50 protein-coding genes and 1 tRNA gene (1 of these 51 running past the window's edge) are annotated in these 57,671 nt (G+C 50.8%); 26 read left to right on the top strand and 25 right to left on the bottom strand.

Features of this window, described 5'->3' with window-relative positions; genetic code table 11:
• Positions 1–179, top strand: the final stretch of a protein-coding gene (gene fetA, locus NNO08_RS00255) for an iron efflux ABC transporter ATP-binding subunit FetA (protein WP_271455942.1). It extends 493 nt beyond the left edge of the window; only the last 179 of its 672 coding nucleotides appear in the window; its start codon lies beyond the left edge, outside the window; its stop codon occupies positions 177–179.
• A complete protein-coding gene (gene fetB / locus NNO08_RS00250) occupies positions 172–951 on the top strand; it encodes an iron efflux ABC transporter permease subunit FetB (protein WP_271441940.1) in 780 nt (259 codons plus the stop codon). Before fetA ends, fetB begins: the two co-directional genes overlap by 8 nt.
• A 94-nt stretch (positions 952–1,045) precedes the next feature.
• On the opposite strand, the gene NNO08_RS00245 is transcribed toward fetB, so the two are convergent.
• The 3 genes from NNO08_RS00245 to tesA form a co-directional block, all read right to left on the bottom strand.
• The gene (locus NNO08_RS00245) at positions 1,046–1,900 is read right to left on the bottom strand and encodes a co-chaperone YbbN (RefSeq protein WP_271441941.1); all 855 of its coding nucleotides are present in this window, start codon (positions 1,898–1,900) and stop codon (positions 1,046–1,048) included.
• A 59-nt stretch (positions 1,901–1,959) separates the two neighbouring features.
• Positions 1,960–2,730 carry an SDR family oxidoreductase gene (locus tag NNO08_RS00240; RefSeq protein ID WP_271441942.1) on the bottom strand — a complete coding sequence of 257 codons (771 nt, stop codon included), beginning with the start codon at positions 2,728–2,730 and terminating at the stop codon, positions 1,960–1,962.
• Between the two features lie 163 nt (positions 2,731–2,893).
• Complete coding sequence (tesA, locus tag NNO08_RS00235; RefSeq protein ID WP_271455941.1) at positions 2,894–3,511, bottom strand: multifunctional acyl-CoA thioesterase I/protease I/lysophospholipase L1; 618 nt, start codon at positions 3,509–3,511, stop codon at positions 2,894–2,896.
• Between tesA and ybbA the strand changes: the two genes are divergently transcribed.
• The 6 genes from ybbA (at position 3,479) to NNO08_RS00205 (ending at position 10,735) form a co-directional block, all read left to right on the top strand.
• Positions 3,479–4,165: a putative ABC transporter ATP-binding protein YbbA gene (gene ybbA / locus NNO08_RS00230; RefSeq protein ID WP_271441944.1), complete on the top strand. Its 687-nt coding sequence runs from the start codon at positions 3,479–3,481 to the stop codon at positions 4,163–4,165. The genes tesA and ybbA overlap by 33 nt on opposite strands.
• Positions 4,162–6,576, top strand: a complete 2,415-nt coding sequence (gene ybbP, locus NNO08_RS00225; RefSeq protein ID WP_271455940.1) for a putative ABC transporter permease subunit YbbP — start codon at positions 4,162–4,164, stop codon at positions 6,574–6,576. The genes ybbA and ybbP overlap by 4 nt, the downstream gene beginning before the upstream one ends.
• Before the next feature lie 188 nt (positions 6,577–6,764).
• Positions 6,765–7,898: a porin gene (locus NNO08_RS00220; RefSeq protein WP_271441946.1), complete on the top strand. Its 1,134-nt coding sequence runs from the start codon at positions 6,765–6,767 to the stop codon at positions 7,896–7,898.
• A gap of 275 nt (positions 7,899–8,173) precedes the next feature.
• Entirely contained in the window at positions 8,174–9,004 is an 831-nt protein-coding gene (locus tag NNO08_RS00215) for a MetQ/NlpA family ABC transporter substrate-binding protein (RefSeq protein WP_271455939.1), read from the top strand.
• Positions 9,005–9,066: 62 nt separating this feature from the next.
• Entirely contained in the window at positions 9,067–10,083 is a 1,017-nt protein-coding gene (gene sfbB / locus NNO08_RS00210) for a virulence-associated ABC transporter ATP-binding protein SfbB (protein WP_271455938.1), read from the top strand.
• Positions 10,076–10,735 (top strand): methionine ABC transporter permease, encoded by a 660-nt coding sequence (locus NNO08_RS00205; protein WP_005125237.1) that lies wholly within the window; start codon positions 10,076–10,078, stop codon positions 10,733–10,735. Before sfbB ends, NNO08_RS00205 begins: the two co-directional genes overlap by 8 nt.
• On the opposite strand, the gene mnmH is transcribed toward NNO08_RS00205, so the two are convergent.
• The 5 genes from mnmH to ppiB all read right to left on the bottom strand — a co-directional run bounded on the left by mnmH (position 10,736) and on the right by ppiB (position 14,951).
• Positions 10,736–11,821, bottom strand: a complete 1,086-nt coding sequence (mnmH, locus tag NNO08_RS00200) for a tRNA 2-selenouridine(34) synthase MnmH (protein WP_271455937.1) — start codon at positions 11,819–11,821, stop codon at positions 10,736–10,738.
• Between the two features lie 96 nt (positions 11,822–11,917).
• Positions 11,918–12,985 (bottom strand): 5-(carboxyamino)imidazole ribonucleotide synthase, encoded by a 1,068-nt coding sequence (purK, locus tag NNO08_RS00195; protein ID WP_271455936.1) that lies wholly within the window; start codon positions 12,983–12,985, stop codon positions 11,918–11,920.
• Positions 12,982–13,491 carry a 5-(carboxyamino)imidazole ribonucleotide mutase gene (gene purE / locus NNO08_RS00190; RefSeq protein ID WP_005125240.1) on the bottom strand — a complete coding sequence of 170 codons (510 nt, stop codon included), beginning with the start codon at positions 13,489–13,491 and terminating at the stop codon, positions 12,982–12,984. The genes purK and purE overlap by 4 nt, the downstream gene beginning before the upstream one ends.
• Before the next feature lie 240 nt (positions 13,492–13,731).
• On the bottom strand, positions 13,732–14,454 hold the full coding sequence (gene lpxH / locus NNO08_RS00185) for a UDP-2,3-diacylglucosamine diphosphatase (RefSeq protein ID WP_271455935.1): 723 nt from the start codon (positions 14,452–14,454) through the stop codon (positions 13,732–13,734).
• Positions 14,455–14,456: 2 nt separating this feature from the next.
• Positions 14,457–14,951, bottom strand: coding sequence for a peptidylprolyl isomerase B (ppiB, locus tag NNO08_RS00180; RefSeq protein WP_003021875.1), 495 nt, complete (start codon positions 14,949–14,951; stop codon positions 14,457–14,459).
• 173 nt (positions 14,952–15,124) lie between these two features.
• Here ppiB and cysS point away from each other — a divergent pair, with 173 nt between their 5' ends.
• Positions 15,125–16,510 carry a cysteine--tRNA ligase gene (gene cysS / locus NNO08_RS00175; protein ID WP_271449450.1) on the top strand — a complete coding sequence of 462 codons (1,386 nt, stop codon included), beginning with the start codon at positions 15,125–15,127 and terminating at the stop codon, positions 16,508–16,510.
• Positions 16,511–16,604: 94 nt separating this feature from the next.
• Here the strand turns inward: cysS and NNO08_RS00170 are convergent, their stop codons facing one another.
• The 3 genes from NNO08_RS00170 to folD form a co-directional block, all read right to left on the bottom strand.
• Positions 16,605–17,129, bottom strand: coding sequence for a metal-dependent hydrolase (locus NNO08_RS00170; RefSeq protein ID WP_271441952.1), 525 nt, complete (start codon positions 17,127–17,129; stop codon positions 16,605–16,607).
• A 122-nt stretch (positions 17,130–17,251) separates the two neighbouring features.
• Positions 17,252–17,464, bottom strand: a complete 213-nt coding sequence (gene ybcJ / locus NNO08_RS00165; protein WP_003831111.1) for a ribosome-associated protein YbcJ — start codon at positions 17,462–17,464, stop codon at positions 17,252–17,254.
• A gap of 1 nt (position 17,465) precedes the next feature.
• Positions 17,466–18,332, bottom strand: a complete 867-nt coding sequence (folD, locus tag NNO08_RS00160) for a bifunctional methylenetetrahydrofolate dehydrogenase/methenyltetrahydrofolate cyclohydrolase FolD (RefSeq protein ID WP_003021887.1) — start codon at positions 18,330–18,332, stop codon at positions 17,466–17,468.
• 575 nt (positions 18,333–18,907) lie between these two features.
• Here folD and fimA point away from each other — a divergent pair.
• The 6 genes from fimA to sfmF all read left to right on the top strand — a co-directional run bounded on the left by fimA (position 18,908) and on the right by sfmF (position 24,976).
• Entirely contained in the window at positions 18,908–19,462 is a 555-nt protein-coding gene (gene fimA / locus NNO08_RS00155) for a type 1 fimbrial major subunit FimA (protein WP_271449448.1), read from the top strand.
• A gap of 76 nt (positions 19,463–19,538) precedes the next feature.
• Entirely contained in the window at positions 19,539–20,072 is a 534-nt protein-coding gene (gene fimI / locus NNO08_RS00150; protein WP_271449488.1) for a type 1 fimbrial protein subunit FimI, read from the top strand.
• 41 nt (positions 20,073–20,113) lie between these two features.
• Positions 20,114–20,806: a type 1 fimbria chaperone FimC gene (gene fimC / locus NNO08_RS00145; RefSeq protein ID WP_005122054.1), complete on the top strand. Its 693-nt coding sequence runs from the start codon at positions 20,114–20,116 to the stop codon at positions 20,804–20,806.
• A 7-nt stretch (positions 20,807–20,813) separates the two neighbouring features.
• The gene (locus tag NNO08_RS00140) at positions 20,814–23,435 is read left to right on the top strand and encodes a fimbrial biogenesis usher protein (protein ID WP_271455934.1); all 2,622 of its coding nucleotides are present in this window, start codon (positions 20,814–20,816) and stop codon (positions 23,433–23,435) included.
• 4 nt (positions 23,436–23,439) lie between these two features.
• Entirely contained in the window at positions 23,440–24,447 is a 1,008-nt protein-coding gene (gene fimH, locus NNO08_RS00135) for a type 1 fimbria D-mannose specific adhesin FimH (RefSeq protein ID WP_271456007.1), read from the top strand.
• 10 nt (positions 24,448–24,457) lie between these two features.
• Positions 24,458–24,976, top strand: a complete 519-nt coding sequence (gene sfmF / locus NNO08_RS00130; RefSeq protein WP_271455933.1) for a fimbria assembly protein — start codon at positions 24,458–24,460, stop codon at positions 24,974–24,976.
• Between the two features lie 50 nt (positions 24,977–25,026).
• Here sfmF and fimZ read toward each other — a convergent pair whose 3' ends face one another.
• From fimZ to fimW, 4 genes are all read right to left on the bottom strand, one after another.
• Positions 25,027–25,659 carry a fimbria biosynthesis transcriptional regulator FimZ gene (gene fimZ, locus NNO08_RS00125; protein ID WP_005122050.1) on the bottom strand — a complete coding sequence of 211 codons (633 nt, stop codon included), beginning with the start codon at positions 25,657–25,659 and terminating at the stop codon, positions 25,027–25,029.
• 589 nt (positions 25,660–26,248) lie between these two features.
• Complete coding sequence (fimY, locus tag NNO08_RS00120) at positions 26,249–26,971, bottom strand: fimbria biosynthesis regulator FimY (protein WP_271456006.1); 723 nt, start codon at positions 26,969–26,971, stop codon at positions 26,249–26,251.
• 23 nt (positions 26,972–26,994) lie between these two features.
• Entirely contained in the window at positions 26,995–27,723 is a 729-nt protein-coding gene (locus NNO08_RS00115) for an EAL domain-containing protein (protein ID WP_271455932.1), read from the bottom strand.
• Between the two features lie 167 nt (positions 27,724–27,890).
• Positions 27,891–28,484: a fimbria biosynthesis transcriptional regulator FimW gene (gene fimW, locus NNO08_RS00110; RefSeq protein WP_271455931.1), complete on the bottom strand. Its 594-nt coding sequence runs from the start codon at positions 28,482–28,484 to the stop codon at positions 27,891–27,893.
• A gap of 254 nt (positions 28,485–28,738) precedes the next feature.
• Here fimW and NNO08_RS00105 point away from each other — a divergent pair.
• Positions 28,739–28,815 (top strand) — tRNA-Arg (locus NNO08_RS00105).
• A 148-nt stretch (positions 28,816–28,963) separates the two neighbouring features.
• On the opposite strand, the gene uspF is transcribed toward NNO08_RS00105, so the two are convergent.
• The 7 genes from uspF to cusR form a co-directional block, all read right to left on the bottom strand.
• Positions 28,964–29,392, bottom strand: coding sequence for a universal stress protein UspF (uspF, locus tag NNO08_RS00100; protein ID WP_271455930.1), 429 nt, complete (start codon positions 29,390–29,392; stop codon positions 28,964–28,966).
• A gap of 145 nt (positions 29,393–29,537) precedes the next feature.
• On the bottom strand, positions 29,538–30,341 hold the full coding sequence (locus tag NNO08_RS00095) for an MBL fold metallo-hydrolase (RefSeq protein ID WP_271455929.1): 804 nt from the start codon (positions 30,339–30,341) through the stop codon (positions 29,538–29,540).
• Between the two features lie 80 nt (positions 30,342–30,421).
• The gene (locus tag NNO08_RS00090) at positions 30,422–30,673 is read right to left on the bottom strand and encodes a hypothetical protein (protein ID WP_271442821.1); all 252 of its coding nucleotides are present in this window, start codon (positions 30,671–30,673) and stop codon (positions 30,422–30,424) included.
• A 14-nt stretch (positions 30,674–30,687) separates the two neighbouring features.
• Positions 30,688–31,194, bottom strand: coding sequence for a hypothetical protein (locus NNO08_RS00085; protein WP_271449441.1), 507 nt, complete (start codon positions 31,192–31,194; stop codon positions 30,688–30,690).
• 328 nt (positions 31,195–31,522) lie between these two features.
• Positions 31,523–31,849 (bottom strand): copper-binding protein, encoded by a 327-nt coding sequence (locus NNO08_RS00080; RefSeq protein ID WP_333908946.1) that lies wholly within the window; start codon positions 31,847–31,849, stop codon positions 31,523–31,525.
• A gap of 143 nt (positions 31,850–31,992) precedes the next feature.
• Positions 31,993–33,444 (bottom strand): Cu(+)/Ag(+) sensor histidine kinase, encoded by a 1,452-nt coding sequence (locus NNO08_RS00075; protein WP_271455927.1) that lies wholly within the window; start codon positions 33,442–33,444, stop codon positions 31,993–31,995.
• Positions 33,434–34,117: a copper response regulator transcription factor CusR gene (gene cusR / locus NNO08_RS00070; protein WP_040232623.1), complete on the bottom strand. Its 684-nt coding sequence runs from the start codon at positions 34,115–34,117 to the stop codon at positions 33,434–33,436. Before cusR ends, NNO08_RS00075 begins: the two co-directional genes overlap by 11 nt.
• Positions 34,118–34,299: 182 nt before the next feature.
• Between cusR and NNO08_RS00065 the strand changes: the two genes are divergently transcribed.
• From NNO08_RS00065 to NNO08_RS00050, 4 genes are all read left to right on the top strand, one after another.
• Complete coding sequence (locus tag NNO08_RS00065; protein WP_137384568.1) at positions 34,300–35,682, top strand: efflux transporter outer membrane subunit; 1,383 nt, start codon at positions 34,300–34,302, stop codon at positions 35,680–35,682.
• A gap of 32 nt (positions 35,683–35,714) precedes the next feature.
• A complete protein-coding gene (gene cusF / locus NNO08_RS00060; RefSeq protein ID WP_137345380.1) occupies positions 35,715–36,062 on the top strand; it encodes a cation efflux system protein CusF in 348 nt (115 codons plus the stop codon).
• 77 nt (positions 36,063–36,139) lie between these two features.
• Positions 36,140–37,432 (top strand): efflux RND transporter periplasmic adaptor subunit, encoded by a 1,293-nt coding sequence (locus NNO08_RS00055; RefSeq protein WP_271455926.1) that lies wholly within the window; start codon positions 36,140–36,142, stop codon positions 37,430–37,432.
• A gap of 11 nt (positions 37,433–37,443) precedes the next feature.
• Positions 37,444–40,587 carry a CusA/CzcA family heavy metal efflux RND transporter gene (locus tag NNO08_RS00050; protein WP_271455925.1) on the top strand — a complete coding sequence of 1,048 codons (3,144 nt, stop codon included), beginning with the start codon at positions 37,444–37,446 and terminating at the stop codon, positions 40,585–40,587.
• A 40-nt stretch (positions 40,588–40,627) separates the two neighbouring features.
• Here the strand turns inward: NNO08_RS00050 and rclR are convergent, their stop codons facing one another.
• Positions 40,628–41,482 (bottom strand): reactive chlorine-specific transcriptional regulator RclR, encoded by an 855-nt coding sequence (rclR, locus tag NNO08_RS00045; RefSeq protein ID WP_271449436.1) that lies wholly within the window; start codon positions 41,480–41,482, stop codon positions 40,628–40,630.
• Positions 41,483–41,718: 236 nt separating this feature from the next.
• Here rclR and rclA point away from each other — a divergent pair, with 236 nt between their 5' ends.
• The 6 genes from rclA (at position 41,719) to NNO08_RS00015 (ending at position 46,777) form a co-directional block, all read left to right on the top strand.
• Positions 41,719–43,044 (top strand): reactive chlorine resistance oxidoreductase RclA, encoded by a 1,326-nt coding sequence (gene rclA, locus NNO08_RS00040; protein ID WP_271442684.1) that lies wholly within the window; start codon positions 41,719–41,721, stop codon positions 43,042–43,044.
• A 171-nt stretch (positions 43,045–43,215) separates the two neighbouring features.
• On the top strand, positions 43,216–43,452 hold the full coding sequence (rclB, locus tag NNO08_RS00035) for a reactive chlorine resistance periplasmic protein RclB (RefSeq protein WP_271456005.1): 237 nt from the start codon (positions 43,216–43,218) through the stop codon (positions 43,450–43,452).
• Between the two features lie 10 nt (positions 43,453–43,462).
• Complete coding sequence (gene rclC / locus NNO08_RS00030; RefSeq protein ID WP_271455924.1) at positions 43,463–44,023, top strand: reactive chlorine resistance membrane protein RclC; 561 nt, start codon at positions 43,463–43,465, stop codon at positions 44,021–44,023.
• A 586-nt stretch (positions 44,024–44,609) separates the two neighbouring features.
• Positions 44,610–45,305, top strand: a complete 696-nt coding sequence (locus tag NNO08_RS00025) for a flagellar brake protein (protein WP_061067471.1) — start codon at positions 44,610–44,612, stop codon at positions 45,303–45,305.
• A 15-nt stretch (positions 45,306–45,320) separates the two neighbouring features.
• Positions 45,321–45,908 carry a helix-turn-helix transcriptional regulator gene (locus NNO08_RS00020; RefSeq protein ID WP_323604862.1) on the top strand — a complete coding sequence of 196 codons (588 nt, stop codon included), beginning with the start codon at positions 45,321–45,323 and terminating at the stop codon, positions 45,906–45,908.
• 101 nt (positions 45,909–46,009) lie between these two features.
• A complete protein-coding gene (locus NNO08_RS00015) occupies positions 46,010–46,777 on the top strand; it encodes a putative bifunctional diguanylate cyclase/phosphodiesterase (RefSeq protein WP_271442689.1) in 768 nt (255 codons plus the stop codon).
• A 144-nt stretch (positions 46,778–46,921) separates the two neighbouring features.
• On the opposite strand, the gene NNO08_RS00010 is transcribed toward NNO08_RS00015, so the two are convergent.
• Together NNO08_RS00010 and NNO08_RS00005 are read right to left on the bottom strand one after the other, a co-directional pair.
• On the bottom strand, positions 46,922–56,260 hold the full coding sequence (locus tag NNO08_RS00010; protein WP_271455922.1) for an autotransporter outer membrane beta-barrel domain-containing protein: 9,339 nt from the start codon (positions 56,258–56,260) through the stop codon (positions 46,922–46,924).
• A 195-nt stretch (positions 56,261–56,455) separates the two neighbouring features.
• Positions 56,456–57,034 carry a LuxR C-terminal-related transcriptional regulator gene (locus NNO08_RS00005; protein WP_271455921.1) on the bottom strand — a complete coding sequence of 193 codons (579 nt, stop codon included), beginning with the start codon at positions 57,032–57,034 and terminating at the stop codon, positions 56,456–56,458.
• Positions 57,035–57,671: the final 637 nt, after the last annotated feature.

Below are 57,671 nucleotides of genomic sequence, written 5' to 3'. Positions count from 1 at the left end.
CCAGCGCGCTGGATGAAGCCAACAAACGGAATGTGAATGAGCTAATTCACCGCTATGTGCGCGATAAGAATATTGCTGTGCTGTGGGTGACGCACGACAAAGATGAAATTAATCATGCGGATAATGTCATTATCCTTCAGCCGCATGCCGGAGAAATGCAGGAAGTAAGCAATGAATGAGCATAATATTACCAATGAATCACTGGCGTTAGCGATGATGCTGGTGGTGGTGGCGATGCTGATCAGCCATAAAGAAAAACTGGCACTGGAAAAAGATATTCTCTGGAGCGTTTGCCGGGCGGTTGTCCAGCTTATTATCGTAGGCTACGTGCTGAAATATATTTTCGGCGTAAACCACAGCATTCTGACCTTAGTGATGGTGCTGTTTATCTGCTTTAACGCCGCATATAACGCGCAAAAACGCAGTAAATATATTGATAAGGCTTTTATCTCCTCATTTATCGCTATTACCTCGGGGGCGGGGGTCACGCTGGCCGTTTTGGTGCTGTCAGGCTCCATCGAGTTTGCACCGATGCAAGTGATCCCGATTTCCGGCATGATCGCCGGGAATGCGATGGTGGCCGTCGGGTTATGTTACAACAACCTGGGGCAGCGCTTTAGCAGTGAGCAGCAGCAAATTCAGGAGAAATTAAGCCTCGGCGCTTCTCCGAAAGTCGCGTCCGCGCCGCTTATTCGGGACAGTATTCGCGCATCGCTGATCCCAACGATCGATTCCGCAAAAACCGTCGGGTTAGTAAGTTTACCGGGGATGATGTCAGGATTGATCTTTGCCGGTATCGATCCGGTAAAAGCGATTAAGTATCAGATTATGGTGACGTTTATGCTGCTTTCTACCGCCAGCCTGTCGACCATTATCGCCTGCTATTTAACCTATCGGAAGTTCTATAATTCGCGCCACCAGTTGGTGGTGACGCCATTAAAGAAACCGTGATGTGATGCCGGATGGCGGCTACCGCTTATCCGGCCTTCGAGAGTGGTATTTGTCGGCCCGATAAGCACAGCGCCATCGGGCAAAATGAAACGGATTAGTACAACAGTGCGTACAGCTGACGACGATATTTTGACGCCAGCGCATCACCGGTACCTAGCGCAGCGAGGATCTCCTGGAAGGTCTTACGTGCCTGACCATCAGCCGCCGCGAGATCTTTCTTCAAATGGCTGAACAGGAGTTCCAGTGCTTCTTCGTTACGTCCAACCTGGTGCAATTGAATAGCCAGTTGCGTTGCCAGTGCTGCATCCTGTGGGTTATTCGTAACCTGTTGCTGTAACTGCTGAATTTCTGGTGTATCAGCCGCCTGCTTCAGCAGTTCAATTTGCGCGACCAGCCCCTGATAACGGGTATCCTGATCCTGCAATGGGATGGTTTTGAGTACAGCTTCAGCATCTTCAGTACGATTCAGCGCAATTTGCGTTTCCGCCAGCAGCAGACCAATTTCGCTGCTCTGGTTGGAGATTTGCCACGCTTCTTTCAACAGTGGCAGGGCGTCGGCGTGGTTACCCGCTTCAATAAACTCAATTGCCTGGCGTGCTTTCAGCTCTTCTTCACTCGGCAATACTTTTTCAAGCAGTGCGCGGATAACCTCTTCCGGCTGCGGTCCCTGGAAGCCATCGACCGGCTGACCGTTCTGGAACAGGTAAACCGTTGGAATTGCGCGTAGACCAAACTGAGACGCGATCATCTGTTCGGCGTCACAGTCCAGCTTGGCAAGAATAAACTGGCCGTTGTACTGTGCAGCAAGGCTCTCCAGTACCGGCGTTAATTGCAGACAATGTTGGCTACGTTCAGACCAGAAATAGAACAGGACCGGGGTGGTCATCGACAATTCAAGGGTCTGCTGCAGATTTGATTCGTTAATATTGACAATATTTTGTGCGGACATGGAGTCACTCTCTATTCGTCTATTTGTTTCTACATGGGGGCTGACGAGCAGGCTTCAACTCAGCCGTGTAAAATTTTGTCCATTGCGCGGCCCGGGAGCAGGCGTTTGAGAAACGTCACAGCCCAGGTCACCAGCGTAACGGGATAACGCAATTTGGGTTTGTCGCTCTCAAAAGCATGGCGCACTTTGGCGACAACGGCCTCCGGACCCAATGTAAACCGAGCAGCAATACCGGGGTTCTCGACGGGCTTATCACTCTGGGTCTGGTTGACGTTTTCAGTAAAGCGGGTGCGAATGGGGCCGGGTTCAATCAGGCTGACCTTAATTCCGCTATGGCGAAGTTCCATCCGTAGCGCATCGGACCAGGCTTCCAGCGCATATTTGCTGGCGGCATACGCGCCTCGCCCTGGTGTGGAAATTAATCCCATGACTGAAGAGGTCATCACAATACGCCCTTCGCCATGAGGTAACATGGCGGGTAGCAGGCGCATAGTGAGCTGATGAGCGCCAAAAAAGTTGGCGGAAAACTGCTGTTCCATTTGCTCGCGGCTGATGGTGGACAGTGGGCCGTAAACGCCAAATCCTGCGTTGTTAAAGATCCCATACAAACGGTTTTCGGTCAGGGCGATCACCTCATCGGCGGCGCGATCCACGCTTTCTGGTGAGTCGAGATCCAGCAATATGCCGGTAAATCCCATGCCGTTCATGCGCGCGACATCCTCAGGTTTGCGGCAGCCAGCCAGAATTCGAAAACCCTGGCGTTTAAGCTCAAGCGCACTTTCCAGGCCAATACCACTGGAACATCCTGTTATTAAGACCGATTTTTGCATAACTTTACCTGTCAGGATCTCCGTTGATTTACGAGTCGTGATTTACTATATCCGTCATACTTCAAGTTGTCTGTGCGTTGGCTACGCTCGCTCACCCCAGTCACATAGTTATCTATGCTCCTGGGAACTCTCTCACTTGCCGCCTTCATACAACTCGAATTATTTAGGATAGAAAAGGGGTGAGATGTTTCGCCATCCAGTCGGCAATAAACGGCTGGGCGTCACGATTAGGATGGATACCATCATCCTGCATCCATTGGGGTTTCAGATAGACCTCCTCCATAAAAAAGGGCAGCAGAGGAATATCAAACTCTTTGGCAAGCTTGGGATAAATCGCGCTAAAGGTTTCATTATAACGGCGACCGTAGTTTGCTGGCAGACGAATTTGCATCAGCAGCGGTTCGGCATTCGCCGCTTTTACGTCCTGCAAAATGGTACGCAGGGTTTGTTCAGTTTGGGCAGGTGCAAACCCGCGCAGGCCATCATTGCCACCCAGTTCGACCAGCACCCAGCGCGGCTGATGTTGTTTCAGTAATGCGGGCAGACGGGCCAGACCCTGCTGCGAGGTATCGCCGCTAATACTGGCATTTACCACCGGTGTTTTGCTGTGCCATTTATCATTAAGCAGTGCAGGCCATGCCGCACTGGCTGACATACGGTATCCGGCGCTCAGGCTGTCACCCAGAATAAGTAACGTGTCCGCTGCGGCGGCGCGGAAAGTTAACAGAACCAGGAACAGGAAAGGCAAATGCCAGCGGAAAACATTGTTGAAGTTCATCATCTTAAGAAATCCGTCGGTCAGGGTGATCACGAGCTATCCATCCTTACCGGAGTTGAACTGGTTGTCAAACGCGCCGAGACCATTGCGCTGATTGGCGAATCAGGATCGGGGAAATCTACGCTACTGGCGATCCTTGCCGGGCTGGACGATGGCTCCAGCGGTGAAGTGAGTCTGGTGGGACAGGCGCTGCATACCATGGACGAAGAGGCTCGGGCGCAGTTACGGGCGCGACATGTTGGCTTTGTCTTCCAGTCATTCATGTTAATTCCAACGCTGAACGCACTGGAGAACGTTGAGCTTCCTGCACTGTTGCGGGGAGAACACAGTGGGAAAAGCCGCGATGGTGCGAAAACGCTGCTTGAACAATTGGGGTTGGGAAAACGTCTCGATCATCTTCCGGCGCAGCTTTCCGGTGGTGAGCAGCAGCGTGTGGCGCTGGCAAGGGCGTTTAATGGGCGCCCTGATGTCCTGTTTGCCGATGAACCTACGGGCAATCTGGATCGGCAGACTGGGGACAAAATTGCCGATCTGCTGTTTTCTTTGAACCGCGAGCACGGCACGACCCTGATTCTGGTGACGCACGACCCACAACTGGCGGCGCGCTGCGATCGGCGTTTACGTCTGGTGAACGGGCTGTTGCAGGAGGAGGCATGATAGCACGCTGGTTCTGGCGCGAATGGCGCTCGCCTTCATTACTGATAGTCTGGCTGGCACTGAGTCTTGCGGTGGCCTGTGTCCTTGCGCTGGGTAATATCAGCGACCGGATGGAAAAAGGTCTGAGCCAGCAAAGTCGCGAATTTATGGCGGGTGATCGGTCGCTGCAAAGTTCACGAGCACTCCCGAAAGCATGGATTGACGCGGCGCGACAGCGTGGCCTGAAGGTGGGGGAACAGCTCACCTTTGCCACCATGACTTTTGCCCGCGATACGCCGCAACTGGCGAACGTCAAAGCAGTGGATGATGTGTATCCGATGTACGGCTCGTTGCAGACCCATCCGTCGGGGCTGAAACCACAGCCAGGCTCGGTGCTGCTGGCACCGCGTTTGATGGCGCTGCTCAACTTAAAAATCGGAGACCCCATCGACGTTGGCGATGCCACGTTGCGCATTGCGGGTGAAGTGGTGCAGGAGCCTGACTCTGGTTTTAATCCGTTCCAGATAGCGCCGCGTCTGATGATGAACATGGCGGATGTTGAAAAAACGGGGGCGGTCCAGCCGGGAAGCCGGGTGACCTGGCGCTATAAATTTGGCGGGACACCGCAGCAATTAGAAGGCTATGAAAAGTGGCTGCTGCCACAACTGAAGCCAGAACAGCGCTGGTATGGGCTGGAACAGGATGAGGGGGCACTGGGGAAATCGCTTGAGCGTTCGCAACAATTCCTGCTGCTGTCGGCGCTGTTAACGCTGCTGCTGGCGGTGGCCGCGGTTGCCGTAGCGATGAGCCATTATTGCCGTAGTCGTTACGACCTGGTGGCGATTCTGAAAACACTCGGCGCGGGCAGGGCGCAGCTGCGCAAGCTGATTATCGGTCAGTGGCTGATGGTGCTGGTACTGTCTGGTGTAACCGGGGGGCTGTTTGGGCTGTTATTTGAACGTGTCCTGGTGGTGTTGCTCAAGCCGGTTCTGCCCGGCGAGTTGCCGCCTGCCAGCCCCTGGCCGTGGCTGTGGGCATTAGGCACGATGACGGTCATTTCCCTGTTAGTGGGGCTACGTCCTTATCGATTGTTGCTGGCGACACAGCCATTGCGGGTACTGCGTCGTGATGTCGTCGCCAACGTCTGGCCACTGAAGTTCTATTTGCCTGTGGTATTGATCGTTGTGGTCGCGCTGCTTGCCGGGCTGATGGGGGGGAGCATGCTGCTGTGGGCGGTGCTGGCCGGCGCGGTTGTACTGGCGCTCTTGTGCGGCGTGCTGGGCTGGATGCTGCTCAACGTACTGCGTGGTCTGACGTTAACATCACTACCGCTACGTTTAGCGGTCAGTCGACTGTTGCGCCAGCCGTGGTCGACGCTGAGCCAGCTATCGGCCTTTTCGCTGTCCTTTATGCTGCTGGCGCTGCTGTTGGTACTGCGTGGCGATCTGCTCGATCGCTGGCAGCAGCAAATGCCGCCAGAAAGTCCCAACTACTTCCTTATTAACATCGCCAGCGAGCAGGTAGTGCCGCTGAAAGCGTTCCTGTCTGAACATCAGGTGATCCCGGAGTCGTTCTATCCCATCGTGCGGGCGCGTCTGACGGCGATCAATGACAAGGCAACCGAAGGTAATCAGGACGAGGCGCTTAATCGTGAACTGAATCTGACCTGGCAGGATACCCGGCCGGATCATAACCCGATTACCGCCGGAAGCTGGCCGCCAAAAGCGGGTGAAGTGTCGATGGAAGAGGGGCTGGCGAAGCGCTTAAACGTGAAGCTTGGCGATCGTGTGACCTTTATGGGCGATACCCAGGATTTCAGTGCCACGGTAAGCAGTCTGCGTAAAGTGGATTGGGAAAGCCTGCGGCCGAATTTCTTCTTTATTTTCCCTTCCGGTGCGCTCGACGGGCAGCCGCAAAGTTGGCTGACCAGCTTTCGCTGGGAGAACGGCAATGGCATGTTGACGCAGCTTAACCGCGAATTCCCAACCATCAGCCTGCTGGATATTGGCGCCATCCTCAAACAGGTCAGTCAGGTCCTTGAGCAGGTGAGTCGTGCGCTGGAAGTGATGGTGGTTCTGGTCACTGCTTGCGGCATGTTATTGCTGCTGGCGCAGGTTCAGGTGGGGATGCGTCAACGTCATCAGGAACTGGTGGTCTGGCGTACGCTGGGCGCGGGTAAGAAATTGCTGCGTACTACGCTGTGGTGCGAGTTCGCCATGTTGGGGATGGTCTCCGGCCTGGTGGCGGCCATCGGTGCGGAAACGGCGCTGGCGGTTCTGCAAACCAAAGTTTTTGATTTCCCTTGGGAACCTGACTGGCGACTGTGGGTAGTCTTACCCTTCTGTGGGGCGTTGCTACTCTCCCTATGCGGTGGATGGCTCGGCTCGCGTCTGTTAAAAGGCAAAGCACTTTTCCGTCAGTTCAGTCATTAATTCATTTCCTTGATGAATGCGCACCGATTTTGCCATCGGTGCGTATTTTTTTGTCTATAGAGCACAAATTGATAACCCCTTGATATTTAACAGCACAAATCAATAAAAACCAGACAACACGAGAGTATTAATAAAAGTTAATATTTGTATGCTGAATAATTGGCAGGCTATCTATCAAGGTAAAAATAATGACTATAAAAAAAACAGCGCTGGCAGTATCGATCGGCGCAGCAGTGGCATTAACGACTTTCGCCTCTCAGGCGGAAATCACGGTCCTGAAACAAGATCCGCAGGCGGGCAATCCGCTGAGTCGTCTTAACTTCACCGTTGGCGGGAGTATTCGTCCACAGTTCCAGAATATGGCTGGCGATGATGGTAAGAATGGTTACAAACGTAATGGTTTCGATGGCGGTACTCGTTTCCGTTTCGCTGCTGATTACTATCTGTTTGATGACATCAGTTGGGTGAGTTACTACGAGCTGGGCGTTAACTTCCCGGCCATGTTCAACTGGGATAATCACTATGCTGACGGCGCCAACGATACCACGCGCCGTATGTTGTACACCGGTCTGAAGAGCGCGACCTGGGGTACGCTGACCTTCGGTCAACAGAACAGCATCTACTATGATGTGGTTGGCGCGAAAACGGATATCTGGGACTACGACATGATCGGTCAGGCACCAGGTAACGGGATCAACGGCGACTATGACGGTTCATATCGTACACGTAAATCACTGAAGTATAAAAACACCGTGGGAGATGTTGATCTCTACGCTTCTTATCTGTTCAGCGATGACTACAACCCGAATAACGGCCTGCGTTACAAACGTAAAGGCGGCGGTTCACTGGGTGTGGATTATCACATTACGGATGACCTGACCTGGGGTACGGCGTGGAACTACACCCGCGCGGAGATGCGTGGCAACACCAGCAAAACCTACGATCAAAACATCGTCGGTACTGCACTGAGCTGGAAACCGGACAACTGGACCTTCTCAATGGGCGGCGGCTGGTACCAGAACTTCATGACCACCAAAAAAGTGTCTGTAAACGACTACTTTGCGGGTGATGCCTGGGGTCTGGAATACTTCGCGGGTTACACCTTCCCGGTGGGTCAGTATGCGCTGAAATCTGTTCAGCCTTACGTCATGGGCGATCGCATTGAATACGTGAACGGTCGTAACTACCTGCGTACCGATAACGGTCTGGGTATCAGCTTCCAACTGGACTACGGTTTCCGTGTTGATTATGAACACGTCTTTACCTCCAGCACCGACAACCTGGGTGATATGAACCTGGTTCGTCTGCGTTACGACTTCTAATCGAACCCCTGCCGCCCGATACGCTTGCGCTTATCGGGCCTGGGAGTGCAGGGGGATCGCGTTATTTGTAAGCCGGATAAGGCACGTGTGTCGACATCCGGCTTTTTCATGCCTTCTCTCATTTAAAAACATACTCTGCAACATCATGAAATAATTTCAAGGACAGCAGGTTGTGATCTGTGTCATGTTAACAATCAGCCTGTTAACAGGCCAACAAGAACAACGCCGCAAGAACGGCGTGAGACATTACACCACAACGTTAAAATGGAGAGATTATGGGATTGCGTCAGAGTTTACGCGTCGCGACCGGGGCACTGTTGCTGGCCTGCGGATTACAATTTGCTCATGCGAATAGCGACCCGCATACCATCGTGTTTGGCGTCGCACCGGGTCCGTATGGTGATATGGTAAAGCAGGCTATTGCACCGACGCTGAAAGAAAAGGGCTACAAGGTGGTGGTGCGCGAATTTAGTGACTATGTTCAGCCAAACATGGCACTCTCCAACGGCAGCATTGACGCAAACCTGTTTCAGCACTCGCTTTATTTTGACAAATTCACTGCCGATAAAGGGTTGAAATTGAGTAAGCTCATCGTTGTTCCAACGGCGGGGATGGGTTTTTACTCGCATAAAATCAAAAGTCTGGATGAACTGAAGAAAGGTGATGTCATCACGCTTTCTAACGATCCGACGAACCTGGCTCGCGGTTTGCGCTTCCTGCAATCTATCGACCTTATCACCATCAAAGACAATATTGATCCCACTAAAGCCTCTGAACGTGATATCGCCAGTAACCCGAAAGGGCTGGTGTTTAAACCGCTGGAAGCTGCGCAGTTGCCGCGTACACTGGATGGTGTGACCGGCGCACTGGTTAACGGTAACTTTGCGGTTGCGGCAAAACTGGATCTCGCCAGTGCGATCAAGCAAGAGCACCTGGATGAAAACCTGAAAAATATCATTGCGGTACGCAGTGAAGATGCAGGTAAACCGTTCGCCAAAGACATTGTTGAAGCGGTGAAATCTCCGGCTTATCGTGCGGTGATAGACGATCCGCAAAACATCTACAGTGCCTTCCAGAAACCGGAATGGATGACGGCAGCCCAATAATCGCTGCGCTTAAAGTTTAACAGGGCAGCAACGACTGCCCTTTTCGCATTTCTGAGGTCGGTATGATTGAGATAGATAAGGTTTGCGTGGATTTCAGCGCAGGCCGAGGACCGTCAACCCGGGCGGTAGATGAGGTCAGCCTGCGCATCGGCGCAGGTGAGATATTTGGCATTGTGGGAACCAGTGGGGCGGGGAAAAGTACGCTGTTGCGTACCCTGAACGCCTTAACGCGCCCAAGCCAGGGAAGCGTGAAGGTGAACGGTGTTGAAATTTCAGCGCTGGAAGGAACGCACTTACGTAAGGCCCGTCAGCGTATTGGGATGATTTTTCAGCATTTTAATTTGATGCACACCCGCACGGTGGCGCAAAACGTTGCCTTCAGCCTGAAGGCTGCCGGATGGGAGCGCAGCAAGATTGGTCCACGCGTCACCGAGATTCTGACGCTGGTCGGACTGTCTGATAAGGCGAACCGTTTTCCGGTTCAGCTCAGCGGGGGCCAGAAGCAGCGCGTTGGCATTGCCCGTGCGATTGCTAATCATCCGGATGTGTTGCTGTGTGATGAACCCACTTCCGCGTTAGATCTCGAAACCTCGGCCACGATTCTGGCGCTGCTTAAGCAGATCAACCAGCAGTTGGGGATCACGATCGTGCTGATCACTCATGAGATGAACGTGATCAAGTCGATTTGCGATCGCGTGGCGGTCATGTCCGGTGGCAAGGTGGTGGAGTCAGGTGAGGTGTTTGATGTCTTTGCCCACCCGCAGCACGCTTTTACTCAGCAACTGGTCTCGCACACGCTTAATCTGACACTCCCGGAGCGCTTGCGGCAACATCTGCCAGGGCAACTGCTGAAAATTTTGTTTATCGGCGACTCAGCGGAACAGCCAGTGCTGTCTGAAGTGGCGGTAAAGTTTGGCGTGGCGGTAAATATCCTGCACGGCAAAATTGAGTATATCGGTGAGCGTGCGCTGGGTATTTTGGTCGTGCAACTGACAGCGCCGCATAACCCTTCGGCGGTCGATGCCGCTGTGGAACATATTCGTCAACGTACCGCACAGGTGGAGGTGATTCGTGGATGATTTATTGCCGGATTTGACGCTGGCGTTTAATGAAACCTTCCAGATGCTGAGTATCTCAACCGTGCTGGCGATCGTTGGCGGCCTGCCGTTAGGGTTTCTTATTTTTGTCACCGACCGGCATTTATTCTGGCAGAACCGTTTCGTGTATCTGCTCAGTTCTGTGCTGGTGAACATTATCCGTTCGGTACCGTTTGTGATCCTGTTGGTGCTGTTGCTGCCGTTAACCCAGTTTCTGCTCGGGAACACCATCGGACCGATTGCGGCGTCTGTTCCGCTCTCTGTAGCGGCGATTGCGTTTTATGCCCGACTGGTGGATAGCGCGTTACGTGAGGTTGATAAAGGCATTATCGAAGCCGCGGAAGCGTTTGGCGCCAGCCCGATGCGTATTATCTGCACCGTGCTGTTACCGGAAGCCAGCGCGGGATTACTGCGTGGGCTGACGATAACGCTGGTGAGTCTGATCGGTTACTCCGCGATGGCTGGGATCGTGGGTGGTGGCGGGGTAGGCGACCTGGCTATTCGCTTTGGTTATTACCGCTACGAAACCCAGGTCATGATTGTTACGGTCGTGGCGCTGATTATTCTGGTGCAGGTCGTTCAGGTGTTGGGCGACTGGCTGGCAAAACGCGCAGATAAGCGCGACAGACACTGATCACTGTGCGTTAAGCCATTCGGCAACATCCTGCCACGTGCCGCGAAAGACGATTTTCGCGGCTTTCTTTTCCAGTTGATAGCGATACATCGGGTCGTAATACTCGTTGAGTAACGGCACCAGCCAGCCCATATGAGCGTCGGTGCTGCCTGTCGTCTGCTGTTCGCGCAGGGCAACGTCGAGCTGCGCGGTTAGCTCCGCAAAGCGTTGTAACCCCAGACGACGGCGGATGGCGAACAGGCCGTGATGCAGATAGTCACTGTACTCCTGCCAGCCCTGATTTTCCCCGTAAGCGTGGGTAAAATCGTGGTGCATGCGCACGAAATACTCCTCGCGCAGCCGTTCCAGACGCAGTTCAAAAGGATCGTCCACCACCGCAATGGATGCCTCGGTCATGCGCTCGCGCAGGCATTCGGGCAGATGGTTAGCGCCGATCATCCGGCCTTCATCTTCCAGCACCCACTGGCGCAAATCCTGTCGGCTGTCCGTTTTGAGCATTTCGACCGCCAGCAGATTTTCAAAACTCGCCTGGCTCAGCTGCGGTTCCACGGTACGTCCAAACGAGGAACCGCGATGATGTGCCAGACCTTCGAGATCCACGCCATTTGGCTGCTGTTGCACCAGTTGCGTTTTACCGTTCCCGGTACAGCCGCCAATCAGGAAGATAGGTTTTTGCACCAGCGTTTCCGTCAGCTGTATCGTCGCCTGACGCAGTGCCTTGTAACCGCCTTTTACTAGCGGGTAGTCAATGCCGGACTCGTGCAGCCACTGCTGCACAATATGCGAGCGCTGGCCACCGCGGGCACAGCACAAGTATCCCTCTGGATGCTGGCGACAGGCTTCCAGCCAGGCGTTCATTCGCTGCTGGCGGGTTTCACCCGAGACCAGTTGGTGGCCCAATGCGAGTGCCGCCTCTGGTCCCTGACGTTTATAGCAGGTCCCGACGGCGGCGCGCTCGTCATCGTTCATTAGGGGGAGGTTGATCGCACCCGGCATCGCACCCTGTTGAAATTCGACGGGGGCGCGTACATCGATTAAAGGCGTACCGGCGAGCAGAATCGCGCGATAGTCCGTTCCATCGTTCATGTTCAGTCCTGAAAATACAAAACAGCAATGGAGGGGATTTTACGCGCCTGAAGAGGGGCCGGGGAAGGATAAAATCAACTCCCCGGCATTAATGGCTTATTTCAGCTTTGATTGCGCCCAGATAATTCCGCTGGCATATTCCGGCGGCAGTAGGGGAATTAACGCTTCAAGCGTGGCATTTAGACGTGCAGTATCGCTGTCGCTCAGGTTCAGGTGGCCGACCTTACGCCCTTCGCGCACTTCTTTGTCGTACCAGTGCAGATGGACCAGCGGCAGTTTCAGCCAGTCATAGTTCAGGTCGCTGCCAATCAGGTTTACCATCACCGAAGGATTGTTCACTACCGGCGTCGGTAACGGCAGGTTGGTAATGGCGCGCAGGTGCAACTCGAACTGGCTGATGCTGGCACCGTTTTGTGTCCAGTGCCCGCTGTTGTGCACGCGAGGTGCCAGTTCGTTAATCAGCAGACCTTCCGGGGTAATGAAACATTCCATCGCCATCACGCCGACATAACCCAGCGACTGCATGATGGCGGAAAGCATCGCTTCGGCCTGTTCCTGCTGTCTGGCGTTAGACTGCGGGAAGACCACGCTGGTACGCAGAATGCCGTCCTGATGCAGGTTGTGGGTCAGCGGATAGAAAACCGTGCTGCCGTCGTGTGCGCGAGCGCCTACCAGTGACACTTCGCCCGAGAAGTTAATGCCCTGCTCGACGATACACTCGCCGTAGCAATCACCCGGCAATTGTTCCGTTTCATTCGCGCGTAAACGCCACTGACCGCGACCGTCATAGCCGCCAACGCGACGTTTAACAATCGCCAGCTCGCCCAGTTTGTCGAATACCGCAGGCCATTCGCTTTTCTCTGCCAGCAGTTGCCACGGCGCGGTTGCCAGGTTGAGTTTGTCAAAAAGCTGCTTTTGCGTCAGGCGGTCGGCAATAATCGGGAAGACATCACGATTCACGAACGCCGGATGGCGCGCCAGCTCGCGGGTTAACGCGGTTTCCGGCCAGCGCTCGATCTCAGCGGTAATGACGCTTTGCTGAAAGGGAACGGCGGTGGGTTCGGCATCCAGCCCGACTGGCCAGACCGCAATGCCCAGCGGCTCGCCGGCCTGACGCAGCATGCGCCCTAACTGGCCGTTACCGAGTACGCAGACCTGCTTCATGCCGCACCTCGCGGGTCTGGGTTCTCCAGTACCTCATCGGTTTGTGCTTTGCGCCAGTCGCTTAGACGCTGATGTAATGCTTTGTCGTGTGTTGCCAGAATTTGTGCTGCCAGCAGGGCCGCATTTGCCGCACCCGCTTTCCCGATCGCCAACGTACCCACAGGGATGCCGCGTGGCATCTGCACGATCGAATAGAGGCTATCTACACCGCTCAACGCTGCGCTTTGTACCGGAACGCCTAACACGGGGACCAGCGTTTTCGCTGCAATCATGCCCGGCAGATGCGCTGCACCGCCAGCACCCGCAATAATGACCTGATAACCGTTTTCTTCAGCACTTTCGGCGAAGCTGAACAGTTTGTCAGGGGTACGGTGGGCTGAGACGACTTCAACATGGTGTGGAACGTCCAGCATTTCGAAGATTTCGGCGGCGAACTGCATGGTAGCCCAGTCGCTTTTGGACCCCATCACGATGGCGACACGCGCCGGATTATTGCGGGAAGACATGCGTCTAAAAACTCCTGTGGGTGTGCTTCACACTGCTTTAGAGGCGAGAGAGAATAGCACGTTTTAAAAACAAGGAAAACGATTGCGTTGCTTTACACTTCACTCTTCAAGCTGCCTCTTTGTTGGCTGCATTTGCTCACCCCAGTCACTGACTTTTGTAAGCGCCAGGGGACTCACAGATTTGCCGCTTCGATGCAACTCGAATAGTTTTGTGTAAAGAGGAGTTGGGTATCTGCAGAATTAAAATGGAAAAGCGATCAGTTCAACGTCGTCAGGTGTGACTTTAATCATCGAACCTTCGGTATGCCAGGCACCTAACACCACGCGGAAAGCGGGTTGCGCATTGGCCGTGAGTTCGTGGACTGCCGGGCGATGGGTATGACCGTGAATTAACCACTGGACCTGATGTTTCTCCATTTCAGTAATGACGGCCTGTGGATTTACATCCATGATCTCCAGCGACTTGCTGCTATTGGCCGCTTTGCTGTTGGCACGCATCTTCGCGGCAATACGTTGGCGAATGAATAACGGCAGGGAGAGAAACAGTTTTTGTAGCCAGGGCTGATGAACCTTCGCGCGAAACGCCTGATAGCCAGCATCGTCGGTGCACAATGTGTCGCCATGCATGATCAGTACGTTGCGACCATACAGGTTGAGCACTTTTTCCTGAGGTAACAGGGTCATGCCGCTCTCACGGGCAAAACGCTTGCCGATCAGAAAATCACGATTGCCATGAATGAAAAAGCAGGGAACACCGGAATCCGCCAGCGCTTTTATCGCTGCGGCCATTTCACGATGTAGGGGATTGGGATCGTCATCGCCTATCCAGGCTTCAAACAGATCGCCAAGAATGTACAGCGCATCGGCCTTTCGTGCATCGCCGGCTAAAAAACGCAGAAAACCGGCGGTGATCGCCGGTTCTTCCGTGCAGAGATGGAGATCTGCAATAAACAGTGTCGTCACGATTACTCGCTGACGGTCACGTTTTCGATGATAACGTCTTCTTTTGGTACGTCCTGATGCATACCGCTGCGACCGGTGGAAACGCCTTTGATTTTATCAACGACATCCATACCTTCAACAACTTCAGCGAATACACAGTAACCCCAGCCCTGCATGCTTTCGCCGGAGAAGTTCAGGAAGTCGTTGTCAGCAACGTTGATGAAGAACTGAGCTGTCGCGGAGTGCGGAGCCTGAGTACGCGCCATTGCCAGCGTTCCACGGGTGTTTTTCAGACCGTTGTTGGCTTCGTTTTTGATAGCCTCTTTCGTGGCTTTTTGCTTCATGCCCGGCTCAAAACCGCCGCCCTGGATCATGAAACCGTTAATAACACGGTGGAAAATGGTGTTGTTGTAAAAACCTTCGCGGCAGTAGTCCAGGAAGTTTTTAACTGTTTCAGGCGCTTTATCATCAAACGTTTTGATTACGATATCGCCGTGATTAGTGTGGAAAGTAACCATTTTTGCATCCTGTTCCGATAGAGTGGTGCTTCGACCCTGGTCAGGGTCACATGATAGGGGCTTGTTATAGCATAACCGCAAGGTTCGATCACCTTGCAAAGTGTGCTGCTTCGGGGCCAATTTATAGGTATTATAGGGCTTTGTTATCCACACACGTCTACACGGAATCTTCGATGTTAAAAATCTTTAATACACTGACGCGCCAAAAAGAGGAATTCAAACCCATTCATGCCGGGGAAGTCGGCATGTACGTGTGTGGCATCACCGTTTACGATCTCTGTCATATTGGACACGGGCGTACCTTTGTTTCTTTCGACGTTGTTGCCCGATATCTGCGCTTCCTCGGCTACAAGCTGAAGTATGTGCGCAACATTACCGATATCGACGACAAAATCATTAAGCGCGCTAATGAAAATGGCGAGAGCTTTGTGGCGCTGGTTGATCGCATGATTGCGGAAATGCATAACGATTTCGATGCGCTGAATATTCTGCGTCCGGATCTTGAACCGCGTGCTACGCATCATATCCCTGAGATTATTGAAATCACCGAGCAGCTGATTGCCAAAGGTCACGCTTACGTTGCCGATAACGGCGACGTCATGTTCGATGTACCGACCGACCCGAATTACGGTCAGTTGTCACGTCAGGACCTGGATCAGCTGCAGGCGGGTGCGCGTGTTGATGTGGTTGATGTGAAGCGTAACCCGATGGACTTTGTTCTGTGGAAGATGTCCAAAGAGGGTGAGCCGAGCTGGCCATCCCCGTGGGGCGCAGGCCGTCCGGGCTGGCACATTGAATGTTCTGCGATGAACTGCAAACAACTGGGTAACCATTTCGATATTCATGGCGGCGGCTCTGACCTGATGTTCCCGCACCATGAAAACGAAATCGCGCAGTCTACCTGTGCACATGACGGTGAATACGTCAATTACTGGATGCACTCCGGGATGGTGATGGTTGACCGTGAGAAAATGTCCAAATCACTGGGCAACTTCTTCACCGTTCGCGACGTGCTGAAATATTATGATGCCGAAACCATTCGCTACTTCCTGATGTCTGGCCATTATCGTAGCCAACTGAACTACAGCGAAGAGAACCTGAAACAGGCTCGCTCAGCGCTGGAGCGCTTGTATACCGCGCTGCGCGGCACCGACAAGTCCGTTGCCCCTGCGGGTGGCGAAGCCTTTGAAGCGCGTTTCATTGAAGCGATGAACGATGACTTTAATACGCCAGAAGCCTACTCCGTGCTGTTTGACATGGCGCGTGAAGTTAACCGTCTGAAGGGCGAAGATATGGCGGCAGCTAACGCTATGGCTTCGCATCTGCGTAAGCTGTCCGGCGTACTGGGTCTGCTGGAACAGGAGCCAGAAACCTTCCTGCAAAGTGGTGCGCAGGCAGACGATAAAGAAGTGGCTGAAATTGAAGCGCTGATTCAACAGCGTTTAGATGCCCGTAAAGCGAAAGACTGGGCGGCGGCGGATGCGGCACGCGATCGTCTGAACGAGATGGGTATCGTGCTGGAAGATGGTCCGCAGGGTACCACCTGGCGCCGTAAGTAAATCTCTCGATTGCCGGATGGCGGTTAACGCCTTATCCGGCCTACAGGCATGCTTTTGTAGGCCGGATAAGACTCCTGGTGTCGCATCCGGCACATTAGTGTTTCCGATACCACCACAACACCCCCATCATGACGGCTCCCGGCAGCCATACCCACATTAGCTCCGAAAGAATAACCTGATGCCCGTACGGCGTGGCATAGCGCGACAGCGCAAACGGCGCGACCTTAATCACCTGCCACGGCGCAAAGAAACGTTCATCTGACCATGGCCACAGCCAGCCAACGCCTTTCCCTCCGGTTGTCACTGAATCCAGCAAACTGTGCGACAGCAATGACACCGTCAAAAATAACCAGCAGCGTATTAGCCCTGCCTTAAACCATCGTCGGCCAACCATGAGACAGAGCAGTGGAACGACGAAGGCGAACAACAACGAGTGGGTAAATCCGCGATGGCCGAAGACGTTACCGTAAGCAACGCCAAGCTTAAATGACAGAACGTCAGCGTCTGGCAGCATCGCCAGAGCGATTCCGGTAAACAGTAATCGCACAGGGATGACTTTAAGTCCGAGACCTAACCCTAAACAGAGTGGAACGGCAGCGTGGGTAACGATTGTTGGCATGATGATCGCTTCGTGTGAAAAAACAGCATGCTAACAGGCCACGGTGAAGTGGGGATGAAGTCATTATCTGAAAATGGGGGAAGTGGCCGGATAAGGAACAAACCGTCATCCGGCACCTGAGATCACGCGACGACGTTAATGCTGTGACCTTCAAAGCTGACGGTCTGTCCGGCAACGATTTTGCAGCGCTTACGCGTTTCAACAACACCGTCGACCTTCACTAACCCTTCGCCAATCGCAATTTTTGCCTGGGCGCCGCTTTCGCTCCAGCCTTCCAGCTTCAGCAAATCGCAGAGTTCAACGTGAGGGTGTTTACCCAGTGAAAATGTGGCCATCTTAAACGTCCTTTACATCATGATATTCAACACACGCCTGCAGCGTGTTTTCGATAAGCGTGGCGACAGTCATTGGGCCAACGCCACCCGGCACAGGCGTAATATACGACGCACGTGCGGCAGCATCCTCAAAGACCACATCGCCAACAACCTTACCATTCTCCAGACGGTTGATGCCGACATCAATCACAATTGCACCTTCTTTGATCCACTCACCCGGAATAAAACCAGGTTTGCCAACGGCAACAATCAGCAAGTCGGCGTGCTCGACGTGGCGACGCAGATCCTTCGTGAATCGGTGGGTGACCGTGGTGGTGCAACCCGCCAGCAGCAACTCCATGCTCATTGGGCGACCGACAATATTGGAAGCGCCAATCACCACGGCGTTCAGGCCATAAGTGTCGATGTTGTAGCGTTCAAGCAGGGTCACGATACCGCGTGGGGTACATGGGCGCAGGCGCGGTGCGCGTTGGCACAAACGACCGACGTTATACGGATGGAAACCGTCAACGTCTTTGTCCGGTGCAATGCGCTCCAGAACTTTGACGTTGTCGATACCCGCCGGCAACGGCAGTTGTACCAGGATACCATCGATGGTGGTATCTGCATTGAGCGTATCGATCAGCTCAAGAAGCTCCGCCTCGCTGGTGGTTTCAGGCAGGTCATAGGAGCGGGAGACAAACCCCACTTCGTCGCAGGCTTTGCGTTTACTTGCCACGTAAATCTGCGAAGCCGGGTTGCTACCTACCAGCACAACAGCCAGTCCTGGGGCGCGTAATCCAGCCGCTAAACGCGCCTGAACTTTTTGAGCAACCTCAGAGCGCACCTGCTGCGCAATCGTTTTACCGTCAATAATCTTTGCTGCCATCAGAGAGAGGATTCCGTCTGTTACGTTAAGTCGAAGGGGATGTGACTATTTTGTCAGAAGCGGGGCGTGCTGTCAGTTTTTCGTTTGCGTTTTTACGTGCGTTGGCGTGTTTCGCGTAGCCCGTGTGCGCGGCAACAGGTGTTGGATGTTGGCGCGTGATTCATGAGCATGCTAATGAAACTTAACCTAAATGAAACAACTCATCACCCTGGTATTTTCATGGGTAATATCTCAGAAACCAGACTGTTACGTCTTGTTATGGATGTTTTTGCCTCATTTCCACCCGGAATTTTCTTAGAGTCCAATAAGAATAAGCCAGGGTCATTAAAAGGAATTACAGGTATTTTTCATTAATTGAAATGTTTAATTTATCCCTGTGACGAATTGTCATATTCGTGAAGATTAATTAGTGAATCAAATACTCAGGAGAGTGGGGGTACACGTTTCGCTAATTCTCTCTCGATATATATCTTTACAGGACGCAGAGATAATTTGCCTGACATTTAATGTCGATAATGATTCAAACGGATCCCGCAGGACGCTGGAGCCGGATGTGTGTAATTCAAGGGAAATCCATGAAACGTAAATTAATGACCTCTTCTGTTTTTGCCAGCATGATGTTAATGGCGGGCGCAGCGGTGGCGGCAGATCCGGTAAGCGTGAGCGGCGGTACGGTTCACTTTGAAGGTGAACTGGTCAATGCAGCCTGTGCGGTGAGCACTCAGTCAGCCGACCAGGTTGTCACATTAGGCCAATATCGTACCGCCAGCTTCACCGCGGTTGGTGACACCACGGCGCAAATTCCGTTCTCCATCGTGCTGAACGACTGTGATCCGAAAGTTGCTGCGACTGCTGCTGTTGCTTTCTCGGGCCAGACGGATCTTACCAACAACAGCCTGTTGGCTATCTCCTCCTCAGATAACAGCACCACGGCGGGCGGTGTAGGGATCGAAATCCTGGACAACACGTCCACCGCACTGAAGCCAGATGGCGCGACCTTCTCAACCGCTCAGGCGCTGGTGGAAGGTACCAACACCCTGCGTTTCTCCGCGCGTTATAAAGCCACTGCAACCAGCGCTACGCCGGGTCAGGCAAATGCGGATGCGACTTTCATCATGAAGTACGAATAAGCCGTTTGATTCTCGCAGGGATGACTACCGCCTCATGGGATGAGGCACTATCCGGGGATGATGAAGGATGTGGCAGATGATAGGGAAAGGCGTAGCGCTGGCGGGAATAGTCTGCGTAATGCCGGCGTTTGCACACACAGTGATACTGGAAAGTGGCCGTCTTCATTTACGCGGGCAGCTGGTTAATGGTGCCTGTACGGTTGCCACGGACAGCCAGAGTTTGCGGGTGCAAATGGGGCAGTACCGCACTAACGCGTTCTCCGGGACGGGAAGCTTTGCCTCTACCGGCGTACCGTTTTCGCTGCGCCTGACGTCGTGCAGTGCTGATGTTTATGACCACGTGGGGATTGCCTTTGCGGGCGTTACGCCAGCCGAAGACCCACAGGTCTTTCTTGCCAGCGGTGATGCGTCTGCGGCTTCGGGTATTGGTTTGGCGTTATTTGATGAGCGACAACGACAAATAATTCCGAATGCGCTGCCGCTTCATTATGCCCCGATTTTAACGCAAGAGATGACGTTTCATTTCACTGCGCGCTATCGGGCTGTCTCGGAATATATAACACCGGGAACGCTTCGTTCAGATGTGTGGTTTACGTTGGTGTATCCCTGATTTATTTCCTAACGATAATCACGCCAAAGGTATTTGTAGCTATGTTTAATTATCTAAAATCAGGCTTTATCATTTTACTGGCCTTATTTTCTGCCACCAGTGTGCAGGCATCTGGAGGAATTGCATTAGGTGCAACTCGTGTTATTTATCCTGCCGAGGCCAAACAAACGTCCCTCGCCATTAGTAATAGTGATACCAAAGAACGTTTCCTGATTAATTCATGGATAGAGAACAGCGCAGGCGTCAAAGATAAATCGTTTGTGGTCACACCGCCGCTGTTTGTCAGTGAACCTAAAAGCGAAAACACGCTGCGTATCATCTACGCGGGCGAGCCGCTGCCCAAAGACCGTGAATCACTGTTCTGGATGAATGTGAAGGCTATTCCGTCGGTCAATAAAAACAGTCTTGAGGGAAAAAACGTTCTGCAACTGGCGATTTTGTCGCGTATCAAACTTTTTGTCCGCCCAAATAATCTGCCACAAATCGCGGAAGATGCGCCAGGCATGCTGCAGTTTTCCCGTACCGGCAACCACCTGAAAATCACCAACCCGTCAGCGTATTACGTCACGTTGGTCAATCTCAATGTCGGAAATACAAAGATTGATAACGTCATGGTTGCGCCAAAAAATGACACGCAGGTTCTGTTGCCGACGGGTGTTCAGGGAAACGTTACATTCCAGACGGTGAACGATTATGGCGCAGTAACCACCGCTAAAACGGTTAGCGTGCGTTGAGAAAACGATGAATAAGACAACGTATTTTCCTGGCCTGTTACCGGGGGTTACGCCACCGCTGGCGGGGGTGGCGTTGTCCACGCTGGCCGCGCTCTTTCCCTCTTTTAGCCACGGTGAAAGCTATTTCAATCCGGCATTTTTATCTGCGGATACCGCTACCGTGGCGGATTTGTCTCGTTTCGAAAAAGGGAATCACCAGCCTGAAGGCGTTTATCGTGTGGATATTTGGCGCAATGATGAGTTTGTGGCCACCCAGGATATTCGTTTCTCCACCAGCGCAGGGAAAGCCGGAGAAAAATCCGGCGGGCTGATGCCGTGCTTTGATCTCGACTGGGTTAAACGCCTTGGCGTCAATATCACTGCGTTTCCGGCACTCAGTCAGGATGCGAACAATACCTGTATTAATTTGCCAGAGGCGATTCCTGGTAGCGAAATTGCCTTCGATTTTTCTACGCTGCGCTTAAATGTCAGCCTGCCGCAAGCCTCAATGTTGAACAGTGCGCGTGGTTATATTCCGCCAGAGGAGTGGGATGAGGGTATTCCGGCGGCGCTGGTTAACTACAGCTTTACTGGCAGTCGCGGCAGCGATACCGACAGCTATTTCTTAAGTATGTTAAGCGGCCTGAACTATGGCCCATGGCGGCTGAGGAATAACGGTGCATGGAACTACTCGAAAGGTGACGGCTACCATTCGCAAAGCTGGAAAAATATTGGCACATGGCTTCAGCGCGCGATTATTCCGCTGAAGGGTGAGTTGGTGATGGGTGACAGTAACACTGGCAACGACGTTTTTGACAGCATCGGTTTTCGTGGTGCGCGTCTCTATTCGTCCGACAGCATGTATCCCGACAGTTTACAGGGCTACGCGCCAACCGTCCGTGGGATTGCGCGTACCGCAGCGAAACTGACTATTCGCCAGAATGGCTACGTGATTTATCAAAGCTATGTTTCGCCAGGCGCTTTTTCAATAACCGATCTCAACCCCACCTCGTCGAGTGGTGACCTGGACGTAACGGTTGATGAGAAGGACGGCAGTCAACAGCGCTATACGGTGCCGTATTCCACGGTACCTCTGCTACAGCGTGAAGGGCGTTTCAAATATGACGTTGTCGCTGGGGATTTTCGTAGCGGTAATAGCCAGCAGTCTTCGCCATTCTTTTTCCAGGGAACGTTAATCGCCGGGTTACCAGAAGGTTACACCGCGTATGGCGGCACGCAGTTAGCTTCACGCTACACCGCACTGGTGTTAGGCACCGGCCGTAACCTGGGTGACTGGGGAGCCGTCTCTGTCGATTTAACGCATGCCCGTAGCCAACTGGCGGATGACAGTACGCATCAGGGGCAATCGCTGCGTTTTCTGTATGCAAAATCACTGAACAACTTCGGTACCAACTTCCAGCTGTTGGGGTACCGCTATTCGACGCGTGGGTTTTATACCCTCGATGATGTGGCGTATCGCAGTATGGAAGGTTACGAGTATGAATATGACAGCGAAGGGAATCGTCACGATGTTCCGCAGGTGAAGAGCTATCACAATCTGAGCTACAGCAAAAAGGGCCGTTTTCAGATCAACATTTCGCAGAACCTTGGCGATTACGGTTCACTGTATGTCTCGGGTAGCCAACAAACGTACTGGAACACCTCAGATACCAATACCTGGTACCAGCTGGGGTATGCCAGCGGCTGGCAGGGGATTAGCTATTCACTCTCCTGGTCATGGAATGAATCAGTCGGGATCGCCGATACCGACCGTATCCTGGCCTTCAATGTGTCCGTACCGTTCAGTCTGCTGACCGGGCGGCGCTACTCGCGTGATAACGCACTCGATCGCACCTACGCCACGTTTAATGCGAACCGTAACAGCAATGGACAAAACAGCTGGCAAAGCGGTATTGGCGGCACGCTGTTAGATGGGCGCAATCTCAGCTACAGCGTTAATCAGGGGCACAGCAGCGCCAACGGGTACAGCGGGAGCGCCAACGCGAACTGGCAGGCGGCCTATGGCACGCTGGGCGTGGGTTACAACTATGACCGTGACCAGCATGACTATAACTGGCAACTCTCCGGTGGTGTCATCGGACATGCGGACGGCATTACGCTCAGCCAACCACTGGGCGATACCAACGTACTGATAAAAGCACCAGGGGCCCAGGGGGTACGGATAGAAAACCAGACCGGCGTGCAGACCGACTGGCGTGGCTACGCGGTCATGCCGTATGCCACCGTTTATCGCTACAACCGCGTCGCGCTGGATACCAATTCAATGAATAACAACACCGATGTGGAAAATAACGTTAGCAGCGTTGTGCCAACGCAGGGGGCACTGGTACGTGCGGCGTTTGATACACGCATTGGCGTGCGGGCGCTTATCTCGGTTAACCGGGATGGAAAACCGGTGCCATTTGGGTCGGTGGTACGCGAAACCACGAGCGGCGTCACCAGCATGGTCGGTGAAGATGGACAAATTTATCTGAGTGGTCTGCCGCTCAAAGGCAACTTGCTGATCCAATGGGGTGAAGGCGCGAACGCACGCTGTGAAGCGCATTACACCTTGCCTGAGGAGAGCCTGAAACAGGCCGTAACGCTCACCAACGTGACGTGCCAACGACAGTCGGCACGACAGGGATAATATGATGAAACGACAAACCGGTTTGCTATTGGGAAGCGCTTTACTGCTTATAGCTAATACGTCATGGGCGAAGGTCTGCCATAACTCGAACGGAACGCCAACGGACGTTTATTACGATCTGTCGAATGTTTTTAACAGCAGCAATAACCAACCGGGCCAGGTAGTGACATTGCCAGAAAAGTCAGGCTGGGTCGGGGTGAATGCAACCTGTCCGGCAGGGACGACGGTGAATTACACCTACCGAAGTTATGTGACTGAGCTCCCCGTGCAAAGTACGGAAAATAATTTTCAGTATCTGAAACTCAATGATTACCTGTTGGGGGCCATGAGTATTACAGACAGCTATGCCGGGTTGTTTTATCCCCCACGCAATTATATCCGCATGGGGAATCACCCAAACGTTTCCAAACAGCAGCCTTTTGGCGTGATGGATTCTAAGCTGGTGTTTAAATTAAAAGTGGTTCGCTCATTTATCAACATGGTGCCGATCCCGCGACAGACGATGTTCAGTGTCTACGTCACAACCAGCACGGGAGATGCGCTGAGTACGCCGGTTTACACCATAAGCTACAGTGGCAAGGTGGAAGTTCCACAAAACTGTGAGGTGAATGCCGGGCAAATCGTGGAGTTTGATTTTGGCGATATTGGTGCCTCGTTGTTCAGCAAGGCGGGGGCTGGTAACCGGCCCGAAGGCGTCAATACGCAAACGAAAACGGTCGCCATAAAGTGCACTAACGTTGCCGCACAAGCTTATCTGACCATGCGGGTCGAGGCCGAAAAAGCGTCCGGGCAAATGATGATATCGGACAACCCGGATTTAGGTTTTATCGTGGCTGACAGCAGCGGTAAACCGTTGACCCCCAACAATCTGTCCAGCACCATTCCCTTTCAGTTGGATGATAACGCTGCCGCGCGGGTTGGCATTAGAGCATGGCCAGTCAGCGTGACGGGCAATAAACCAGCAGAAGGGCCTTTCACCGCCCGTGGCTATCTGCGAGTTGATTATGAATAAGCAGAGAACAATGAGACGTCGTGCACTTTTCGTATTGATATCCGCAGTGTCAGCCAGTTCGCTATGCCAGGCGGATACCTCGCTGGGTGAGATTAATATCGAACTGCACGGCAATATCGTGGACTTTACCTGTGCGGTTATTGCCAGTGACAATAATAAGTTGGTTGAATTAGGCACCTGGCCGACAAAACAACTAAAGACCACCGGGGATACGACCCAACCGGTTCCCTTTACGTTGAAACTTGAAGGCTGCCCGCCGGGGTCGGCCTCGATAACCTTTTCCGGCACACCGGCAGCGGGTACCACGTTGTTGGCGCTGGACGATGCCGTGATGGCACAAAAGGTCGCGATTGAATTGCACGATAGCGACCGTACGCGATTACCGCTTGAACAAGCCAGCCAGGCAGTAAACATTGATGAGAATGGCAATGCTATGCTGACTTTTTTTGCCAACTATATTGCGCTGGCAGAGGGCGTTCAACCGGGGATCGCGAAAGCAGATGCTACGTTTATGATTAACTACAATTGACATCATGCGCTGATAACGCCCTCCCGAACGACGCCGCGCCGGGAGGGCGATCACATTAATTCATGCATCTTTGCATAATCGATTAGCTCAACAATGGTATGCAGCCCGAGCTTGGAATAGATGTTAGCTTTGTGAGCACTGATTGTTTTATTACTCAATAAAAGCTGCTCAGCAATCTCTTTATTAGATAACCCATTTGCCAGATAACGTAAAACTGTAACCTCGCGATTCGATAACGGCATGTCATTCAGCACACCTTTGCGTATATTAATATTATTAATAAAATTAAGTGTATCTGAAGGGAAAAATGAATATCCTGATAAAATCATTTTCACCGCGTTATAGATATCATTGAGATCCTTTCGTTTGCTGACGAAACCATTGGCACCGGCACGGATAGCCCGTCCGGCATAAAATGATTCAGACTTTGAGGATAGAAACAACACCCGGGTTTTTTCCTGCAGAGATTTTATTCTCTTGAGTAATGTAAACCCATCGGAGCCAGGTAGTTCAATATCCAGAATGACCAGATCGACTGGATAGGTCCGCAGATGATCTATTGCTGCACGACTGTCATCGGTTTCCAGAACAACCTGAATATTACTATTTTTTTCGAGCAGTACTTCTATCGACATTCTGACAATAGGGTGTTCGTCCATAATGATAACGGATGCTGGTTTCATTGTTGTATGCCTCAAACTGTTTGTGTATCTTGCGATTTTGATAAAACATCAGGCGTTATAATATTGTCAAATAGCCAAGGATTGCTCTGGAAGAAGAACCGAATAAATATTATGTCATCCTTGTTTATTCGGTTGTTCTACGTCAGAACAATGAGTTTGTGGAATATCCATTTCACACCAGGGAAAACTTACAATTAATCAGAAAACAGTGAGGATTATACCTGCTCTGCACTTTCGGAAAAGGCTTACAGCACGTAAGTTCATAATGTCTGTTAGGATATCCTGAAAGACCAGGGTATGGTAATGACTATTGATATTAATCTCCTGCTGTTTGAATTATGGCAGATTGAAAAAATTTTTTAAATAGTAAAAACGACACAATGGGCTAATTGTTTAGGTTTTGTTAAGGCGGCGAGGCAATTCTTTTTTGTCGAAATGTACTGAATCTGTCGGCTAAAGCAGGATACCCGCGCGATATATAATACCAGGAATATTTGTAAATATTAACTGTTTGTAAAAATCACATTCGTNTTCTCAGTTGAAAATAAGTAGTTTCCTATAAATTCTTATATCACAGAGGGTTAGGGTGTTAAATTAAATGGGGAGAGGTAACGCTCAGGCGATGTATCAGATGCAAAAAATGTTGGCGATGTGGCAACCCCAGCCGCGTGATCAGCTGGTTCAGGCGATAGATAACGCGGTGATAGGGTTGAGCCTGCAGCAGAGCAATCTTCTTTAATGATTTACCTTGTGACAGTAATGAGATCATCTCCCAGTCAGTCTGATTTATGTGCCCGGAGTGAATATGATCCGGCTCCATCGATAATAAAGCATGGCGCATCTCCGGAAGGCGCTGACGGCGCGGCAGGATATAGAATGGCCCAGCCATCGCAATAAAGTGCCTGAGCGCTTCGTGGCGACTGGGAAGTAATATGAAAATTTGAATGTTAGCCTGTTCTTTAATGAGTCGGCGAAGATATTCCAGAACATCGAAATATGAGCGTGATGCACCATCCATATCAACCACCAGCTGACTAGCTTCAGACTCTTTCAACAGCGGCAGGGCTGATTCAATCGTCTGGAAGATGGCCGTATGTGTACCAGAAAATAAATAGCGATTTAGTGTGTAGCCGAGATAGTTGTCGGTTGTGATAATCGCTTGAGATATTGTGTCGTCCGGTAATGTGTAATCGAGTTTTTGAGCCAGATACTCAATTCTGTCAAATTCCTGCGGTGCACAGTGATCATATTGCCAGGTACAGTGGGCGTTTCGTAAACGGCGATGCCGTTCCCGGCGTTTTACACTGCGCATCCTTCCTTTTTCCCTGTCCGTATCTATTGCGCCTGCTCTGGATAAATGGCTGGCCACAAATATCCCTGACCCAAATTTGCGCCAGCGTGCAGGGCAATTTCCTGCTGTTGTTGCGTTTCAATTCCTTCAACCACCACCAGGCTGGCGATTGCGCGCCCCATCTGAATAACCTGGCGGAGTCTTTCTGGCACATGGCTGAGTGTCCAGAATGTATTTTTATCTAACTTCACCCCTGACAAATGCCAGTTGGCTGCGGTGAATGTGCTCAGCAGTTGCTCATTGACATCATCCAGCCATATTGGGATACCATGGTCTTCAAGATGTTGAATTACGCCGTAGACGATCGCCCGCTGGGGTGTACTTAAAGAATAAAACGTATTTGGATCTTGTATTTCGATAATCAAGCTGGACGGAGAGGGCGTAATCAGGGAATGGAATAGCGGCCAACTCAGGAAGGCTTGCATCGGTAAATTCAATGAGTAGCGTAGCCCCGGTTGGTAGCACTTAATTTTGTCAATTTGCTGATAAAACAGCTGCAGTCGATGCTGAACCGACAGTTGGTGAAAATATTTTTCACTGTTTATATTTGCGGGAAGATGTGTGAGGACCTCACAACCGTATCTCAACGCGGTAGACAAATCGACAATGGGCTCGAATTTAAGTGCGAATTGCAGGGGGTCTGCATCGCTGTTTTTGGCGGTAAAGACAGAGTGCTCAGATTTATCATTCCATAATAACAGGCTCGGTGCCACGATATCCCCCCTGACGTCAGAGCAAATATTACCGAGTGTGTCTATTTGTTTCCCCGGAAATAATATACATAGGGTATTCTGGCAGCATGCGATTAGGTACAGTAGGCGCCGATACTTAATTGATGATGAGATATTTCTCAATACAATGCCCGACAGCAAGGCCCACTCTACTGTTGCAGAAAACTCAGGTGTGCCCTGATATACCTTAAAAATTGCTGATCATTTTTCACATCCAGCTTTTTCATAATACGGCGGCGAGTTGCTCTGGCCTGTATATCGCTGATGGAGAGAAGATGTGCTGTTTCAGCGAGCGTGTTACCGCTGGCAAGTAGCATTAAGAACTGGCGTTCCTCCACCGAAAAGTTGCGGGTAGTACAGTAATGGCAGATGGTTGCAGGCACACTGTGGCGGAGCGCGCGTTTTTGCAGAATTAGGATCAGTTTTTGGGTTATCGCTTCCACATTATCTTCCCGATAGATCAGCGGCAGCATATACAGGCAGGGGCGAAACATCAGCTTATCCTTATCGCCTCCGTTGCAGATGATAACCCGATGTTGGCGTCTGGTGTGGATGGGAACCTGATAACATCCTGCACTGAGCCAATCGTCATCCAGCGAAATAAAGGCGATGTCTGCGCGATCGATATCTTCGGTAGGTAAAAAGCAGATGTCCTGATGCCACTGATTTGCCAGGCGGGAGATGATGATTTTCAGCCCATGTTCGAAATGACTATTTTCTTCCTTGATAGCGATACTTAACATTGACGAGGTCCTGAACTGCAGGGAAGTGGTTGGGGAATGTTAAGCAAAATCATTAATTTTCTAAATACTTGTAACCTTAAATCCCGCATTATGCTGGCTGAGTTGTTACCAGGTGATTTCCTGGAACCCCATGAACGACCAGAAAAAACAACATTCGTACACTTCGTCAGCAACCGGAACAAAAGGCATTGACTCAGCAGGCGCTGACCGTATAATTCACGCGTTTCATCTGCATGAAGTCATCACTTCTCTATGCGCCCTTAGCTCAGTTGGATAGAGCAACGGCCTTCTAAGCCGTAGGTCGTAGGTTCGAATCCTACAGGGCGTACCATTTCGATAAAATACCCTCTCGGCACGGTTTTATTCCAGTTGGCATAACGTCTACATCAGCGGCTCTACATATAACTTTTTCTGGAGCGTTTTGGGGATATAAAAACGGGAGCCTGCTCGCTCCCGTTTTCCTGTTTTTCTAACCAATATCACCGCACAACAAGCACGGGGCATTTGGCATGACGTACTACAGCTGCGGCGGTTGACCCCAACAGATAGGTGCTGAACCCCGGCTTATGGGATGCAATGACGATTAATTCGGCGTCCACGGCATCTGCCAGTTTAAGGATCTGACCTTTCGGTGGGCCATAAACCACATGGGTCTGAGTTCTGCCGGCGGGGATATTGAATTGCTTAACAATGTCGTCGAGCTTTTCGGTGGCTTTCGCTTGTATACCACTTCTGTCCGGGAACTCGTTGGAGTAGGCAAGCCCGAGTGATGCGTAGAACGGAACGGTAGGAATGACCGCTAAAAAATGGACTTTAGCGGTTTTTGCATGCGCTTCAACCTGCGGAATAACATGGCGAGTTAAATCGGCTTCAGAGATATCAATGGGCACCAGAATAGAGCGATACATATTCACTACCTCCTGTTTGTTTACCTCTGTCCTGAGTGTAGCGAACTTTATTTCTGTATAATAAGTGACCAGATCAAGGTTGTGCGCGCATTTTGATATTCATGAATGTTATGTGATGGAGATACAACAACCACAGTGGTGATTATTATTTGGCCAGCACAATAACATCTCCTGTCGCGGGGGCTTCTTGTCCTGGCAACCACAAACGTCCCCACGCGCCGGTGCAGTGACAGCCGAGAATTTTTTCTGGCTGCTGTTGTTTAATAAATCGTCGGGTTTGCCATAACGTATAGGGCGATGCGCAGCGTAAATGGAAGCCACCGACCAGGGCATGAATTTTGCTGATGCCCGTTATTTTCTGGCAGTGAGCGACGATATTGGCAATACCCCGATGTCCGCAGCCGGTAATGATGACTAATCCGCGGTCTGACTTGTAGATCAATACCCCTTCGTCAGTGATGTAGTCCTGTTGGGGAGGATTTTCATTGATGACACCGTAGGCCTGCGGTGCGGATACGGATATTTCTCCTGACCACAGAAAGCGTTCGCTAAGGGGCAAAGGCTCACGGGAGTACGCCATCTGCAGACGAGAGTAATCATTCTCGCGTGATAATTTCTTGATTTTACGAGTATATCCTGCAAACGTGAGCGCTGCGTAACGTTCGCAGGCAATGTGTGGATGACAGATGACGCGGCTGCTATCGGGAAGCCACGGGACGCCGCCACAGTGATCGTAGTGACCATGTGAGAGCACGACAGCGGTCAACTGAGACAGGTCTACGCCCATCAATGCAGCATTGTGCCTAAAACTGTCATCAGGCCCGGTATCGAATAATATTGTGGTGGTTTCATCCTGAACTAACAGACTTAATCCAGGTTTTGCCCGTAGGGCTTTTTCTGCACCGCGGGCGCGCCTGTTTTCAAGCAATACCGTAAGGGTTAAAGCCATGCCTGACTCCAGCGTTAAAGCGGCATACTGTAACGCACGGAATGTCAGAGCGCTGTGATCTCAGCGCTCTTTGGGACGGCTCAACGATGATAGTCGTGGCCGTCATCATCATGGTGATGGTGATTATGCCGCCATGCATGCTGATTTTCCCTTTGCTCGCGCTCCTGGCGTTCATGCTCTTTATCGCGGTTAGATTCGCGGTTTTTGTGGTTGGCGATTGCCGTGGCAACCGCCGCAGCACCTACCCCTACGGCTGCAGCCGAAAGATAAGGATGTTCCGCACAACCCGACAGGCTGGCCATAATAATCCCCGCGGATATCAGCTTTTTCATTGTGACGTTACCCATTATTCACGCACAATTTTGCCAGCATTCCCGGCGTCAGGATTGTTCCAGCTACCGCGACCATTCGTTTTAAGGGTATAAGTGGCATATCCCACGCGGAAGGTCATCGTATCTTTATAGGTATTCACGTCACGCACTTCATGACCATTTACGTAGACGCCAGAGTCTTCTACGTGAATATCAACGCTTCGTTGGCCATTCTCAAATTCGGCAACATAATTACCGGTGAATTTGCCATCAATACCGGCATTATCATGATTATCTTGATTGCGGGTATTTTGCTGATCTTCAGCATGACGATGATGGCGATTTTGCTGGCTTTGATCGTTCTCGATAAAACCATGATCGCGGTTCCACTGATAAGATTTATTGACATCGCAACCGTTGAGTTCACTTATCTGCGTACAGCCTGAACGTTCATATTTTTTCTGCATTGCAGGGGTGATTGCACATGCTGTTGTGGCAGTTGTCAGGCCGAGGACGAAAATGGTCAGCAGACGTTTATTCATTTTGTTACTCGCTATCATCATTAAATTTATATATAGAAATGAAAATCTATTTTGTCATGTATACGACGACAGCAGTCTCCCATTAAATAGTAATGACGAATACCAGGGAGATTCCTAAATTTTAATCGGGGATGAATGTTGATATTAATATTTACGGTGTTATGTGAGCGTTGTTTACGGGTCTAAAACAATTTTATTGCACTGTTTATATTATTTAACGTCTTGTTTGGGGGTTTAATAGAATTCTAATATTGACATTAACCAAGGGGAAGCGTGCAGGCTGTGTTGCTATACAGGCCCGCACGCGTGGTTTGGTGGAGACGATGGACTACCCTTGCGTTGCTGCCTGTTCGCGATGTTTTTCCGCCTGCAGTTCATGTGAATAGGAATGACTGTTATTCATTGACTGATGAACAACCATCGCTTTCTCATGTTCATTCATGCGTGAAAAAGACGGTGCACTAGCCCGTGTTGATTGGCTATTTTGCACCTGTGCTTCATGTGTTTGTGCCATTTGCTGATGAGCAGGTGCATCGCTGTTATTCATCATATCGTGAGCCATAGCTGCCTGCTGATGCGTCGTGGATGTTTCTGCCGCATTAACGCCAGCTGAGATAAAAAAAGCGATAGCTAAAAAGGAAGATATCTTATTCATCATATTTCTCCAGTGTCGGTTTACAGGAGAATTATAATCAGCAGGGGCTGTCAGTGGGGTGACAGGATTATGACGATTATGTCAGAGAATAATAATATTAATATGAGGTTTAATCGATGGCGCATTAGCGCCACCAATAATAATTAAGCGGCATATTTGGGCAATGTCAGAATAAAGCGGGTAGCGCGAGCGTCGGACGTTACGGAGACCTTGCCCTGGTGGGCAATCACAATCGATTTCACTATCGCCAGGCCAATACCGCTACCTTCGCCTTTACGCTGTCGTGAGGGATCGACGCGATAAAACCGGTCAAAGAGTCGTGGCAGATGTTCCACGGCTATTGGCGTACCGGGATTTTCCACAATAATACGCACGAGATCATCAGCCTCTTTCACTTGCACGGTGACAGACTCGCCTTTTGGCGTATAGCGCATCGCGTTAGAGAGCAGGTTGCTCATTGCCCGGCGTAACATTAACGGGTCGCCAGAAACCCAGCATGCCCGACCTTCAAAGCGCAGGCTGACTTCGCGTTCTTCCGCCCAGGCTTCGAAAAAGTCGAACACTTTACTGACCTCATCCGCAAGATTCAGCGCTGTTTTTTCCGGGATCAGCTGATTATTGTCTGCCTGTGCCAGAAACAACATATCACTCACCATCTTCGACATGCGGCCAAACTCTTCGAGATTAGAGTAGAGCACATCTTCCAGCTCTTTCGTGCTGCGGGGATGGCTGAGGGCAATTTCTGTTTGCGTGACCAGGTTGGTGATTGGCGTGCGGATCTCGTGAGCAATATCGGCAGAAAAATTGGATTGGCGTTTAAACACATCTTCGATTCGTTCGATCATGTGATTAAACGACTCAACCAGTTGCTCAAGCTCAATCGGCACGGCCTGCGGGTCCAGGCGAACATCGAGATCTTTAGAGGTGATATTTTGGATGCGCCGACTGACATTACGGATAGGTTCATGACCTTTATAGACGGCGAACAACACGATAAAAACAATCATCATGCTAATTAACGATGCTGTCATGATCAGCTTGTTTTTCAGATCGTTAATGTAGTGCAGATGAAAATCGATCGATAATGCCATAAACAACGTATAGGCCGGTTTCCCGTCTGGCAACTGCCCAATGGGTAAACGAATCATTCGCCAGTTGGAGGACGCATTTTTACCGTGCGCATGTTCTGATGTTTGCAGCGTTGGGCCGGAAATTAAAAAGACATTCCGGGTATGGGCATTTTTATCCGGCGTTGCCGTGGCGATAAACTGACGAAGATCCGGCGCATTAGGTGAATGGAAAATGGCCCTCTGATTGGCATCTTCCAGAGAAATAATGACATTAGAATAGCCCGAAACTACGTTTTTTAATGTTTCCAGCCGACGTGATTCTGGTTCGTTCGGGTGGTTAATAATACGCTCCAGCGTCGCGCTGATCTCTTTTAAATCATTGATATCCTGCTCTGCGAAATGGACTTTCACCGAGTGGATCATTATCCATGCGAAAGCGAAAAATGAGGCGATTGTCGCCAGACTGATAAAAAAGGTTAACCGTGTTGCCAGCGAAAAAGGGCGCTGTAATCGTTTAGTGACCATCCGGCACCTCAAGCATATACCCTACACCACGTACGGTCTGAATCAGTTTTGGCTCAAAGTCATTATCGATTTTGGCCCGCAGACGCTTAACGGCGACGTCAATCGCGTTAGTGTCGCTGTCAAAATTCATATCCCAGACCTGAGAGGCAATCAGTGAACGCGGCAACACCTCTCCCTGATGACGCAGGAAAAATTCAAGCAGCGTAAACTCTTTACTGGTCAGGGTGATGCGTGTGCCGTTGCGGGTGACTTTTCTGCTGACCAGATCGACCATTAAATCCGCGACCTGAAACTGACTTTCGACAATGACTGCGGCCCCCCGTCGCAGCAGCGTTCTGACCCGCGCCAGCAATTCCGCAAAGGCAAACGGTTTAACCAAATAATCATCAGCTCCCAGCTCCAGACCTTTGACCCGATGCTCAATGGTACCCAGTGCGGTGAGAAGCAGAATGGGCATGCCTTTGTTGGCGGTGCGCAGCATTCGCACGATATCCCAGCCGTTTACATCGGGCAGCATGATGTCGAGAATGAGCAGGTCATAATCACCGGTCATCGCCAGGTGATATCCGTTCAGACCGTTGTCCGCCAAATCCACAACAAAACCCGCTTCCGTCAGGCCTTTCGTCAGGTATTCACCGGTTTTTTTTTCATCTTCGACAATCAAAATCTTCATGACATTCTCCATCACGCACTGGCTGTGCGGATTTTCAATTCTAGAGAAGGCGGATCGGATAGCAATCGGTTATTGGGAAAATGACAGTTTTGTCATTTTCCTGTCACCGGTTAAACAGAGTCATTCAGGTATAAATTCACACATCTTTTATGGTTATCAGTCCGGTCTGGACGAGAAGAACTATGTACAAATTTAAGCTTCTTACCCTCAGCGCTATTTTTGTTCTGGCCGGCTGCTCGTTGGCACCGGACTATCAGCGTCCTGCATTGCCGGTTCCGCAGCAATTCTCCTTAAGTCAGAACACGCTGGTTTCGGCCCCGATGGGATATCAGGATACAGGCTGGCGTACCTTTTTTGTTGACTCCCAGGTGAAGGCGTTGATTGGTGAGGCGCTGGTCAATAACCGTGATTTACGCATGGCGGTACTGAAGGTTCAGGAAGCGAAAGCGCAATATGGTGTGACGGATGCCGATCGTTACCCGCAGCTTAACGCCGGTTCCAGCGGTACTTATAGTGGGAAATTAAAAGGCGATAGCAGCACCAACCGGGAATTTGAAGCAGGACTGAATCTCAGTTTCGATCTGGATTTCTTTGGACGACTGAAAAATATGAGTGAAGCCGATCGGCAGAATTTTTTCGCCAGTGAAGAGGCGCGTCGAATGGTGCATATCTCATTAATTTCTAACGTGGCGCAAAGTTATTTCAACCAGCGTCTGGCTTATGCGCAACTGCAAATTGCCGAAGAAACGTTGCAAAACTACCAGCGCTCTTATGCGTTCGTCGAGAAGCAGTTGATGACCGGCAGTACGAATGTGCTGGCACTGGAACAGGCTCGCGGCGTGATTGAAAGCACACGCAGCGATATTGCCAAACGCCAGGGCGAACTGGCGCAGGCGAACAACGCACTGCAACTATTGCTGGGGACGTACGGGAAATTACCGGACGACCGTGTGCGCAGTCGCGGTGATATAAAACCCGTGACACTGCCCCCCGCACTCCCATCGCAAATATTATTGCAGCGTCCGGATATTATGGAAGCCGAACATGGATTGCTGGCGGCGAACGCCAATATTGGCGCTGCACGAGCGGCATTTTTCCCATCGATTACGCTGACCAGCTCTGTATCCAGCAGCAGTGGCGATCTCTCCAGCCTCTTTAATGCGGCCAGCGGCATGTGGAATTTTGTCCCGAAAATAGACATTCCGATCTTTAACGCTGGACGTAATCAGTCAAATCTCGATTTAGCAGAAATCCGCCAGCAGCAATCGGTAGTGAATTACGAGCAGAAAATTCAGAACGCATTTAAAGAAGTTGCGGATGCGCTGGTGCTGCGTCAAAGCCTTGCCGATCAAATTACCGGTCAACAGCGTTATCTGGACTCATTACACATCACGCTGCAACGTGCTCGTGCACTCTATCAAAATGGTGCTGTTAGTTATATCGAAGTACTGGATGCCGAGCGTTCTTTATTCACTACACAGCAATCGTTACTCGACCTTAACTATGCCCAACAGGTTAATGAAATTAAGCTGTTTGCTGCCTTAGGCGGTGGCTGGGTTGAATGATCTTTAATCTTAAATTCTCAGGAGTATATTGCATGAAAACTACCGCTAAAGCCGCTTTGTTTACTGTGTTATCTGTCGTCATGTTTAACGCTCAGGCCAATGAACATCAGCATGGCGAGATGATGAATATGGCGCCTGCGGCCCAGCAGGAGCAAGTGATTAGTGCGACAGGCGTGATTGAATCTATTGATATGGATAGCAAAAAAGTCACGATTAAACATGAACCTATTCCCGCAGTGAACTGGCCGGCAATGACGATGCGTTTCACGCTGGTATCTGATACCAAGGCCGACGATATTCAGCCAGGTGATAAAGTTGCATTTACGTTTGTTCAGCAGGGAAATCTCTCTGTCTTACGCGATATTCACATCAGTAAATAACGGATCTCGCTGGTCTCTTTTATTCTTGCCCGGGTTTTCCTGAACACGGGCGAGACTATCGCGCAATGGAAATCACTATGGCGTCTTTAAATATTAAAAATACCGCGCTTATTCTCGGCAGCATGATTGTCGGCGGAATTATTTCTGTCGGTGTGTATACCTATTATTCATCCGCAAAAGTATCGGCCGATACCGGCGCTGCTCAAAAAAAAGAAGAGCGTAAAGTTTTATTCTGGTACGACCCCATGTATCCCAACACGCGGTTTGATAAACCGGGTAAATCACCGTTTATGGATATGGATCTGATCCCGAAATATGCCGATGAAGAGACAGCGAGTACATCCGCACCGGGTGTGCGTATTGACCCGACGCAGACCCAGAATCTGGGGCTAAAAACCGAACCCGTGCGTCGTGGGCCATTGCAATATGCACAAACTTTCCCGGCGAACGTCAGTTATAACGAATATCAATTTGTCATTGTTCAGGCGCGTTCGGCAGGTTTTATTGAGAAGGTCTATCCGCTGACCGTGGGCGACAAAATTAAGCAGGGCTCGCCGCTTATCGATCTGACAATCCCGGACTGGGTAGAAGCACAAAGTGAATATTTATTGCTGCGGGAAACGGGCGGCAGTGCGACGCAGGTTGAAGGCATTCTGGAGAGATTACGCCTGGCGGGAATGCCAGAGGCGGACATTCAACGCTTGAAAGCGACGCGTAAAATTCAGACCCGCTTTACCCTGAAGGCCCCTATTGATGGGGTGATTACCGCGTTTGATTTACGTACTGGTATGAATATCTCAAAAGATAATGTGGTCGCGAAAATTCAGGGAATGGATCCGGTATGGGTCAGTGCTTCAGTCCCGGAATCTATCGCCTGGCTGATTAAAGACGCCTCACAATTCACCATTACCGTGCCTGCCTGGCCGGGTAAACCCTTCACCATTAGCAAATGGAGTATTTTGCCGAGTGTGGATGCCACGACGCGCACGCTCCAGGTTCGCCTGCAGGTTGATAACCCGGATGAGGCCCTGAAGCCGGGAATGAATGCCTATCTGCAACTAAAAACGCAAAGCGAACCGATGCTGCTGATCCCGTCTAAGGCGCTGATTGATACCGGTACCGAGCAGCGGGTTATCACCGTCGATAATGAAGGACGATTTGTACCTAAGCAGGTTGCCGTATTCCATGAGTCTCAGGGCTTAACGGCCATCCGCTCTGGTCTGAGCGAAGGTGAAAATGTGGTGTCCAGCGGTCTGTTTCTGATTGATTCCGAAGCGAATATTTCTGGCGCTCTGGACCGTATGCGCGCTCAGGCAAACGGGGCACACGCGGTACCCGCGATGCCAGCCCAGGCGACCCATTCACACTGAGGACATGATAAATGATTGAATGGATTATTCGCCGCTCGGTGGCAAACCGTTTCCTGGTGATGATGGGGGCGCTGTTTCTCAGCATCTGGGGCACCTGGACCATCGTGAATACGCCGGTTGATGCGCTGCCCGATCTCTCTGATGTGCAGGTGATCATCAAAACCAGCTACCCGGGGCAAGCGCCGCAAATTGTTGAAAATCAGGTGACCTATCCGTTGACCACCACCATGCTATCGGTGCCGGGAGCGAAAACGGTGCGTGGTTTCTCGCAGTTTGGCGACTCTTACGTGTATGTCATTTTTGAAGACGGTACCGATCCTTACTGGGCGCGCTCCCGTGTCCTGGAATATCTCAACCAGGTGCAGGGGAAATTACCCGCAGGCGTCAGTGCTGAAATGGGACCGGATGCGACAGGGGTCGGCTGGATATTTGAATATGCGCTGGTGGATCGCAGCGGTAAACATGATCTTGCTGAATTACGTTCGCTGCAGGACTGGTTCTTAAAATATGAATTGAAAACTATCCCTAACGTGGCGGAAGTTGCCTCGGTGGGCGGTGTGGTTAAAGAGTACCAGGTTGTCATCGATCCGATGAAGCTGACGCAATATGGCATCGGCCTGGGTGAGGTAAAATCGGCGCTGGATGCCTCAAACCAGGAAGCCGGTGGTTCATCTGTCGAAATGGCCGAAGCGGAATACATGGTCCGCGCCAGTGGGTATCTGCAGTCCCTTGATGACTTCAATAATATCGTACTGAAAACCGGCGCTGATGGCGTTCCGGTCTATCTGCGTGATGTTGCCCGCGTACAAATTGGGCCGGAAATGCGCCGTGGGATCGCCGAACTGAATGGCGAAGGCGAAGTGGCAGGCGGCGTAGTCATCCTGCGCTCAGGTAAAAATGCGCGCGAGGTGATCTCTGCGGTTAAGGCTAAACTTGAAACGCTGAAGAGCAGTCTGCCGGAAGGTGTTGAAGTAGTTACAACATACGATCGCAGTCAACTGATCGATCGCGCGATTGATAACCTGAGCTACAAGCTACTGGAAGAGTTTATCGTTGTGGCGCTGGTATGCGCGCTTTTCCTGTGGCATATCCGCTCAGCGCTGGTGGCCATAATTTCTCTGCCACTGGGACTGTGTATCGCGTTTATCGTGATGCATTTCCAGGGACTGAACGCCAACATTATGTCGCTTGGGGGGATAGCCATCGCGGTCGGTGCGATGGTTGATGCCGCAATCGTTATGATTGAGAACGCGCATAAGCGGCTGGAAGAGTGGGGGCATCAGCATCCGGGTGAAAAGCTGGATAACGACACGCGCTGGAAAGTCATCACCAATGCCTCGGTGGAAGTCGGCCCGGCGCTGTTCATTAGCTTACTGATTATCACACTGTCGTTTATCCCCATCTTCACGCTTGAAGGGCAGGAAGGACGGTTATTTGGTCCGCTGGCATTTACCAAAACCTACGCTATGGCAGGTGCTGCGTTTCTGGCCATTGTGGTGATCCCGATCCTGATGGGGTTTTGGATCCGTGGCAAGATCCCAGCGGAAAGCAGCAACCCGCTTAACCGTTTCCTGATTCGTATTTACCATCCGTTATTGTTGAAAGTGCTGCACTGGCCGAAAACGACCCTGCTGGTGGCGGTGCTGTCGATCCTGACCGTTATCTTCCCGCTGAATAAGGTTGGGGGCGAATTTTTACCGCAGATTAACGAAGGCGATCTGTTGTATATGCCTTCAACCTTACCGGGAATTTCCGCAGCACAGGCGGCAGATATGCTGCAAAAAACCGATAAGCTCATCATGACGGTTCCTGAAGTGGCGCGCGTGTTTGGTAAAACCGGTAAAGCTGAAACGGCGACCGACTCCGCACCGTTAGAAATGGTGGAAACCACCATCCAACTGAAGCCGCAGGATCAGTGGCGTCCAGGGATGACGATGGACAAAATCATTGAGGAACTGGACAAAACCGTTCGTTTACCGGGGTTGGCGAATCTGTGGGTACCGCCAATTCGTAACCGTATCGATATGCTCTCTACGGGGATTAAAAGTCCTATCGGCATTAAAGTTTCGGGTACCGTGTTGTCGGATATTGACGCCACGGCAGAGCAAATCGAAGAAGTCGCAAGAACGGTGCCTGGTGTGGCGTCCGCATTGGCTGAACGTCTGGTCGGCGGGCGTTATCTTAGCGTAGATATTCATCGTGAAAAGGCCGCCCGTTATGGGATGACCGTCGGTGATGTGCAACTGTTTATCACCTCAGCGGTAGGCGGCGCGATGGTAAGTGAAACGGTTGAAGGTATCGCCCGCTATCCGATTAATCTGCGTTATCCACAAAGCTATCGCGATAGCCCGGAAACGCTACGCAATCTGCCGATATTGACGCCAATGAAACAGCAAATCACGCTAGCGGATGTGGCGGATGTGCAGGTGGTTTCGGGGCCGTCGATGTTGAAAACGGAGAACGCGCGGCCAACCAGTTGGATCTACATTGATGCCCGCGATCGCGACATGGTGTCGGTGGTGAACGATCTAAAAAAAGCGATTGCGGAAAACGTCCAGCTAAAACCAGGGACCAGCGTGGCATTCTCCGGGCAGTTTGAGCTGCTTGAGCGCGCCAGCCACAAGCTTAAACTGATGGTGCCGATGACGCTGATGATTATCTTCGTGCTGCTGTATCTGGCATTCCGTCGTTTTGGTGAAGCACTGTTGATTATTACCAGTGTGCCCTTTGCGCTGGTAGGCGGAATTTGGTTTCTCTATTGGATGGGATTCCATATGTCGGTCGCGACCGGAACTGGATTCATCGCATTGGCAGGCGTGGCTGCCGAATTTGGTGTGGTGATGCTGATGTACCTGCGCCACGCCATTGAAGCAGAGCCTGCGCTGGAAAATCCGCAAACCTTTACCGTGGATAAACTGGATGAGGCGTTGTACCACGGAGCGGTACTGCGTGTGCGTCCTAAAGCAATGACTGTGGCGGTCATCATTGCGGGTCTGCTGCCGATTTTATGGGGAACGGGAGCCGGGTCTGAAGTCATGAGCCGTATCGCTGCACCGATGATTGGCGGCATGATCACAGCACCGTTGCTGTCACTGTTCATCATTCCGGCAGCGTATAAGCTGATGTGGCTACACAGGCATCGCACCCAGAAATAGCCCCTGCTAGCGCTCGCCTTCACTCCTTTGAAGGTGGGCGCTATGATTCCAGCGCTTTCACCCGTTTACGGTACTCGCCAGGCGTGCAACCGAATTCACGCAGAAAAACTTTGTGAAAAGATGACTCGCTGGCATATCCCACCGATTCGGCAATCACGACCAACGGTTGGGCGCCGCGCGACAGCATCTGGGCGGCGAATTGCAGACGCAATGTGGTGAGTACGGCGAGCGGCGTGGAGTTTGAAACCTCGCGAAACAGTTGGGCAAAACTGGCCCTGGACATATGCGCGCGCTGCGCCAGTTCTTCAACACTCCAGGGATGTGCGGGTGATTCCAGCATCTGGAACACCACGGCTCCCAGTCGGGGATGTAATAGCAGATTCAGCACATTTTTGGCGGGGGGAGCCTGAGATAACCATTCGCGAACGGCAAACGTGAAAAGCGTGGCGCATTGCTGGCTGCACACAACGTTGGAACCGGGCAGCATGCTCAATGATTCCTGCTGCATCAGCCCAATCATCGCCTTAAGCCAGTGGTAAGCGGGGCTATTTTCGCCAGGTGCCAGCAGCAAAACTTCCGGCAGCGCGGTTAAGAAATAGCGGGAGGATGTCTGTAGTTGCAGACTTCCGCAGACAATATGCGTTTGCTCTTCACCTGACTGGCACAACCGATGCGCGGAGTTTTGCGGCAAGATGACTACCGTACCTGGACGCAGTGTATAAGTGTTGCCGTCAGGCATCTCCAGTAAAGCGCTACCCTGGGTTACCGTATGCCAGCGGATCACGGATAACTCACCTGCTGCATGAGGGAGTTGCCAGTCTCTGCTCAATAGGCAGTTTTGATCAATAGAACCCTGCGGATCGTTAAGCATTAGCAAGCGGCTAAGTGCATCCATAAAGACTCCTGAACAATTTTTATTGTCGTTGATAGAACCGTAATTATCGTCATCTTTTTACATTAAGGTAATACCATCAAATGGTTACTTTATATTTTATCTGGGGGCTTTTAAGTTTTTATTATATGGCTGTAGACGATTGAACAAAAAGTGGCGCGTTATGGATATGCTGACCTGACAGGGCACTGCCTATAATCCAGAGTAACAAATGAACAATGACTTTGCGGAGAGGCAGTATGAAACAGTATCAGGCGATCATTATTGGATTTGGCAAAGCAGGTAAGACGCTGGCGGCTACGCTGGCAAAGACGGGCTGGCGGGTAGCGATTATTGAGCAATCCAACACCATGTATGGCGGAACATGCATTAATATCGGCTGTATTCCAACCAAAACCCTGGTGCACGATGCTGAGCTTCAGCATGACTTTGCGACTGCGATGCAACGTAAAACTTCCGTGGTCAGTTTTCTGCGCGATAAAAACTTCCATAATCTGGCCGATCTGGAAAATGTGGATGTGATTGAAGGGCGTGCTGAATTTGTCGACAACCATACCGTGCGGGTAATGCAGTCGACAGGAACGATTGAGCTGAGCGGTGAGAAGATTTTTATTAATACCGGTGCACAGTCGACGATTCCGGATATTGAGGGATTATCCAGTACGCCAGGCGTCTTTGACAGCACGGGGTTGCTGAATTTGACCCAACGCCCACAGCACCTGGGTATCCTGGGAGGGGGCTATATCGGCGTTGAGTTTGCGTCGATGTTTGCCAACTTCGGCAGTCAGGTCACTATTTTTGAGGCTGCACCACTGTTTTTACCCCGTGAGGACCGGGATATCGCCGATGCGATCGCTGATATTTTACGCGATAAAGGCGTAGAGCTGATCCTCAATGCTAAGGTGCAGTCGGTTTCGTCTCAGGATGGCGCGGTGCAGCTACAGATGCCGGAAGGGGAACAGGTTGTTGACGCACTGCTGGTCGCATCAGGCCGCAAGCCGGCGACCGAACAGCTGCAACTGAAAAAAGCCGGTGTCGATGTGAACGATCGTGGCGGCATTATTGTGAATAAGTATTTGCGGACATCGGCGGATAACATCTGGGCGATGGGAGATGTAACGGGGGGGCTGCAATTTACCTATATCTCACTGGACGACTTCCGTATTGTGCGTGATGGTCTGTTAGGCGAAGGGCTGCGAAACACCGGCGATCGGCAAAATGTGCCATATTCCGTGTTTATGACACCGCCGCTTTCCCGCGTGGGGATGACTGAAGAGCAGGCTCGTGCCAGTGGTGCGGCGGTACAGGTGGTGACGCTTCCCGTCGCTGCGATTCCACGGGCGCGAGTCATGGATGATACGCGTGGTGTACTTAAAGCGGTGGTGGACACGGATACGCAGCGGATATTAGGTGTCTCACTGCTGTGTGTGGATTCGCATGAGATGATTAATATCATTAAAACGGTGATGGATGCCGGGTTACCTTATACCGTATTGCGCGACCAAATATTTACCCATCCAAGTATGAGTGAGTCATTAAACGATCTTTTTTCTCTCATTCAATAATAAATATAGCGTCTGCATCTTTGCCCCACTTGTGTGGGGCTTTTTTTTATCATGTTTTTATAAAGCAATACTATCGAACAGCTATTCTGGCGTTCTGGAATAAATGAAATTAGTGGCTGTGTTTTATTATATCGGTACTGAAATTACGAATGAATGGAAATAGAAATGAACATGGTTAAAACGACGCTACTGATGACAACGTTATTGGCGGCACCAGTGACTTTTTCCGTACTGGCCCAGACACCAACCGAACTGGCCCACGTCAGTGTATCCGCTGTTTCAGCGGCACCTTCTGTTGTCGAAGCGGCCATTGCTAAACTGGCGCAAGAAAAGCAGGCATCCTCATGGAAAATTACCTCGATGAGAATTGATAGCAGTACTTATGCCACTGCCATTTTGTACAAGTAGGATTGCTGTCATGGAAAAATATCTTCGTTTACTGGGGCAGGGGGATCGAATTGGATTAACCTTGATTCGCCTCAGTATTGCGATTGTCTTTATCTGGATTGGTTTATTGAAATTTATACCTTATGAAGCTGACAGTATTACACCGTTTGTGGCAAACAGCCCGCTGATGTCATTCTTTTATGAGCATCCGAATGAATACCAACAGCATTTGACGCACGAAGGTGAGTTAAAACCGCAAGAGCGAGAATGGCAAACTGCGAATAATACGTATCGCTTCTCTAATGGGCTTGGCGTAGTTGAAATTATTATCGCGTTGCTGGTGCTTGCTAACCCGATCAGCCGGTGGTTAGGATTGATGGGGGGAGTGCTGGCATTTGCAACGCCGGTTGTCACCTTGTCGTTTTTAATTACCACACCAGAAGCATGGGTTATGCCATTGGGTGATTTACACCACGGCTTTCCGTATTTATCGGGGGCGGGACGTCTGGTGCTAAAAGATACGTTAATGTTGGCTGGGGCAGTAATGATAATAGCTGATTCTGCCCGAGCAATCGTTAAACAACAGTATTGAATTTTTAACGCTGTACCCTCTGTAAGATAGTTTGCCACTCTAATTTAATTCGGTATTTACCGGGGCCAGCATGATGCTGGCCTTTTTTATCACTTAAGTTAAATTATGACTAATATACCTGAATAATGCATTCTTCCCTGTGAAAGGAGACGTCATGGTATTGGTATCAGTTGGCTAATGACCCCCCGCTGGATATTGTGCCTGTAGGTTCAGCTCCCCTCCATCCACGCTCTGTCTTGTCAACCCCTTAGTTTTACAGCATTTTTTCTATTTTATTTCTATGCGATTATTGCTATTTATTATCTCAAAATCGTATTTTTATAAGTCTTGTTATTCGCTTTTGTTATAGCTATTGCGTAGGTTTGCATGGTTTTAGGCATGGCTTAAGCTAAAATTAATTCTGATTAAATGTTTTTACGTATCAATAAATGACAAAAGATAGTTAAAAACTTAAGTTTTAATCAACTGTTCGACATGGAATCCACTATGGTAATTAGGCGCCAGGGGTGGATGCTGATCTCGCGTTTTTGTCTGTCATCAGACCGGGGCCGAGACATATCTTAAATATGGAAATAAGGGTTTTAGAATGAACTTTGGATTAGCAAAGGACAACAAGTTTGAGATCATCGCTATCCTTCGTGAAGAGCTGCATAAGAAGACGAAGCTGGAAGTTTTATGTGAAAACACCAGCGTCATCACGCAGTTAGAAAGGATCGATTTCGAACGCTTTGTGGTCACCGGTCATGAAGACATCATTCCTGAAAAGATCCAGTACTTTATCCTGCACAGTGACAGCGGGATTATAAAATTTAGCGCCAGATTTGAAGCAACCCCATCAACAGGTGCTGAGGCAGGATTATCCTACCTCATCCCGGATATGATTTTCTTTGCCCAACAGCGACAGAATCAGCGGTTTTCTTTTCTGAAGGGGTTCGATTTTTTCTGTTTTGGTCGTTACAAAAACGGAGAGAACTACTCACTTAAGATTAAAAACATCTCTCAGGGTGGCTGTGCGTTAATCGCTAAAGATGTTAATGCCCGTTTTCTTTACAAGGATGCAGTGATTAAAAATGCTGCTCTGGATTTTGATACGTTCGGCAGTTTTCAGCTTGATTTAAAGGTCATTGATGTCGTCGCGATCAACGAATTTGATGAGGATAATCAGTTGTATTCCTGTCATCAGGTTTCTTGCGAGTTCGATTTTAAGAACCGTCGTGAAGAGGCTGAAGTTGAGAAAACCATTATTAAATTTTTAATGAGTAATAAAATTAGAAGCTTATAAGGAGCGATGAACAGGATGTTGATGTGTGGCAGTGATAATTTTGTGGGCAACGGTATGTTTGCCTACCTGACAAGCAAACATGTGCCGATAAAAACATTCCAGTTTGAGGATATGTTGCAGCAGTCGTCATTATGCCAGCATCAGACAATGGTTTTTAATATCATTAACAATGAACAGCCGTGTTCCGCCATTGTGCAGTTTTTGAATAAAAACCGGTTCAAGTTTTATAATAGCGTCGTCGTCATCGTCGCTGATAGTTTGGTGGCGAAATTATGTGTTGAATTATTATACGTTGAAAAAACGATAGTATTGACTGAGAAATCCTCATTACGTGATTTTTCTCAGTTGGCAACGTTATCGGTCGGGAAATGGAATCCCCGGCTGTATCGCTCGCAGAAAAGATTGACGGAAAGAGAACAACAAATCCTCAGTCTATTGGTAAGTGGTTATTCTGCCAAGGAAATTTCTGAGCTGGTTAGTCTGAACTATAAGACTATTCAGGCGCATAAAATGAGAGTTGTCGCCAAGCTGGGACTGACCAATACATCTGATCTGAATAAACTGATTGTCAGATTTACCCATAGCATGTCTTTTTTACCCTAACCTGGCTATTCTTTTCTGATGTAGCGCACTTAACAGCAGGTACAACTCGGGAGTGATTTTGACTGGTTTTTAATGTATATGATTTGTAAAGGGAGAGGGGAATGTTTAATTCCGATGAGGTGCTCACCGCGCTTGAAAAGGCATTGAATACCAGTCAGCTTTATATGGTTTATCAGCCTATTTTTAATTTACATACCGAGTGTATTAGCGGGTTTGAAGCATTAATGCGGTGGAACAGTCCTCAGATGGGTATGATTTCTCCTGATGTGTTTATCACGTTACTGGAAGACAGTGGCAATATATTTTCAATTGAAGATATGGTTGCCAGTCCACCGTGGAATGTTGCGAGTGCCTGGCCTGAACCTCTTGTATTATCAGTAAATATTTCTGCGCTTGAATTCTGCGATCCTCTTTTACCTCAACGAATAAGACAAAACCTAGCCGCTTCCGGCCTTCCGGTTCATCGATGCCAGATTGAAGTAACGGAAACATCGCCGCTGTGTGACAGTCAAATAGCGGCGAAAAATATGACGGAACTGAAGGCAATAGGGGTCAAATTAGCGCTCGATGATTTTGGTACCGGGCACGCTAATCTTAATTATCTGCTGAAATATCCTTTTGATACCTTAAAAATTGATAAAGAGTTTGTCACCGAAATAGAACCCGACACTAAATCGACAAGGATTATTGAGGGCATCATTTCTTTAGCGCACAATTTTGGCATTGAAGTCCTGGCCGAAGGGGTCGAAACCCAGTCTCAACTTGATCGCCTGACGCAGATTGGCTGCGACAAAATTCAAGGCTTCTTCATTTCTCCCCCGGTGTTGGCAGAAGAGATCCCTTCACTGTTAGCGCAATATAACCGTTAATCCCTCCTTATTTACGTTTCCCAATCCCTTGATTGTTCCGCGTTGCTGGTAAGTCTGTCAGCCTGATAAGCGTAGCGCATCAGGCGGCCCTGAACGGCAAAAAAAAGCCCCCTGTGAACAGGGGGCTTGCGAGGTTATGCCTGCTTAAAACGATTTCTTAAAGCCAATAGACGCATTGACCGGGGCTTCAACCTGCGATTTATTGCTGCCGTTGCTGAACTGTGTCCCCAGTTCGCCGTAGACCTGCAGATTACGATCGATAGACCACGACAGACCCGCTGCAACCTCGGTGCTGGAGTACTGCTGTGAAGATTCCAGTGTGGTAGTGGCGACCGCATTGCTGAAGTGCGTTTTATCTTTGGAACCCAGACCCTGCCAGACGTTTACCCGGCCGTACGGCTGGAACTTGCCGTGGTTGGTGTCGTAGTCCGCGACCAGACGCACGCCCAGACGCGCAGTAAATGAATCGGCGGTGTCCATATTCACTCTCGTTTGGGTTACACCATCCAGCGTGCTGTTATCAAAGTCGCTGTACTGATAGATCAACTGGGCCTGCGGTTCCAGGCTCCAGGCGCTGGCACCTAAACGGAATGCTTTACCCACTTCAGTTGAGGCCGTCAGCGTATTGCCTTTGACGGTGTAAGAGCCGTTGTTACCCGATGCCGACAGGCGGGATTTATGGTTCCCGTACTGCAGCACGTTATCGACATACATACCGTCACCAGAGAACCAGGTGGCATAACCGCCAACGTAAAATGCGTTGTCGTCGATGTTGCCGCCTTTGCCGTTGCTGCCCGTTTTACTGCCTTTCACATTGCTGTCGATATCCAGAATGCTGGTGTACATACCGGCTTTCCAGCTTTCATTGGCGTACATATCGACGCCGACCTGAATACCCATGGTATGGGAGCTGGTTTGCGTACCGGCTGCATCATCCAGTTTGGTTTTACCGGAATAACCAATCATTCTCGCCCAGGCGCGATTGTCTTCATCAATACCCGGTTTAACCTCATCACCCATACGTTGGTGCATGTTGCCCAGCAGACTGATGTCACCCTGGCGAACCACGCTGGCGAGACCGGAATACAGCATGGTTTCCGGACGATATTCACTCCGCAGATACCAGTTTTCGCCCTGACCCTGAGCATTCCCGGCGTGGAGCTGATACTCAAAGGCACCCGCAGCCATACGCTCAGCGGCAAGATGGAAGGCATCCCGCGACGTTTGCGCCGTCGTCGTTGCGCCATTGAGCGCCGTGACCACTTCGATACCGTCACCCACGGTCGGTGCGCCGAGCCCGGAACCGTCGATATCCAGCAACGTGCTTCCGCTGGCTTTACCGCCATCAATAATCAGTCGGTCGGCAATACCTGTGCCGCCGGCATTCTGCCGGGCCGCCATGTTGATAGTGCCTTGTTCGCCGCTGTAATCCCCTTTAACCGTTAAGGTTGTACCAGGGTGCTGGCCGATAAGTGATACATCACCACCGTTGCTCAGCCCGGCGACTGTCTGGTTATAACCCTGGGTATTCAGGGTGGTGCCCGCGACAACATAGTGGTGCGAGGCGGCACTCAGGGTGTTGGTATCACCGGCTTGCAATACCCCGCTGGTGATGAGTGTTGCACCGCTGTAGCTGTTTTGACCTTGCAGCTCCGTCGTACCATTACCGGTCTGATGCAGCTGGCCTGCACCACTGATGTTTCCGCTTAACGCCAGCGTATCGGCGCGATTAACGTTGAGCACGCCGTTATCAACGATGTCCCCTTCAATACTACCTATCGTACCGCCGGTACCGAGCTGCAATACACCTTGTTCGATGGTGGTGCCGCCGGTATAGGTGTTATCCAGCGTCAGCGTCAGTGAACCTTTACCGGTTTTGGTCAGTTGACCGTTACCTTCGACTTCCGTCAGCAGGGATACATCATGTCCGTTGGTGTCGAATGTCCCACCACCAGATTCCAGCGTAACCTGACGTGCGGTATCAAACGCTTCACCATATTTCAGCGTACCGCCGTTGAAGGTGATTCCGGTTTCTGCTGTGCCGAGGTTGGTATCGCCTGCAACCTGAAGCGTCCCTGACGTGATAGTCGTACCGCCGCTGTAGGTGTTGTTGCCTGTCAGGATTAATGTACCGAGGTCGCCTTTATTCAGACCACCGGTACCGCGGATCACGCTATCAATGGTTGCGGTGTAGTTGATACCATCGACCGTGCCATCGCCGACGCGAATCAAGGTATTGGCGGTATCGGTAGTGATGGCTTCACCGCCTACACGATAACCGTCGGTGGCGAATTGTGCGCCACTGATGATCACGTCGCCTTTGCTGTTATCGACGGTCACATTACCGGCTTCCCCCTGGAAGACGGCAAATGCGGCATCGGTAAACGGTGCGTTCAGCGCGCCTTCTGGCGTAGACTCATCCGTCGTCCAGTTGTCGTTCCCCTGGCTTGACTGCCAGATACCATCACCGCCGTTGATGACGCCGTTATTTTTCAGCTCGCCATTTTCACCGCCGGTACCGTCCCAGAAGCGCAGCGTCAGCCCGGCATGGTTGACCAGGTTGACCTGATTTTTCACCGATGTTTGCACGTACAGGCTGTCAGCCGCTTCCGGCGCGTTAGCAATATCCATCACATTGTTAGTCAATGTGCCGGTGTAGTTGATGACGCGATAGACGCCAACGTCAAAGCTACCGCCCGGTGAGGTTTCAATGTTGAGCTTACCGTCGAGCGTCAGATCGCCATTCACGTCAATCAAGTCGTTGAAAGCACCGCCCGGGGTATAAGCCTGTCCAAACTGATAATCCAGTTGGGCGTTATCGCTGAGCGTCAGAGAACCGGTAGTCAGTTTACCCACGCTATTGATGGCGGCACCGGCAGTAATGTGGCCGTTATCCTGCACATCGACCGCACCGCCGATAATACCGTTACCGCCGAGGGTGGCACCCGATTTCACTGTGACCTGACCGGTAGAAGCAGACTGATTGCCGTTGACCAGCAACACGCCCTCATTGACATCCGTGATACCGGTGTAGGTGTTGTCGCCTGTCAGGATCAACGTACCGTTCCCCACTTTCACCAGGCTACCGTCGTTGCCGCTGATAATGCCGCTGATGGTGTCAGGAAGGTGTAGATTTCCCAGCGACAGTTGCTTACTACCCAACTCGACGTTACCTGCGCCGGACAACGAACCGATGGCGGTCTCGCTGTTTACTGCGCTGATATCTACCAGACCGCCTGCAAGGTTTTCCACGCGAGTATTTTCTGCCATCGCCTCATCGGCCATGGTCATCAGCCCACTGTTGGTCACAATGGCATTCCCGCCGCTGGCATTGTCTTCCAGCGCCAGTGTGCTGTCTTTCGCCACGCTGACCGTCGCGTCACCGGCTGTTGCGTTGTTTGAGAGTACGGCTTTGGCTTTACCTGTCAGATTCAGTTTGGCACTGGCGGCGGTGACGGTATCTGCCAGCGTTAACAGGCTGTCGGCAATGTTCATGGTCAATGATTGCAGACGGGTGTCTGCGCCGCTGACGTTAAGCGTTGCCCCATTATTAACCGTGATGGTGCTGCTCTCGTTGCTGCCGAATACCCCTGTTTTGCTGGCATTGACCGTCACATTGTTGCTATTACCGGTACCGGCAATTTCTGTGTCGCCTTTGTAGCTGTTGGCACGGTCGAGCGTCAGAGTACTGCCCGCATCGCTTGAGCTACTGGTGACTTTCAGTTTGCCATCACTGGTAATCTCGCCGGTCGGCGTGAAGTGGTGCGAATTGAGATCGAATACGGCCGCATTAGCATTGGCGCCCAGCTCAATGGTGCGATTGCTGGTTAAATCTGCGCCTAATTGCAGCGTCGAGGCGTTGTTAATCGCCAAATCGGTTCCGCTCTGGCCGAGGTTGCTGTCAGAGGCGATCTGCAACGTACCGCCATCAATTCGCGTGCCGCCGCGATATGTGTTATCCCCGCTTAGGATCAGACGGCCGAGGTCGGTTTTCACCAGTGTCAGTTTGTCGTTGGTGCTGGCTTCACGAAGGATTGACTCAATGGTTGCCGTAAAGTTTTGTCCCGCACCACCGGCGCCTACGCGCAGCAACAGTTCACCGGTTCCCGGTGTCTGCCCCGCATGGGTGGCATTTTCTGTGGTGGCCCAGGCGTTAAGTGCATCGCCTTTTACGACGTAACCATCGGCATCAAACTGCGCGCCAGAGAAGTTGACGTCACCTGCAGCGTTATCCACGGTAACGGTGCCACCCTGGGTGGTGAATACGGCAAAGGACTTCTGCGCCCACGGGGCGTTGCCCTCGCCGGTCGCTGTCGTCCAGTTGTTGTCACCCTGAGCACCGATCGCCATCCATTTACCATCGCCACCGTCAATCTTGCTGTTGCCTTCAATGCCCGTTAAGCCGTGGTTCTGGCTGGTGGTTGCGCCATCCCAGAATTGCAGGGTCACGCCATTGGCATTTACCAGGTTGACCTGTTTGTCGATAGAGGTCTGGACAAAAATGTTGCTCTTATCCTGACTGTCCGGTACAGCACCTAACTCCAGCGTCTGGTTATTCAGCGTACCGCCGTAGTTATAAATACGGTACACACCAGGGCCGAAATTCCCGCCTGATGATGTGGTGACATCCAGAGTCCCATCCAGTTGCAGATCGCCTTTGACGTCGATCAGGTCATTCAGCTTACCGCCCGGTGTATAGGCCTGGCCCAGTTCGAAGGCGGACGTCGTTTTGCTGCCAAGCTGCAGATTACCGTTAATGGATAACGTACCCGCACCGCCGTCACCAGCGCTAATCGTTGTAGCATCGTTCATCAACACGTTGCCGCCGATAATGCCATTACCACCCAGTGTGGATGTGCCGCTGACGGTGGTTGCGCCACGTGCCGCGCTTTGATCGCCATTCACCAACAGCGTGCCGTGGGTGACCGTTGTGTCGCCGGTATAGATGTTGTTGCCGGCCAGACGGGTAATGCCGCCACCTATTTGCTGCAGTGCACCGATACCGGAAATAACGCCGTTCAGCAGGACGTCGTTGGCGCGATTAATTACCAGTATGCCGTTATCGATGATGTCAGAAACGTCGCTGACTTCGCCCGTATTTCCGCCGGAACCTAACTGCAACGTACCTGTTTGCGCAATGGTGGTAGAGCCTTTGTAGCTGTTGTTGGCGGTAAATACCGTGGTACCGCCTGCCGCACGTTCGAACTTCCCGTCGCCGCTGATAGTACCGTTATAGATTTGCGCTGCGGTGTTATCACCCTGGGTATCAAAGATGACCCGGCTGTCTGGGCCTTGAGTCGTCACATCGTAATCAGCAATCGTTGCCGCGGTGCTGGTGGATTCACCGTGATCGCCTGTACGCAGCGTTGCACCGCCGGTAACGGCAATGGTTTGGCTGGCCAGTTCCAGACGGTCGACAATACGCATATCCGCCTTTTGACCGCTAATCGTCAGTGAATCCCACCCCGTGCCGATGTTGGTGCCAGTGGTCAGGTTATCGCCGCTCAGGCTGCCAATTTTTGCACTGATGCCATGTGTATCGGTGAAGGTGAGGGCGTTGCCGCTACCGGCTTTCGTAGTGATGTGGCGGGTCTCATTCAGTTCAACGTCGCCAATATTGGCTTTATTGTTGCCGTTGGCTCCCGCGAAATTCACTTCGCCCGCAAAAGAGCCACTACGCCAGTTAAAGGTATCAGTGCCTTCACCCGTGTTGATCACGCCACTGGTCGTGCCTTTACTGATATCAATCGTGTCATTGCCCTTGCCCGATTCGATAGCCACCGCTGTGTCGGTCAGGGCCTGAAGGGTACCGGTGTTGGTAATGGTTTTATTACTGTCGCCGCTGGCGTCAATCACTGGAGCCGTGGTGCTGGCTGAGACAATTTTTCCGCTGTTGGTCAACGCGCTGACGTTTTTCGCGATGATGGCAGAGCCACCGGCGGCGTTTCGCACATTGATATCGGCACTGGTAGTGACTTTACCGTTTGTGTTGGCGCGGATACCGCTGCCTTCGCTATTCAGTACCTCAATGGTATAGCCTTTACCGATGGCCAGGTTACCCGTTGTCGCGCTCCCGTCGTGCTGCTCAAAAGCGAAGCCGGTACCTTTACCATTGACGTTCAGGATGTTATCAAGCCCATCTTTCATGTTCAGGGCAACGCTGGTGCGGATCCCCGCGCCGTCGTTGGCATCGATGGTCACATTTTGCAGTGTGATATTGGTGTTGTTAGCATCGTTTTGAATACCTGCGCCTGTGCCATCAGCACGGATCTTCACATGCTGCGCTGACAGGTCGCCGGCTTTATCTGCCAGACGAATGCCATCGGCGGTGCCGTTGGTGGTAATGCTGTCGCCACTAATGCCGTTAATCTGCAGGCTGGCCCCTTCCGTCAGCAATACGCCAGCGGTGCCATCATCAACCTTAACCTGGCCCAGTTGATTAATTTGCGCACTGGCACCCGACGCGCGAACGCCGATACCGTTGCTGACATGCAGAGCGGAGGCGGATTTATTGGTCAGACTCCCGCCTTGTTGAACGTCCACGCCGATACTGTCGACGCTGGCAAGATTGATACTCGATTCGCTATCGAGGATCAGGTTACCCAGATTTCTCGCTATATAGGCAATCACTTCATTGCCACTGGCTTCAGAGGTGATCTTCGCGTTTGAGGTAAGCGTCGTGCTGGTGGCATTGTCCTGATTGCGACCATTGAGCTGATGCGCCTGGCCATCAACCACCCCGGCAACGGTACGTTCACCGGTTAAATTAATGGTGGTTTTGTTGCTGATATTACCGCTGGCGCCGCCTTCGATGACCAGCGCTGCGGAATCGCTACCCTGCACGGTAAATGTGGCTTCACCAGTATCGACTTTACTGCCTGCGCCGGTAGCGAGAACGCCAACAGAGTTTTTGCCGCTTAAGGTGAGATCAAGGTTGGATTGGGTCGGGCTCTGCGGATCGTTGGGGTCGCCGGACAACAATGCACCATTGGCAATACGGAAAATGGTGGTACGTTCTTTACCGTTGTCATTCATCACCGCCTGACCAATATTGGCGGTAGCGCCTTCCCCATACAGATAATAGCCAATCTGATCGGTGTTGTTGAACACCGGGCTGCTCAGGTTGTCGACGTTAGCAATGGCGTTATCACGTACGTGCACGCCGATATTCCCGACCTTGTCCAATATGATGTTGGAATAGACGTTGACTGTCGCCTGTCCGTTGGTGCCACCTTCAGCCCAGACCGCATAGTTACGATCGTTGATGCCACCCGTACCATCTACGATAATGGAACCTGTATCGCTGGTGGTTACTGCGGCGTTCTTTTTGTTGGCGCTGACGTGGATCCCCACGTTATTCGTGCCGTTGACGTTAATCTTGCCGTCGTTTCTGATTTGCTGATTATTTTCCGCGCCGCTGTCACGCACGGAGATACCGTAGTTCTTGCTGTTCCCTGCATCCCCATTACCATTGATGACGATGTTGCCCGTATTCAGTACGTTACCGGTTGCGTTGCCGATCAAAATTCCTGCCGCGTTACGGACACCGGTGCCCAAGGTGATGAGACCGTTGTTAATAACCTCTTGGGTACTTTTGGTCATAATCCCGGCGCTCAGGCTGGCACCACCGGGCATGATGACATCCTGGGTCAGGTTACTTGCGTCACGCCCCAGGTAAATAGCGGCATCGGCACTGTTGGTAAAGGTCGCATTTCCCGCAACTTCCACGCCAAAGGCGGTGCCGTCACCGTAAGACGCACCGTTTTTCCGTCCGTCGACGACGTTAATATTGCCGTTATTGACGCCTTTTGCCTCGCCGGACAACTGCATACCAATGGCCAGCGTCAGTGAAGCATCCGGGACATCTTTGCTCCAGGGATCGGCGGCAGATGCGGTGCCGAAGTTATCGGTGGTGATAGCCTGGTTGATGGTGCCTTCGTTGGTGATAACGCTGGTACCTTGCCCCTGCATACCGAATGCGCCGTAGCTGTTGACGTTTTGATTACCATCTTTATCAATGAACAGGCCTGAGTTGATAGTCCCGCGGTTGGTTGCTTCGGCGTTTTGCGCCAACATGCCAATCGCCAGGCTTTGCCCGCCAGAACTGCGTAGCGCGTTCAGCTCGCCGAGGTTGTTGATAACCCCACCGTCAATGGCTTTCATGACGCCATTAATACTGCCGTCAACGGCGATTATCGCCCCTTTGTTCAGGGTGCCGGTAGTGCCAGCGCCGTTGGCATAAATGGCATGCAACTCACCGCGCGCGGCAGTGGCGTTGTTGGTATGTGAGTCGCCATCGGTCCAGACTTTGTAGTCCCAGGTGAGCTCGTCAGACGGCTGACTGGAATGAATTAAGCTATCGATATACCCGGCATACTTTGCTTGTGCTGCTGTGGCGGTTGTGACCTCTTTTGCATCCAGCCACAATTGGATTTGGCTGACCTTATCCCCATTGGCATTTTCTGCGGCGTCGTCACTTCTGCCCAACAGGAAGTCGTTAAAATCGGCCAACTCCTGCGTACTGGTAATGGTGAATGTGCGCACCCCGGTTTCGATAACCTTGCCATCTGCGTCATAGCCATAAGTCATCAGCGACACATCATCGCCAAAGACAGAGGTTTGCTTTGAGCCGGTGAACGTTTGTGTGGGGACCACGGGTGCTGCGTTAAATTTTATATAGTTGTCAGACTGCCAGTTTACCTGGCTGTTGGTGCCTTGTGCTTCCAGTAAGGAGGAGTCTTTGGCCAGTAACTCGATGGTATTGGCTTTGTCGCGTACATGGAGCGTGTCATTACCTATGTTCAGGTTGGCCGTAGCGCCATGGGTTGCCAGTGCGATACCAAACTGCTTATAGATTTCAGACTTGGTTGCATCATAAGTATTTAAGACGAAATCGCCGATTTGCGATTTAGTAAGAAAACTACTTAACACATTGGTATCAAAGACTTTAATGGTTTCTGAACCGTCCGGGAATGCGGGGTCAACCACCGTGAAGTTTTCGCTTTGAGAAGGCTCAGCCGATTGGTTATACGTCAGGTATTCCGCCAGCTCTTCAGGTGTGGTGATTGTTTTGGCACCCTGGCCTGGGCTGGTGGCCTGCAGCGTGATTTTTTTTTCTTGCAGCAATTTACTGATGGTGGTTGATTCTACAACGCCGCTTTGACCCGGATTAATCGTCGGGATTGCGCCGCTGATATTGAGCTCCTGACTGGCGGTTTTATTTTCATATAAGAAGCCGTAGTCGTGGGGAGCCTGATAAACGTCCGCAGAAATACCGTTCTGGAAGTCGTCAGAAATATTTCGCTCGCCCGTCGCGGTAATCTGCGCCGCTGAAGCCATCATCGTAGCGCCACTTAATGCGCTGGCTGCCAGTACCGCAACAGTTTTACGGGAACTGCTTTTCTTCTTACCTCTGGTTAATTCAGAGACGACAACCCAGATACCGAGTGCCGCGTTCCAAATAATGCTGTAAACCTTATTCATATATAACCCTCGTCTACATTCCTGTTATGTATGTGTTAATACGTTGAGTTGTTGGCTATGGTTGGCACGCGGATGTGCTACCCGGTATGTCGGTTTTCGAAAACAGTGATCCCTTCCGGGCTATGCGGAATTAAAAAACGAGCCGAAAGAAAATCTTTAATAATTAACCGTGATTACTATCCTTAAATAAGTCAGTTACGGCTGGCTATAGTGAGAAATGGTGTACTTAAGCCGGGTATTACTTTTACCCAGCTTTCTGGCAATGTTGCTTTTGTACGCCCCGATTGTTTTTTCACTTTTTTGCGATACGCCGGCGATTTGTGTCAGTGACCACCCCCGGGCTAGCATCATCATCACATTGAATTCGTTGGTCGTTATTTTTGTCTGTAGTTCTTTGATATTGCGTGGCTTTTTGTTGTTTGTGATACAAGTGATTGTTTGCAATAGCTGATCAAGGCTGGTGTCCTGATCGAGGAACTGCAGAGCCATTCCGCAAACAGTTTGAAAAATAGAAAAAGTGGCTTCATCGGCTAAAACGATGATCGTTGTGGATGGTCGTATAGCCATATTGCGGATAATCCTGGCATATTTTAAAAAATCTGATTTGTCAGGATTAATAATGATGCAATCCGTTTCATGAGATAGCGTTTGGACGGCAGAAAGCGTCTGGGAGGAATGGTACGCGATATCAATATATAATGATGAGCCACGTAGGATTTCTCGCATGCCTAGCCAGGGGTAAATTGAGTCACCCAAAAAAATAGCTTTAGACATAACGATCTCCTTGAAATTTTGGTGCAAGCAGTCGCCTCTTTTTTTTAGTTAAAAAAGAGTTTCTCGCGATGCATGAAATGTTAATTAATTCTCGTATGCCCTAAATAATTCCAGTTGCAGGAAGTCCGGGGAGTGAATTCCCAGGCGTACAGATGCTATGTGGCTGAGGTGAACTAACGCAGCCAACGCATAGGCAACTTGAAATATGACGGGTATATTTCGCTCTTTGCTTTGAACGCATCCTTATTTATTCGGATATCAACAGATATTTTCTGTCTTTATTTAAATCATTAACTATTCTTAAAGTAGATATTACACTTTGTTAAAATTTAAGATAAATCGTTTAAATCACCTCTGTGAAGATGATTGATAGATTTCGCTTATTGATCGGCGGGGTTTTGTGTCCGTCGATTCGATAATGACAGGGGATTCCTATAGGTTTTGAAGGGGGATATTGTTAATTATTAGTAATTTCAAACAGATATGTGATTTTCTTAACGGGGAAGGAAACAACCAGGAGAATTCTTAATCAAAGACAGGGCCGGAAAGGAGATAAATGTTCAGAAGAAGAAAATAGCGTTTGATTTGAATTAATGGGCTGTAAATGAAAATAATTTAGATTTATATTCTTTTGGTT

Origin of the sequence: Citrobacter sp. Igbk 17 (assembly GCF_028069775.1) — a bacterium.
Lineage (GTDB): Bacteria > Pseudomonadota > Gammaproteobacteria > Enterobacterales > Enterobacteriaceae > Citrobacter.
This window is presented reverse-complemented; position numbering and strand designations above follow the sequence as displayed.

Bases quoted from the DNA above. Each gene is read 5' to 3' on its own strand.
- fetB (WP_271441940.1), top strand. From the start codon at position 172: ATGAATGAGCATAATATTACCAATGAATCACTGGCGTTAGCGATGATG.
- NNO08_RS00245 (WP_271441941.1), bottom strand. From the start codon at position 1,900: ATGTCCGCACAAAATATTGTCAATATTAACGAATCAAATCTGCAGCAG.
- NNO08_RS00240 (WP_271441942.1), bottom strand. From the start codon at position 2,730: ATGCAAAAATCGGTCTTAATAACAGGATGTTCCAGTGGTATTGGCCTG.
- ybbA (WP_271441944.1), top strand. From the start codon at position 3,479: ATGCCAGCGGAAAACATTGTTGAAGTTCATCATCTTAAGAAATCCGTC.
- tesA (WP_271455941.1), bottom strand. From the start codon at position 3,511: ATGATGAACTTCAACAATGTTTTCCGCTGGCATTTGCCTTTCCTGTTC.
- ybbP (WP_271455940.1), top strand. From the start codon at position 4,162: ATGATAGCACGCTGGTTCTGGCGCGAATGGCGCTCGCCTTCATTACTG.
- NNO08_RS00220 (WP_271441946.1), top strand. From the start codon at position 6,765: ATGACTATAAAAAAAACAGCGCTGGCAGTATCGATCGGCGCAGCAGTG.
- NNO08_RS00215 (WP_271455939.1), top strand. From the start codon at position 8,174: ATGGGATTGCGTCAGAGTTTACGCGTCGCGACCGGGGCACTGTTGCTG.
- sfbB (WP_271455938.1), top strand. From the start codon at position 9,067: ATGATTGAGATAGATAAGGTTTGCGTGGATTTCAGCGCAGGCCGAGGA.
- mnmH (WP_271455937.1), bottom strand. From the start codon at position 11,821: ATGAACGATGGAACGGACTATCGCGCGATTCTGCTCGCCGGTACGCCT.
- purK (WP_271455936.1), bottom strand. From the start codon at position 12,985: ATGAAGCAGGTCTGCGTACTCGGTAACGGCCAGTTAGGGCGCATGCTG.
- purE (WP_005125240.1), bottom strand. From the start codon at position 13,491: ATGTCTTCCCGCAATAATCCGGCGCGTGTCGCCATCGTGATGGGGTCC.
- ppiB (WP_003021875.1), bottom strand. From the start codon at position 14,951: ATGGTTACTTTCCACACTAATCACGGCGATATCGTAATCAAAACGTTT.
- cysS (WP_271449450.1), top strand. From the start codon at position 15,125: ATGTTAAAAATCTTTAATACACTGACGCGCCAAAAAGAGGAATTCAAA.
- NNO08_RS00170 (WP_271441952.1), bottom strand. From the start codon at position 17,129: ATGCCAACAATCGTTACCCACGCTGCCGTTCCACTCTGTTTAGGGTTA.
- ybcJ (WP_003831111.1), bottom strand. From the start codon at position 17,464: ATGGCCACATTTTCACTGGGTAAACACCCTCACGTTGAACTCTGCGAT.
- folD (WP_003021887.1), bottom strand. From the start codon at position 18,332: ATGGCAGCAAAGATTATTGACGGTAAAACGATTGCGCAGCAGGTGCGC.
- fimA (WP_271449448.1), top strand. From the start codon at position 18,908: ATGAAACGTAAATTAATGACCTCTTCTGTTTTTGCCAGCATGATGTTA.
- fimI (WP_271449488.1), top strand. From the start codon at position 19,539: ATGATAGGGAAAGGCGTAGCGCTGGCGGGAATAGTCTGCGTAATGCCG.
- fimC (WP_005122054.1), top strand. From the start codon at position 20,114: ATGTTTAATTATCTAAAATCAGGCTTTATCATTTTACTGGCCTTATTT.
- NNO08_RS00140 (WP_271455934.1), top strand. From the start codon at position 20,814: ATGAATAAGACAACGTATTTTCCTGGCCTGTTACCGGGGGTTACGCCA.
- fimH (WP_271456007.1), top strand. From the start codon at position 23,440: ATGAAACGACAAACCGGTTTGCTATTGGGAAGCGCTTTACTGCTTATA.
- sfmF (WP_271455933.1), top strand. From the start codon at position 24,458: ATGAGACGTCGTGCACTTTTCGTATTGATATCCGCAGTGTCAGCCAGT.
- fimZ (WP_005122050.1), bottom strand. From the start codon at position 25,659: ATGAAACCAGCATCCGTTATCATTATGGACGAACACCCTATTGTCAGA.
- fimY (WP_271456006.1), bottom strand. From the start codon at position 26,971: ATGCGCAGTGTAAAACGCCGGGAACGGCATCGCCGTTTACGAAACGCC.
- fimW (WP_271455931.1), bottom strand. From the start codon at position 28,484: ATGTTAAGTATCGCTATCAAGGAAGAAAATAGTCATTTCGAACATGGG.
- uspF (WP_271455930.1), bottom strand. From the start codon at position 29,392: ATGTATCGCTCTATTCTGGTGCCCATTGATATCTCTGAAGCCGATTTA.
- NNO08_RS00095 (WP_271455929.1), bottom strand. From the start codon at position 30,341: ATGGCTTTAACCCTTACGGTATTGCTTGAAAACAGGCGCGCCCGCGGT.
- NNO08_RS00090 (WP_271442821.1), bottom strand. From the start codon at position 30,673: ATGAAAAAGCTGATATCCGCGGGGATTATTATGGCCAGCCTGTCGGGT.
- NNO08_RS00085 (WP_271449441.1), bottom strand. From the start codon at position 31,194: ATGAATAAACGTCTGCTGACCATTTTCGTCCTCGGCCTGACAACTGCC.
- NNO08_RS00080 (WP_333908946.1), bottom strand. From the start codon at position 31,849: ATGAATAAGATATCTTCCTTTTTAGCTATCGCTTTTTTTATCTCAGCT.
- NNO08_RS00075 (WP_271455927.1), bottom strand. From the start codon at position 33,444: ATGGTCACTAAACGATTACAGCGCCCTTTTTCGCTGGCAACACGGTTA.
- cusR (WP_040232623.1), bottom strand. From the start codon at position 34,117: ATGAAGATTTTGATTGTCGAAGATGAAAAAAAAACCGGTGAATACCTG.
- NNO08_RS00065 (WP_137384568.1), top strand. From the start codon at position 34,300: ATGTACAAATTTAAGCTTCTTACCCTCAGCGCTATTTTTGTTCTGGCC.
- cusF (WP_137345380.1), top strand. From the start codon at position 35,715: ATGAAAACTACCGCTAAAGCCGCTTTGTTTACTGTGTTATCTGTCGTC.
- NNO08_RS00055 (WP_271455926.1), top strand. From the start codon at position 36,140: ATGGCGTCTTTAAATATTAAAAATACCGCGCTTATTCTCGGCAGCATG.
- NNO08_RS00050 (WP_271455925.1), top strand. From the start codon at position 37,444: ATGATTGAATGGATTATTCGCCGCTCGGTGGCAAACCGTTTCCTGGTG.
- rclR (WP_271449436.1), bottom strand. From the start codon at position 41,482: ATGGATGCACTTAGCCGCTTGCTAATGCTTAACGATCCGCAGGGTTCT.
- rclA (WP_271442684.1), top strand. From the start codon at position 41,719: ATGAAACAGTATCAGGCGATCATTATTGGATTTGGCAAAGCAGGTAAG.
- rclB (WP_271456005.1), top strand. From the start codon at position 43,216: ATGGTTAAAACGACGCTACTGATGACAACGTTATTGGCGGCACCAGTG.
- rclC (WP_271455924.1), top strand. From the start codon at position 43,463: ATGGAAAAATATCTTCGTTTACTGGGGCAGGGGGATCGAATTGGATTA.
- NNO08_RS00025 (WP_061067471.1), top strand. From the start codon at position 44,610: ATGAACTTTGGATTAGCAAAGGACAACAAGTTTGAGATCATCGCTATC.
- NNO08_RS00020 (WP_323604862.1), top strand. From the start codon at position 45,321: ATGTTGATGTGTGGCAGTGATAATTTTGTGGGCAACGGTATGTTTGCC.
- NNO08_RS00015 (WP_271442689.1), top strand. From the start codon at position 46,010: ATGTTTAATTCCGATGAGGTGCTCACCGCGCTTGAAAAGGCATTGAAT.
- NNO08_RS00010 (WP_271455922.1), bottom strand. From the start codon at position 56,260: ATGAATAAGGTTTACAGCATTATTTGGAACGCGGCACTCGGTATCTGG.
- NNO08_RS00005 (WP_271455921.1), bottom strand. From the start codon at position 57,034: ATGTCTAAAGCTATTTTTTTGGGTGACTCAATTTACCCCTGGCTAGGC.